The 56,235-nt window shown below is 71.5% G+C and carries 50 protein-coding genes and 6 pseudogenes (2 of these 56 running past the window's edge); 22 read left to right on the forward strand and 34 right to left on the reverse strand.

Features of this window, described 5'->3' with window-relative positions; genetic code table 11:
• A protein-coding gene (locus tag E6W39_RS36380; RefSeq protein ID WP_228718558.1) for an APC family permease crosses the window boundary here: on the reverse strand, positions 1-767 show its 5' portion. It extends 661 nt beyond the left edge of the window; 767 of the gene's 1,428 nt are visible here — the first part of the coding sequence; its start codon is at positions 765-767; the stop codon falls past the left edge of the window.
• A gap of 226 nt (positions 768-993) precedes the next feature.
• Here E6W39_RS36380 and E6W39_RS36385 point away from each other — a divergent pair, with 226 nt between their 5' ends.
• Positions 994-2,115 (forward strand): TIGR03364 family FAD-dependent oxidoreductase, encoded by a 1,122-nt coding sequence (locus tag E6W39_RS36385; protein ID WP_141637090.1) that lies wholly within the window; start codon positions 994-996, stop codon positions 2,113-2,115.
• A gap of 134 nt (positions 2,116-2,249) precedes the next feature.
• Here the strand turns inward: E6W39_RS36385 and E6W39_RS36390 are convergent, their stop codons facing one another.
• Entirely contained in the window at positions 2,250-2,744 is a 495-nt protein-coding gene (locus tag E6W39_RS36390; protein WP_141638169.1) for a DUF4188 domain-containing protein, read from the reverse strand.
• 123 nt (positions 2,745-2,867) lie between these two features.
• Here E6W39_RS36390 and E6W39_RS36395 point away from each other — a divergent pair, with 123 nt between their 5' ends.
• Positions 2,868-3,509: a MerR family transcriptional regulator gene (locus E6W39_RS36395; protein WP_141638170.1), complete on the forward strand. Its 642-nt coding sequence runs from the start codon at positions 2,868-2,870 to the stop codon at positions 3,507-3,509.
• A 71-nt stretch (positions 3,510-3,580) separates the two neighbouring features.
• Here E6W39_RS36395 and E6W39_RS36400 read toward each other — a convergent pair whose 3' ends face one another.
• Both E6W39_RS36400 and E6W39_RS36405 read right to left on the reverse strand, forming a co-directional pair.
• Positions 3,581-4,333, reverse strand: coding sequence for a G1 family glutamic endopeptidase (locus E6W39_RS36400; RefSeq protein ID WP_181799609.1), 753 nt, complete (start codon positions 4,331-4,333; stop codon positions 3,581-3,583).
• A gap of 250 nt (positions 4,334-4,583) precedes the next feature.
• Complete coding sequence (locus E6W39_RS36405; RefSeq protein ID WP_141637091.1) at positions 4,584-6,032, reverse strand: RICIN domain-containing protein; 1,449 nt, start codon at positions 6,030-6,032, stop codon at positions 4,584-4,586.
• 602 nt (positions 6,033-6,634) lie between these two features.
• On the opposite strand from E6W39_RS36405, the gene E6W39_RS36410 reads away from it, so the two are divergent.
• Positions 6,635-8,506 carry an outer membrane protein assembly factor BamB family protein gene (locus E6W39_RS36410; protein WP_141637092.1) on the forward strand — a complete coding sequence of 624 codons (1,872 nt, stop codon included), beginning with the start codon at positions 6,635-6,637 and terminating at the stop codon, positions 8,504-8,506.
• Positions 8,503-10,641, forward strand: coding sequence for a WD40 repeat domain-containing protein (locus E6W39_RS36415; RefSeq protein ID WP_141637093.1), 2,139 nt, complete (start codon positions 8,503-8,505; stop codon positions 10,639-10,641). Before E6W39_RS36410 ends, E6W39_RS36415 begins: the two co-directional genes overlap by 4 nt.
• On the opposite strand, the gene E6W39_RS36420 is transcribed toward E6W39_RS36415, so the two are convergent.
• From E6W39_RS36420 to E6W39_RS36435, 4 genes are all read right to left on the reverse strand, one after another.
• On the reverse strand, positions 10,626-11,390 hold the full coding sequence (locus tag E6W39_RS36420; RefSeq protein WP_181799610.1) for an ABC transporter permease subunit: 765 nt from the start codon (positions 11,388-11,390) through the stop codon (positions 10,626-10,628). The genes E6W39_RS36415 and E6W39_RS36420 overlap by 16 nt on opposite strands.
• Positions 11,390-12,274, reverse strand: coding sequence for an ABC transporter ATP-binding protein (locus E6W39_RS36425; RefSeq protein WP_141637095.1), 885 nt, complete (start codon positions 12,272-12,274; stop codon positions 11,390-11,392). The genes E6W39_RS36420 and E6W39_RS36425 overlap by 1 nt, the downstream gene beginning before the upstream one ends.
• Before the next feature lie 128 nt (positions 12,275-12,402).
• Entirely contained in the window at positions 12,403-13,089 is a 687-nt protein-coding gene (locus E6W39_RS36430; RefSeq protein WP_141637096.1) for a response regulator, read from the reverse strand.
• Positions 13,086-14,288, reverse strand: a complete 1,203-nt coding sequence (locus E6W39_RS36435; RefSeq protein WP_141637097.1) for a sensor histidine kinase — start codon at positions 14,286-14,288, stop codon at positions 13,086-13,088. Before E6W39_RS36435 ends, E6W39_RS36430 begins: the two co-directional genes overlap by 4 nt.
• Before the next feature lie 419 nt (positions 14,289-14,707).
• On the opposite strand from E6W39_RS36435, the gene E6W39_RS36440 reads away from it, so the two are divergent.
• The 3 genes from E6W39_RS36440 (at position 14,708) to E6W39_RS36450 (ending at position 17,695) form a co-directional block, all read left to right on the forward strand.
• The gene (locus tag E6W39_RS36440) at positions 14,708-15,526 is read left to right on the forward strand and encodes an SDR family NAD(P)-dependent oxidoreductase (protein WP_141637098.1); all 819 of its coding nucleotides are present in this window, start codon (positions 14,708-14,710) and stop codon (positions 15,524-15,526) included.
• A gap of 435 nt (positions 15,527-15,961) precedes the next feature.
• Positions 15,962-16,318, forward strand: coding sequence for an ArsR/SmtB family transcription factor (locus E6W39_RS36445; protein ID WP_141637099.1), 357 nt, complete (start codon positions 15,962-15,964; stop codon positions 16,316-16,318).
• A 129-nt stretch (positions 16,319-16,447) separates the two neighbouring features.
• On the forward strand, positions 16,448-17,695 hold the full coding sequence (locus tag E6W39_RS36450) for an MFS transporter (RefSeq protein ID WP_141637100.1): 1,248 nt from the start codon (positions 16,448-16,450) through the stop codon (positions 17,693-17,695).
• Between the two features lie 5 nt (positions 17,696-17,700).
• Here E6W39_RS36450 and E6W39_RS40025 read toward each other — a convergent pair whose 3' ends face one another.
• From E6W39_RS40025 to E6W39_RS36465, 4 genes and pseudogenes are all read right to left on the reverse strand, one after another.
• Entirely contained in the window at positions 17,701-17,883 is a 183-nt protein-coding gene (locus E6W39_RS40025; protein WP_181799611.1) for a hypothetical protein, read from the reverse strand.
• A 27-nt stretch (positions 17,884-17,910) separates the two neighbouring features.
• Positions 17,911-18,096, reverse strand: a complete 186-nt coding sequence (locus E6W39_RS36455; RefSeq protein ID WP_141637101.1) for a hypothetical protein — start codon at positions 18,094-18,096, stop codon at positions 17,911-17,913.
• Positions 18,097-18,133: 37 nt separating this feature from the next.
• Positions 18,134-18,289, reverse strand: a pseudogene (locus tag E6W39_RS42345) (transposase); the annotation flags it as partial.
• A gap of 64 nt (positions 18,290-18,353) precedes the next feature.
• On the reverse strand, positions 18,354-18,920 hold the full coding sequence (locus E6W39_RS36465) for a class I SAM-dependent methyltransferase (RefSeq protein WP_220140315.1): 567 nt from the start codon (positions 18,918-18,920) through the stop codon (positions 18,354-18,356).
• Between the two features lie 48 nt (positions 18,921-18,968).
• Between E6W39_RS36465 and E6W39_RS36470 the strand changes: the two genes are divergently transcribed.
• The 3 genes and pseudogenes from E6W39_RS36470 (at position 18,969) to E6W39_RS36480 (ending at position 22,026) form a co-directional block, all read left to right on the forward strand.
• On the forward strand, positions 18,969-19,790 hold the full coding sequence (locus tag E6W39_RS36470) for a helix-turn-helix transcriptional regulator (protein ID WP_141637102.1): 822 nt from the start codon (positions 18,969-18,971) through the stop codon (positions 19,788-19,790).
• A 166-nt stretch (positions 19,791-19,956) separates the two neighbouring features.
• Positions 19,957-20,932: pseudogene (locus tag E6W39_RS36475) on the forward strand (transposase); the annotation flags it as partial.
• Between the two features lie 359 nt (positions 20,933-21,291).
• Entirely contained in the window at positions 21,292-22,026 is a 735-nt protein-coding gene (locus E6W39_RS36480; protein WP_141637103.1) for a Type 1 glutamine amidotransferase-like domain-containing protein, read from the forward strand.
• A gap of 123 nt (positions 22,027-22,149) precedes the next feature.
• Here E6W39_RS36480 and E6W39_RS36485 read toward each other — a convergent pair whose 3' ends face one another.
• Positions 22,150-22,488, reverse strand: a complete 339-nt coding sequence (locus tag E6W39_RS36485) for an antibiotic biosynthesis monooxygenase family protein (RefSeq protein ID WP_141637104.1) — start codon at positions 22,486-22,488, stop codon at positions 22,150-22,152.
• 376 nt (positions 22,489-22,864) lie between these two features.
• Between E6W39_RS36485 and E6W39_RS36490 the strand changes: the two genes are divergently transcribed.
• Both E6W39_RS36490 and E6W39_RS40605 read left to right on the forward strand, forming a co-directional pair.
• Entirely contained in the window at positions 22,865-23,557 is a 693-nt protein-coding gene (locus tag E6W39_RS36490; RefSeq protein WP_220140316.1) for an MBL fold metallo-hydrolase, read from the forward strand.
• Positions 23,554-23,913, forward strand: a complete 360-nt coding sequence (locus E6W39_RS40605) for an MBL fold metallo-hydrolase (protein WP_220140317.1) — start codon at positions 23,554-23,556, stop codon at positions 23,911-23,913. Before E6W39_RS36490 ends, E6W39_RS40605 begins: the two co-directional genes overlap by 4 nt.
• Before the next feature lie 916 nt (positions 23,914-24,829).
• Here the strand turns inward: E6W39_RS40605 and E6W39_RS36495 are convergent.
• Positions 24,830-25,664 (reverse strand): annotated as a pseudogene (locus E6W39_RS36495) (hypothetical protein).
• Positions 25,665-26,226: 562 nt separating this feature from the next.
• On the opposite strand from E6W39_RS36495, the gene E6W39_RS44375 reads away from it, so the two are divergent.
• Positions 26,227-26,802, forward strand: coding sequence for a HEAT repeat domain-containing protein (locus E6W39_RS44375; RefSeq protein ID WP_407658648.1), 576 nt, complete (start codon positions 26,227-26,229; stop codon positions 26,800-26,802).
• Positions 26,694-26,960 carry a hypothetical protein gene (locus tag E6W39_RS36505; protein ID WP_141637105.1) on the forward strand — a complete coding sequence of 89 codons (267 nt, stop codon included), beginning with the start codon at positions 26,694-26,696 and terminating at the stop codon, positions 26,958-26,960. The genes E6W39_RS44375 and E6W39_RS36505 overlap by 109 nt, the downstream gene beginning before the upstream one ends.
• A 461-nt stretch (positions 26,961-27,421) precedes the next feature.
• On the opposite strand, the pseudogene E6W39_RS36515 reads toward E6W39_RS36505, so the two are convergent.
• The 5 genes and pseudogenes from E6W39_RS36515 to E6W39_RS40035 all read right to left on the reverse strand — a co-directional run bounded on the left by E6W39_RS36515 (position 27,422) and on the right by E6W39_RS40035 (position 30,213).
• Positions 27,422-27,744, reverse strand: a pseudogene (locus E6W39_RS36515) (plasmid stabilization protein).
• 238 nt (positions 27,745-27,982) lie between these two features.
• A complete protein-coding gene (locus E6W39_RS36520) occupies positions 27,983-28,339 on the reverse strand; it encodes a PRC-barrel domain-containing protein (protein WP_141637106.1) in 357 nt (118 codons plus the stop codon).
• A 236-nt stretch (positions 28,340-28,575) separates the two neighbouring features.
• Entirely contained in the window at positions 28,576-28,746 is a 171-nt protein-coding gene (locus tag E6W39_RS40030) for a hypothetical protein (protein ID WP_181799613.1), read from the reverse strand.
• Between the two features lie 255 nt (positions 28,747-29,001).
• Complete coding sequence (locus E6W39_RS36525; RefSeq protein WP_141637107.1) at positions 29,002-29,163, reverse strand: YqaE/Pmp3 family membrane protein; 162 nt, start codon at positions 29,161-29,163, stop codon at positions 29,002-29,004.
• A 453-nt stretch (positions 29,164-29,616) separates the two neighbouring features.
• Positions 29,617-30,213: a coiled-coil domain-containing protein gene (locus E6W39_RS40035; protein WP_181799614.1), complete on the reverse strand. Its 597-nt coding sequence runs from the start codon at positions 30,211-30,213 to the stop codon at positions 29,617-29,619.
• A 114-nt stretch (positions 30,214-30,327) separates the two neighbouring features.
• On the opposite strand from E6W39_RS40035, the gene E6W39_RS36535 reads away from it, so the two are divergent.
• Positions 30,328-31,059 carry a TetR/AcrR family transcriptional regulator gene (locus tag E6W39_RS36535; RefSeq protein WP_141637108.1) on the forward strand — a complete coding sequence of 244 codons (732 nt, stop codon included), beginning with the start codon at positions 30,328-30,330 and terminating at the stop codon, positions 31,057-31,059.
• A gap of 41 nt (positions 31,060-31,100) precedes the next feature.
• On the opposite strand, the gene E6W39_RS36540 is transcribed toward E6W39_RS36535, so the two are convergent.
• The 3 genes from E6W39_RS36540 to E6W39_RS36550 all read right to left on the reverse strand — a co-directional run bounded on the left by E6W39_RS36540 (position 31,101) and on the right by E6W39_RS36550 (position 33,898).
• Positions 31,101-31,688, reverse strand: coding sequence for a class I SAM-dependent methyltransferase (locus E6W39_RS36540; protein WP_141638174.1), 588 nt, complete (start codon positions 31,686-31,688; stop codon positions 31,101-31,103).
• 136 nt (positions 31,689-31,824) lie between these two features.
• A complete protein-coding gene (locus E6W39_RS36545) occupies positions 31,825-32,226 on the reverse strand; it encodes a DUF3592 domain-containing protein (protein WP_141637109.1) in 402 nt (133 codons plus the stop codon).
• Positions 32,227-32,344: 118 nt separating this feature from the next.
• Positions 32,345-33,898: a Na+/H+ antiporter gene (locus tag E6W39_RS36550; protein ID WP_141637110.1), complete on the reverse strand. Its 1,554-nt coding sequence runs from the start codon at positions 33,896-33,898 to the stop codon at positions 32,345-32,347.
• Between the two features lie 211 nt (positions 33,899-34,109).
• Here E6W39_RS36550 and E6W39_RS42350 point away from each other — a divergent pair, with 211 nt between their 5' ends.
• Positions 34,110-35,777: a BadF/BadG/BcrA/BcrD ATPase family protein gene (locus tag E6W39_RS42350; protein ID WP_228718559.1), complete on the forward strand. Its 1,668-nt coding sequence runs from the start codon at positions 34,110-34,112 to the stop codon at positions 35,775-35,777.
• 62 nt (positions 35,778-35,839) lie between these two features.
• Here E6W39_RS42350 and E6W39_RS36565 read toward each other — a convergent pair whose 3' ends face one another.
• The gene (locus E6W39_RS36565) at positions 35,840-37,273 is read right to left on the reverse strand and encodes an aminotransferase-like domain-containing protein (RefSeq protein ID WP_181799616.1); all 1,434 of its coding nucleotides are present in this window, start codon (positions 37,271-37,273) and stop codon (positions 35,840-35,842) included.
• Between the two features lie 33 nt (positions 37,274-37,306).
• Between E6W39_RS36565 and E6W39_RS36570 the strand changes: the two genes are divergently transcribed.
• A complete protein-coding gene (locus tag E6W39_RS36570) occupies positions 37,307-38,200 on the forward strand; it encodes a DMT family transporter (protein ID WP_141637112.1) in 894 nt (297 codons plus the stop codon).
• Positions 38,201-38,454: 254 nt separating this feature from the next.
• Here the strand turns inward: E6W39_RS36570 and E6W39_RS36575 are convergent, their stop codons facing one another.
• The 5 genes and pseudogenes from E6W39_RS36575 to E6W39_RS36590 form a co-directional block, all read right to left on the reverse strand.
• A complete protein-coding gene (locus E6W39_RS36575; RefSeq protein WP_141637113.1) occupies positions 38,455-38,928 on the reverse strand; it encodes a hypothetical protein in 474 nt (157 codons plus the stop codon).
• A 55-nt stretch (positions 38,929-38,983) separates the two neighbouring features.
• Positions 38,984-39,418, reverse strand: a pseudogene (locus tag E6W39_RS36580) (galactose oxidase early set domain-containing protein); the annotation flags it as partial.
• 362 nt (positions 39,419-39,780) lie between these two features.
• Positions 39,781-41,664 (reverse strand): family 20 glycosylhydrolase, encoded by a 1,884-nt coding sequence (locus tag E6W39_RS36585; protein ID WP_220140318.1) that lies wholly within the window; start codon positions 41,662-41,664, stop codon positions 39,781-39,783.
• A 36-nt stretch (positions 41,665-41,700) separates the two neighbouring features.
• Positions 41,701-42,338, reverse strand: a pseudogene (locus E6W39_RS44380) (glycoside hydrolase family 20 zincin-like fold domain-containing protein); the annotation flags it as partial.
• On the reverse strand, positions 42,283-43,176 hold the full coding sequence (locus E6W39_RS36590) for a carbon-nitrogen hydrolase family protein (protein WP_141637115.1): 894 nt from the start codon (positions 43,174-43,176) through the stop codon (positions 42,283-42,285). The gene E6W39_RS36590 and the pseudogene E6W39_RS44380, both read right to left, overlap by 56 nt.
• A gap of 102 nt (positions 43,177-43,278) precedes the next feature.
• Between E6W39_RS36590 and E6W39_RS36595 the strand changes: the two genes are divergently transcribed.
• Positions 43,279-43,806: a pyridoxamine 5'-phosphate oxidase family protein gene (locus E6W39_RS36595; RefSeq protein WP_141637116.1), complete on the forward strand. Its 528-nt coding sequence runs from the start codon at positions 43,279-43,281 to the stop codon at positions 43,804-43,806.
• A gap of 81 nt (positions 43,807-43,887) precedes the next feature.
• On the opposite strand, the gene E6W39_RS36600 is transcribed toward E6W39_RS36595, so the two are convergent.
• The 3 genes from E6W39_RS36600 to E6W39_RS36610 form a co-directional block, all read right to left on the reverse strand.
• Positions 43,888-45,435 (reverse strand): alpha/beta hydrolase, encoded by a 1,548-nt coding sequence (locus E6W39_RS36600; protein ID WP_141637117.1) that lies wholly within the window; start codon positions 45,433-45,435, stop codon positions 43,888-43,890.
• 172 nt (positions 45,436-45,607) lie between these two features.
• Positions 45,608-46,411 carry an NAD-dependent epimerase/dehydratase family protein gene (locus tag E6W39_RS36605; protein WP_141637118.1) on the reverse strand — a complete coding sequence of 268 codons (804 nt, stop codon included), beginning with the start codon at positions 46,409-46,411 and terminating at the stop codon, positions 45,608-45,610.
• A gap of 14 nt (positions 46,412-46,425) precedes the next feature.
• On the reverse strand, positions 46,426-47,304 hold the full coding sequence (locus E6W39_RS36610; RefSeq protein WP_141637119.1) for a helix-turn-helix transcriptional regulator: 879 nt from the start codon (positions 47,302-47,304) through the stop codon (positions 46,426-46,428).
• Positions 47,305-47,616: 312 nt separating this feature from the next.
• Between E6W39_RS36610 and E6W39_RS36615 the strand changes: the two genes are divergently transcribed.
• Positions 47,617-49,002, forward strand: coding sequence for an MFS transporter (locus tag E6W39_RS36615; protein ID WP_141637120.1), 1,386 nt, complete (start codon positions 47,617-47,619; stop codon positions 49,000-49,002).
• A 37-nt stretch (positions 49,003-49,039) separates the two neighbouring features.
• Here E6W39_RS36615 and E6W39_RS36620 read toward each other — a convergent pair whose 3' ends face one another.
• Positions 49,040-49,930 carry a carbohydrate kinase family protein gene (locus E6W39_RS36620; protein WP_141637121.1) on the reverse strand — a complete coding sequence of 297 codons (891 nt, stop codon included), beginning with the start codon at positions 49,928-49,930 and terminating at the stop codon, positions 49,040-49,042.
• Positions 49,927-50,844, reverse strand: a complete 918-nt coding sequence (locus E6W39_RS36625) for a pseudouridine-5'-phosphate glycosidase (RefSeq protein WP_141637122.1) — start codon at positions 50,842-50,844, stop codon at positions 49,927-49,929. The genes E6W39_RS36620 and E6W39_RS36625 overlap by 4 nt, the downstream gene beginning before the upstream one ends.
• Before the next feature lie 409 nt (positions 50,845-51,253).
• Here E6W39_RS36625 and E6W39_RS36630 point away from each other — a divergent pair, with 409 nt between their 5' ends.
• The 3 genes from E6W39_RS36630 to E6W39_RS36640 all read left to right on the forward strand — a co-directional run bounded on the left by E6W39_RS36630 (position 51,254) and on the right by E6W39_RS36640 (position 55,977).
• Positions 51,254-53,239 (forward strand): Ig domain-containing protein, encoded by a 1,986-nt coding sequence (locus E6W39_RS36630; protein WP_141637123.1) that lies wholly within the window; start codon positions 51,254-51,256, stop codon positions 53,237-53,239.
• Between the two features lie 85 nt (positions 53,240-53,324).
• On the forward strand, positions 53,325-55,439 hold the full coding sequence (locus E6W39_RS36635; RefSeq protein ID WP_141637124.1) for an alpha-galactosidase: 2,115 nt from the start codon (positions 53,325-53,327) through the stop codon (positions 55,437-55,439).
• A gap of 70 nt (positions 55,440-55,509) precedes the next feature.
• Positions 55,510-55,977, forward strand: a complete 468-nt coding sequence (locus E6W39_RS36640) for a GNAT family N-acetyltransferase (RefSeq protein WP_181799617.1) — start codon at positions 55,510-55,512, stop codon at positions 55,975-55,977.
• A 54-nt stretch (positions 55,978-56,031) separates the two neighbouring features.
• On the opposite strand, the gene E6W39_RS36645 is transcribed toward E6W39_RS36640, so the two are convergent.
• A protein-coding gene (locus tag E6W39_RS36645) for a phosphoribosyltransferase (protein WP_228718560.1) crosses the window boundary here: on the reverse strand, positions 56,032-56,235 show its end. The gene runs 489 nt beyond the window's last position; only the last 204 of its 693 coding nucleotides appear in the window; the start codon falls outside the window, past its right edge; the stop codon is at positions 56,032-56,034.

Here is a 56,235-nt window from a genome sequence, read left to right on the forward strand (position 1 = left end):
CCCAACACCCCGATCTGCAGCAGCAGGTAGATCACCATGATGCCGAGGATCGAGTAGACGATGGAGCGCGGCAGCACCTTGCCGGGCTGCTTGACCTCGGCGCCCAGATAGGCGGTGGTGTTGTAGCCGAGGTAGTCGTAGATGCCGATGGTGAGGCCGGCGGCGAAGCCCAGCCAGAACTGACCGTGCGTCAACTCGACTGCGTGCGCTGGCCAGGTGAAAGCCCGGGTGGCGGAGAAGCGGCTGTAGGAGGCGATCAGCACGGCGGCCACGGCGACGATCATCACGCCCCACATCGCGGTGGCCAGCCTGGCGATCCGGTCAACCTTGCGCCACAGCAGCAGGACCACCGCCACCACCGTGGCCAGGCCCACCAGATCGCCCTGGGTCTTCGTCATCTCCGGCCACAGGAAGCCTAGGTACTGCACGAAGCCGACCACGCCGGTGGACATGATCAGCGGGATGAAGAGCATCGCGGTCCAGACGAACAGGAACGGCATCAACCGCCCGCTGCGGTACTGGAAGGCCTCGCGGAGGTAGACGTAGGAGCCGCCGGCTCCCGGGAGCGAGGCGCCGAGCTCGGCCCAGACCAGCCCGTCCACCAGGGCCAGCACCGCGCCGGCGATCCAGCCGATGATCGCCTGCGGGCCGCCGAACGCGGCGACCATCAGCGGAATGGTGACGAACGGCCCGATGCCGCACATCTGGCTCATGTTGATCGCGGTGGCCTGGAAGAGGCCGATCCGCCTGCTGAGGGTGCCGGACACGGGCAACTCCGTGGGGTGGAGGGGCAGGTGGGGGTGTCGCGGGGTGGACCATAAGTTAGGTTTCCTAACTTGCCCCGTCAAGACCCGGGGTGGCGGATGGGCCCGGTACCGCGACGTCCGGCTGAGTTCACTCGAAGTTCACCGCCCGTGCGCCGGGTCATCCGGGGGCTGCTCTTATGTTTCCCCGTGGAGTAAGTTGTCCATACAACTCAGGGATGGGAGCAACGTGAGCAGCACGCTGGACTCGGCCGATGCGGTGATCGTCGGCGCCGGTATCGTCGGCCTGGCGCATGCCTTCGAGGCGGTGGAGCGTGGCCTGACGGTTGCCGTGGTGGAGCGCAACGACCGGGCGGTCGGCGCCTCGGTGCGCAACTTCGGTCACGCCTGCGCGACCGGGCTGGACGGCGACGGGCTCCGCTACGGCCTGGCGGCGCGGTCACGCTGGCTGCGGCTGGCCGAGGAGGCCGGCTTCTGGGCCCGGCGCACCGGCACCGCGATGGTCGCCAGGGCCGCCGACGAGCTCGCCGTGCTCACCGAGTTCGCCGAGCTGCGCGGCGCCGACCAGGTCCGGCTGCTCACCCCCGCCGAGCTGGCCGAGTACGTGCCGACCGGCCCCGGAGTGCTCGGCGGCGCGCTCTTCCCCGACGACCTGCGGGTCGACCAGCGCGACGCCGTCGGCGCCATCGCCCGCTACCTCGCCGGGCGGGGCGTGCGCTTCCACTGGGCCACCGCCGCGCACGGCGTGGACACCGGCACCGTGCGCACCAGCCGGGGCGAGGTGCACGCCGACACCGTGATCATGGCCACCGGGCACGACGTCGACCGGCACTTCCCCGAGCTGGCCGACCGGGCCCGGATCAAGCGCTGCGTGCTGCGGATGCTGCGGGTCGCCAACCCGTTCGGCGACCGCGTGATCGAACCGGCCGTGCAGACCGGCTTCTCGCTGCTGCGCTACGACGGCTTCGGTGCCTGCCCCAGCCTGGCGGCGGTGCGCGAGCGGCTCACCCGCGAGCAGCCGGAGCTGGTCGGCATCGGTCTCAACCTGATGTTCACCCAGCGCCCCGACGGCACCCTCACCATCGGCGACACCCACGCCTACGACACCACCCCCGAGTTCTTCGACGAGGAGCGGCTTGACGCCGCCGTGCTCGGCGCGACCGCCGGCCTGCTCGGCGTCGACCGCCTCGACGTCCTGGAGCGCTGGCGCGGCGTCTACGCCTCCGGCACCGAGTCGTTCCTGATCGCCGAGCCGGTCAAGGGCGTGCACGTCGTCTCGGTCACCTCGGGCGTGGGGATGACCACGGCGCTCGGCCTGGGCGCGGAGGTGCTGGCGAGCATCGCGGGCTGAGCAACGACGCGGTCCGCCGACCGGCCGAACTCGGCCGGGCGGCGGGCTTTTTCGCGCAGGCCTCTCGCGCAGGCTTTTTCGCGTGGGCCTTGTCACGCAGGCCTTGTCATGCAGGCTTTTTCACGCGGGCCCTTTCAGGTCGTCCGCTCCCAGTCGAGGCGCTCCTGCGCGGTGGCGCCGCGGCGGGCGATCGGGAGCACACCGGTCGCGGCGGCCAGGCCGTAGGGCGGCATGTCGCCGTAGATGGACTCGTAGTTGCCCGCCGGCACGAGGTAGGTCTCGTGCCAGATCCCCACGTGCCGACCGGACTTGCGCTCCATCCGGTTGGCCGTTGCCCAGGCCTTGCGGTGCAGGCGCGCGGGGTCGATGGCGTACTTCAGCAGCTGCTCCTTGGACCGCCAGTACTGCACCACGAAGTAGGTGCGCGGGGAGCCGGTCAGCAACTGGTAGCCCAGCAGGCCGCTCTGCTCGTCGGCGCGGAGCTCGCGCAGCATCCGGGGCATCGCCGTCAGCACCGGCAGCCAGTGGTGCGGTGCCCAGAAGTGGTTGATCCGCATGCCGATCAGGAAGACGACGAGGTCGCCTTCGGCGGCTGCGGTGGTGCGTCCGCCATTCGGTTTGGCGAACATCGTCGGTTTGGCGAACATCGGCTGCCCCCATGGCCCGTGGTGTCGGCGCGTGGCGCCCGTGACTGGAGCGCCGAGCCCGTCCATGATGGGATAGTGGCACTAACCAATGAGGGGCACAAGAGGATGCGCTTGGCCGAGCTGAGCGAGGCGAGTCAGGTCTCCATCGCGACCATCAAGTACTACCTGCGCGAAGGGCTGTTGGCGCCGGGACGGCGGGTCAACGCCACCCAGGCCGAATACGACGAGTCGCACCTGCGCCGATTGCGGCTGGTGCGCGCGATGATCCAGGTCGGGCGGATCCCGGTGGCCACGGTGCGCGAGGTGCTGCGGCAGGTCGACGACGACTCGCTGGGCCGCAGCATCCGGCTCGGCGCCGCGCTCTGGGCGCTGCCGACGGCCGAGGACCCCGATCCGGCCGATCCCCAAGTGCGCGGCGCCACGGCCGAGGTCGACCGGATGCTCGCCGAAGTGGGCTGGGAGCATGCCGCCAAGCTCGGCCAACTCTCGCCGGTCTACAGGGAGTTGGTTGGCGTAGTGGCCTCGCTCGGGCGGCTCGGCTACCCCCTGGACGCGGCCGAACTGGCGCCCTACGCCCGGCTGATGGAGCAGACCGCGACGCACGACCTGGACCGGATGGAGCAGCAGGACGGCGAGGTGGCGCAGGTGGAGGCCGCGGTCGCCGCCGCGGTGCTGTTCGAGCCGGTGCTGCGCTGCCTGCGCCGGCTCGCCCAGGAACAGGAGGCCATCCGCCGGTACGGGTTGTAGGTGCATGCCGGGCCGCAGTTGTGTGCCGGGCCGCCTCACGAGGGAGGCGGCCCGGAAGGAGTGACGATGCGTCAGTAGCGCGGGGTGGTCGTCAGCGGCGCCGTGGCGTGGTGGTGTCGGGCCGGCGCGGCACCAGACGGCACGATGGAGAACGAACCGCCCTGCAGCGCCGTCTCGGTGTACTGGCCGCTGTCGATGGCCTGCGGGCCGACGGCGTCGAAGGACTGCCCGTTGACCGTGACGTTGGAGAAGTCCAGCTGGTTGAAGGACGGGTAGCTCTGGGTCGGCGACTCGATGACCGCCTCGGCGCTGACGTCCTGGCCGTCCAGCTGCTGCTGGGTGCTCTCGGTCCAGCCCAGGGTGTTGTCGGTCAGCGAGATGGTGTACGTGCCGGAGCCGTCGGTGGTCACCGAGCCGGTGAAGCTGTCACCCGAGTTGACCTGGTCGTTGAAGTAGACCGGCGCTGCGGGGTACATCTCGTACCAGGCGGAGAGGACCGGCGAGCCGCTGGAGCAGTCGACCTGCACGCCGGTCTGCTCCACGGTCTGCGAGCCGTAGCCGTCGATGCCGACCCAGGGCGCGAACAGGTCGTTGCTGGTGTTGCAGGTCACCTGCGGCATGGTCCAGGAGCCAGAGATGGACTGGAAGTTGCTGCCGGTGGCGACATAGCCGCCCCAGTTGCTGCCGCCGGCGAACCCGGTGGTGTGCTGACCGAACGCCGGGTGGGCGGTGGACGCGGCGAGCGCCGGGGTGGTGGCGGCGACGGAGGCCGCGAGGGCGAGGGCGGCCGCAGCGGTGGCGGCCCGCAGACGAGTGTGGGACATCGTCGAACTCCCTGGATGTCGTGGGGGACTGACGACACCCCAGGCCGGTTGTGGGGTGGCCCGGGGTGCCGAAGGTGTCGACCAGCCTGAAGTCTGGGAGGACGCTGGGAGAAGGGATGGCGGGCTACCGGAATACGACATGGCGGGAACCTGTCAGCGGATCCGGCGGACACCCGGCTGGTGACCTCGCCACCTGCGAGAGCCGGGTGGCGCGGTGCGGTGCCACCCAGCTCACGTAGTGCGGCAGTTGCTACTGCGTCAGGGTCCAGTTCTGGTGGCTGTCGCCGGTGCACGCCCACTCGCCGAGCACCGAGCCGAGGGCGTTGGCGGTCAGGCAGCCGTTGTCATTGGCGATGATCCGGTAGGTGCCGTCGCCGTTCGGGGTGACCCGCCAGTGCTGCTCGGGGCTGTTGCCGTAGGTCCACAGCTGGGCGAAGTAGCTGGTGCCGTCGACCACCGTGGAGCGGTTGGTGTTGGCGTCCAGCGAACTGGTGGAGGAGAGCAGCGGCTGGAACCAGTAGCTGCCGTCCGGCTGCTGGATCAGGTTCCAGTGCTGTGCCTGCGGGTAGCCCGGGTTGGGGGTGTAGGCCTTGACCCGGGTGCCGTCGGCGGGGTTGGCGTTGTCCATGTCGGCGACCCAGCCGGTGGCCGGGTTGGTCAGCAGCACATTGCTGGTCGGCAGGCCCGGGCCCGGCACCGGCTCGCCGAGCTTGCAGCCGCCGGCCCGGTTGGACCAGAGCGGCTGGGCGGCGAAGGTGCCGCTGGGCAGCGAGAGGTTGCCCAGGCCCTGCCAGGCGCACTTGTCGCCGATCTCGCCGTCGGTGGCGGTCCAGCCGGAGCCGACCACGAAGTCGGTGACGGTCTCGGCGTACTCGTGACCCTCGACGATGCCGAAGCCGTCCAGGTAGCCGTTGGCTCCGTTGACCGCGCCGGTGCCGCAGTTGCCGTCCGGCTGGTAGGGCAGGTTGGTGTAGGCGATGTTGCCGTACTGGGTGTTGGCATCGCTGTGCCAGGCGCAGAAGCCGCCGCTGTTCGGGAACCCGCCAGGGTGGGTGCCCGAGGGGCTGACCACCACGTACTGGGCGTTGGCGTTGGAGCCCGCGTCGGTGTTGCCGAAGTAGGCAGCCGCGCGGCCGGCCTCGTTGGCCAGGTCGCCCCCGGAGGCGTTGGCCGGTGCCGCCGAGCCGTTGTCCATCCAGATGCCCGCGTAGACCGGGCCGCTCTCGCTGATGTGCGCGGCATTGTCCGGGCAGCTGGTGCTGCCACTGGCGACACCGTTGCAGTACTGCGTCATGACGGCGGACCAGGTGTCGTTGGCGGTGCCGAGGCCCTGGAACATGCGGGTCAGGTAGTCCGGAACGTTGTGGGTGTCGCTGTTCCACTGTGAGCCCCAGAAGACAAGATAGACCTTGGGGTTGGTGGAGACGCCCTGTGCGCCGCCCTGGAAGGTCAGCGGTGCCCCGGCGTTGGCGGTCTGCGGTGCGGCCGCCCGGCTGCCGCGCTGCGGCACCTTGCCCGCGATCGGGCCGAGCCGGTCGACCCGCACCTTGGCCGGCACCGCGGCGGCGTTGCCACCGCTCTTGGCGGGGACCGGCGCTACCGCGGTCGACGGCGTGGCCGCGGTCGCCGCCTGCGTGCCGGCGAGCAGCACGGCGCAGAGCGCACCGGCCAGCCCGCCGATCCTGCGCGAAACGCGCATGGTGGAACCTCTCTCGCAACAGCCGCCGGCCACTCCGGCGGCGGGTACGAGCACCGTAGGAGCGGCCGATCGACAGCGCGTCGACGGTTCGTCAGAGCGCCGTTCAGCGATCGCTCATCGCGCCTGGATTCCGAGCCGGTCGGCGGAAGCGGCGCCGACGCCCGAGCTGAAGCGGCGGCAGGCGTGGCACCCCGGGAGAACTGGCGCCGCATCAACTCCTCGCTCTGCAAGGCGGCGTGCGTGAACAGCATCACCGGGCGCAGATCCGCGCGCGGCTCGGGAACCGCGCGGGCCGGCTCGCCGCCGTCGCCAGGACGGCTCGTCAGCGGGGGTGTACTCGCGCAGGGTGTAGGTGCTGTCCAGCATGGTGATCCTCACGGTGCTCGGGTGTCTGGGGACGCGGAGGCATGGTGGTTGGATCACGTCCGTCACCCTGCGCGACTGTGGCGCAGGCTCAACGAGGTTTCGGGTCGCCCGGGGCGCTGATCGCCGCCGGGGATACCGATCGCCGCGCGGGGCTCGTCGGGGAGATTGTTACAGTCCGGCTCGGCACGGTGATCGTCGCGCCGGGTAGGGTCCGAATTCCGAACAGGAGGTGGACCTTGGGTGGTTGGGGAGTCTGGGCGGCGAGCGCCGTCGGGGTGCTCGTGGTGGGGTCGGCATGGTGGCGGTTCGGGCCGTGGGGCCGCGGGTGGGCCGATCTGCGGCAGCGGGAGCGGGCGCGGCGGCGCCTGGCCGCCGAACAGGGCTGGGAGTACGCCGACGAGCGGCCCGAGTTGCTGCGGCGCTGGCGGGAGGCGATCGTCGAGTCCAACGACGGGTCGAGGGCCAGATTCGTGGTGACCGGCACCCTGGATGGCCGCCGGGTCACCGTCTTCGACGCCGTCACCCCGCAGCCCAAGTCGCCATGGGACTTCCGGCTGGCACCGCACACGCTGCGCACCGTGCACCTGGTGGAACTGCCCGACCGGCTGCCCCTGGTCGTGGTGTCCCGGCACACGCTCGCCGTGGACACCATGGTCCCGCTGCTCAAGCAGGCTGCCCTGCAGCGTGGGCGCCGCCTGTACGAAACGGGTGACCCGGCCTACGACGCCGTACACGTCGTGGAGACCACCGATCTCGACCTCGCCGGGCGGCTACTGACCAGCGGTGTACGGGAGTTCACCGACGACCGCCCCTGGCTGGAGTGGCGGGTGGACGGCGACCAGCTCTGCTATGTGGGCCCGTACGGGCCGGCCCTGTTCCGCGAGGACCGGCAGCCGCTCCCCGAACTGCGCTCGCTGGTCCGGCTGGTGGCGGAGTTCGACCCGCGGCTGTGGGGCGAGCCGCAGGACGCCCGCCCCTCCGGGCCCGCTCGGCGACCCGCAACGACCCGCGAGCACCGCCCCACCACCATGTACCGCGGTGGACCGGCCCACACCGGCGTCTTCCCCGAGGGCACCCCGCCGGCCGGATTCCGGCCCTGGCGGGTCCGCCTCCCCTCGGGCCTCGGCTCCGCGCCCGCGGTCTGCGAGGGCACCCTCTACCAGGGCAGCCTGAGCGGCCACTGCTTCGCGCTCAACGCGGCCACGGGCGAGGAACGTTGGCGGTTCACCGCCGGTGCCAAGGTCGACGGGACCCCGGCGGTCGGCGATGGTGTGGTGTACTTCACCACCGAGGACGGTCTGCTGCACGCGCTCGGCGCCGACGACGGCCGGGAGCGCTGGCAGCGCCGCGTCGGCCAGTCGGCGCCGCTGGCCCTCGACGACGGGGTGCTGTACGTGGTGCACGTTCCGCGTGATGTGATGCGCGGCGCGAGTTCGCTGCAGGCGCTGGATGCGCAGACCGGCGAGCCGCGTTGGGAGGTCCGGCTGCCCGACGGCTCCGCGTCCGGCCCGGCGGTCGCCGACGGTCGGGTCTATGTGCAGGGCGCCAAGGCCGAGTTGAGCGCGTTCAGGGTGCGCGACGGCAAGCGGCTGTGGCACAACGACGCCGGCGAGCGGTACCTGGCGACCTGCGCCCCGACGGTGGCGGACGGTACGGTCTACATCGGCACCGGATCCGGCCGGTTGGACGCCTTCGACGCGCACACCGGTGAGCACCGCTGGGGCGCGCAGGCGTCCGGCACCATCGACAAGAGCCCGGCGGTGCTCGGTGACACCGTCTACATCGGCGACAGTGCCGGCGGCGTGTACGCGGTCGACGCGGCCGAGGGCCGGATGCGCTGGCAGCTGTCCAGCCCGCACGGCGGCTCGGCGGTCACGCTCAGCGGGTCCTCGGCATGGGTGGTCAGCGGCGTCGGCAACCGCACCCTGCTCCGGCTCGATCCGGCCAGCGGCGCGGTGCGTTGGCGTGTGCCGCTGGACAGCCCGGGGAGCGATCCGGTCGTCGCCGATGGTGTGGTCCATGTGGTCACCACGAAGGGAAGCGTGCTGGCGGTGGATGCCATGACGGGGCAGAGCCGGTCCAAATGGCGTTCGGCGAGGCGGATGTGACGAAGAGTCAGAAAGACGAAATCGAGCGACTGCGCAGTTCCGTCGCCCACCTGCTGCGCGATGCCGACCCGGTCGCCGGCTCACAGCTGCTGGCTCTGGAGGCGGCCCGGTTCGGCTACCGCGACCTGGCCGCCGAGTTGAATGAAGCGGCGTCCAGCGGGCAGTCAGGAGACTGCTGGACGGTCCAGTGGGCCACCGGTCGCCAGGCCGACCAGCGGCTGATCCAGGTGCTGCGCGCCGGCGGAGTGCAGCCGGCGCTGACCGAACTCGACGGCCGTCCGGTCGTCGTCGGTGACGAGTGGCCCAACCAGGTGCGGGTCTGGGACGCCCTGACCGCCGAGACGGTGAACGCCTTCGAGGTCGAGCGGGATGCCCGAGTGGTGGCGGCGCTGACCATCGGCGGCCGCCCGCTGGTCCTCACCGGACACGAGCAGCGCGATCCCGAGTACCGCTTCGACCCGGCCCGCAGTGGCGACCGGTTGCGTGCCTGGTGCCTGCGCACCGGCGAACCGGTCGGCGAGCCGCTGACGGTGGCCAAGGGCAGGATGATCACGGCGGCGAGCGTCACCCTGGACGGCCGTGAGTTGCTCGTGACCGGTGGGTGGGACGGGCTCACCCGGCTGTGGGACCCCGCCACCGGCGAGCAGGTCGTCGAGCCCGTGGGCGGCCACCACGGCTGGGTGGTCGCGGTGGCCACGGTGCTGCTGAACGGCCGGCCGATCGCCATCACGGCCGGCGAGCGGGACTGCGAGGTGCTGGTCAGGGATCTGACCAACGGTCGGACCGAGCCGCTGGTCGGCCATCGGGCCCGGGTGGCGGCCGTGACGACGGCGGAGTCGGCGGGGCGGACGGTCGCGGTCACCGCCAGCGACGATGGCGCCGTCCAGGTCTGGGATCTGACGGAACGTCATCTCATCCACAGCCTGCTGACCGGGCGTGGCGACCGGGTCGGCGCGCTGGCCGCCGCCACCGTGGACGGCCGCACCCTCGTCGTCACCGGCGGCTGGGACGGCGAGGTCCGGGTGTGGGACCTCGCCACCGGCCGGCCGATCGCCGAACCGTTCACCGGCCATGAGCAGCCCATCGACCGGGTCGCCCTGACGGTGATCGGCGGCCGCCCGGCCGTGGTCGCCAGCGCCACCGACGGCCTGGTGCGGGTGTGGCGGCTCACCGGAATCCGCCTCGACAGCGCGCCGCCCACCATCGCGCAGGCCGCCCCGGCGTGGCTGGGCAGCAGCGTGCTGGACGGGCGTGGAGTGGCCGTGAGCTGCGGCCATGACGGCGTGATCGGCCTCTGGGGAGTGGCGGAAGGGCCGCGGGAGGTGGCCGCACTGCCCGGTCACAGCGTCGGGTTGGCCGCCGCGACCACCACCGAGACGGACGGCCGCCGCCTGCTGATCACCGCAGGCCGGGACGCGACGGTGCGACTCACCGATCTCGCCACCCGCCGGAGTGCCGCCCCGCCGATCACCGACTTCCCGGCCGAGGTCAACTCCCTTGCCGCAGCGTTGCTGGACGGCATGCCGGTGCTGCTGGCGGGGTGCGACGACGGGACCGTGCACGTGCGGGACCTCGCCTCGGGCGCGCCGGTGCTGCCGCCGCTGGAGACGGGCGACTCGCCCGTCCACGCGGTGGCGAGTGCGGTGGCGGACGGGCGGACCGTCGTCCTCACCGGCCACTCGCACCACCGCGTACAGCGCTGGGACCTGGCGGAGCGGCGGCAGTTGGGCCTCCCGCTCACGGGCCACCGGCGCGCGGTGAGCCGGATCGTGACGACCGTGCTCAACGGCCGGACCGTCGCCGTCACCGGGGCCGGCTACGACAACTGGATGCGGATCTGGGACGTCGCGACCGGCCTGGAGACCGGGATGGGCCTGCGCGGGCACGGCCGTGGCCGGCTCACCGCGATCGAGACGATCGAGTGGGAGGGCCGGGTGTACGTCGTCAGTGGCGGCGACGACGGTACGGTACGGCTGTGGGACCCCGTGGCACACGCGCCGGTCGGGTCACCACTACGATTCCCCTACCGGGTAGGGGCGTTGGCTGTCGCCGGACCGGGTGAGCTGCTGGTGTCCTTCGGCGATGAGCTGGCGCTGTTCAGGCTGCGACCGCAATGGCGTCACGGTTCAAGCTGACGCAACCTCAGATACCCGGCGCCGAGCGCCAAGCAGACCCACGCCACCAGCACCGCCAACCCGCCGCCCGGACCGAGCCGGGCGGCGTGGTGCGCCCCGCCCACCGCGAACATCCGCAGCCCCGCCTGGTCAGGCAGATAGGCGGCGAACCGGCCGGTGGCGTGAATCGTGGTCAGCAGCTGGGAGACGAAGAAGTACAGCGGGGCCAGCACCGCCAGCGCCGCCACCGGGCTGCGCAGCAGGGCCGCGACGCCGGTGCAGAACAGGCCGGTCAGCACCAGGTAGAGCACGCCGCCGGCGATGGCGCGCGGCAGTTCGGGAGCGTCGAGCGTCGTTCCGTAGCGGCCGAGCCCGGCCTCAGCGGTGAGGTAGCCGAAGAAGACGGCGGGGATCGCCACGGCCAGCGACACCGCCGCGCTCACCAGCAGCTTCGCCGCGTAGAAGGCACCCCGCCGGGGCACGGCGAGCAGTGACTGCCGGATCATGCCGGAGGTGTACTCATGACTGATCGTCAGCACCCCGAAGACGATCAGCGCGAACTGGCTGTAGCCGATCACCGACAGCCCGGCCGACTCCGGGTCCCAGTCGGGGGAGAGCTTCGGGCTGCCCTGGGCGATGGCGCGTTGCACCGACCAGCCGGCGACCGCGCCGAGGCCCACCTCAAGGAGCAGCAGCACCCCCAGGCAGACCATCGCCGAGCGCAGCGTGCGCAGCTTGGTGAGTTCGGAACGCAGGACCGCGAGCCTCATCATGCCTCCTTCAGCAGGTTGAGATAGGCGTCCTCCAGGGAGCCCGCCGTCCGGCTCAGCCCGTCCAGGGCCAGCTGGTGCCGGGCGGCCAGCGCCCCCACCTCGGCGGCGGTGACCCCGGTGACCGCGAGTGCGCCGTCCGGAGTCTGCTGCGCCACGGCGCCGGCACTGCGCAACAGGTCGGCCAGCCGCGCCGGTTCCGCGCAGCTCACCCGCACACCGGGCGCGACATGCCGGGCGATCAGCTCGGCGGTGGGCAGGTCGGCCAGCACCCGGCCGCAGCCGATCACCACCAAGTGGTCGGCGGTGCGGGCCACTTCGGCCATCAGATGACTGGACACCAGCACCGTCCGCCCCTCGTCGGCGAGTTGGCGCAGCAGCGAGCGCAACTGGCTGATCCCCTCGGCGTCCAGGCCGTTGAGCGGCTCGTCCAGGACCAGCACGCCCGGGTCGCCGAGCAGCGCGGCGGCCAGGCCCAGGCGCTGCGTCATGCCCAGGGAGTAGCCGGCGATCCGGGTGCGCCCGCGCGCCGCGAGACCGGTCTGCTCCAGCACGATGCGCACCCGGGCGACCGGTAGCCGGTTGCTCTCGGCCAGCCAGCGCAGATGCTGGTAGCCGGTGCGGCCCTTGTGGACGGCCCCCGCTTCGAGGAGGGCCCCGACCTGCTTCAGCGGTTCGTCCAACTCGCGGTAGCCGGTGCCGTTGATCAGTGCGCGTCCGCCGTCGGGCCGGGCCAGCCCGAGCAGGATCCGCAGGGTGGTGGACTTGCCCGCGCCGTTGGGGCCGAGCAGGGCGGTCACCCGGCCGGACGGTGCGCGGAAGCTGACGTCGTCGACGGCGAGTGTGCCGCCGTACCGTTTGCTGAGTTGCTCGACCTCGATCACGCCCGCCAGGGTGCCAGCGGCCCCGCCCGGTTGTCGTCAGAGCGGAAGGGGACCTCCGCCGTCCCCCCAGGGGTGGACGGCGGGAGGGGACCTCGGCCGTCCCCAGGTGCGGATGCCCACCCGCAGGCTCAGTCGCGAAATCCGGCCCGGATCAGCCCCGACTCATAGGCGATGACCACCAGTTGGGCCCGGTCCCGACTGTTGGTCTTGGCCAGCAGCCGGCTCATGTGCGTCTTCACGGTCGCCGGACCGACCCGCAGCCGGGCGGCGATCTCCGGGTTCGACAGGCCGCGCGCGACCAGCTCCAGGACCTCACGCTCGCGGGCCGTCAGCCCGTCGAGCAGCCGGGCGGCCGCGGCGGCGAGGTCGGGGCGGACCGGGCGCGCGGCCGTGTACTCGGCGATCAGCCGGCGGGTGACGCTGGGTGCGAGCAGCGCCTCGCCGGCCGCCACGGTGCGGATCGCGGTGAGCAGTTCGGGCGGCGGCGTGGTCTTGAGCACGAAGCCGCTGGCACCGGCGGCCAGCGCGCCGAAGACGTGCTCGTCGGTGTCGTAGGTGGTGAGGACCAGCACCCGCGCCGCCGCCGTGCGCGGATCGGCGGAGAGCAGCCGGGTGGCCGCCACACCGTCGGTCCCGGGCATCTGGATGTCCATCAGCACCACGTCCGGGCGCACCCGCGCGACGACCTCCACGGCCTCCCGGCCGTCGCCCGCCTCGCCGGCCACGGTCAGATCCGGCTCCGAGTCGACCAGCAGCCGCAGCCCCGCCCGGATCAGGTCGTGGTCGTCCACGATGACCACCCGGATCCCGCTCAACGGCCCGCCTCCTCGCCCATCCGGCTCCTCGGTACACCTTCGCCCACCACCTTGTCCGCCGGGCCCGCGCCCAGCGGTATGGCCGCCAGCAGCCGGAACCCGCCGCCGCTGAGCGGTCCGGCGGTGAGCGTGCCGTCCAGCGCGGTGACCCGCTCCCGCACGCCGGTCAGCCCACGGCCGAAGGAGAGGCCCGGCGGCAGCGGCGCGGCCCCGGCGGGCCCCGCATCGGTGATCTCCACCTCGGCGCGCTGCGCCCGCACCGACACCCGCACCCGGCAGCGGGTCGGCGCGGCATGCCGGATCACATTGGTCAGCCCCTCCTGCACGATCCGGTGCACGGCCTGGTCCACCCAGGGCGGCAGCACGTCCAGGCCGGCGAACTCGGCGGAGGTCTCGACCCCCACGGCGCGAGCGGTGTCGACCACCCGCAGCAGGCGGGCCCGCAGCGGCTCGTCGGCATCCCCGGGCGAGCTGTCGGTCCGGAGTATGTCGAGCATCTCGCGCATCTCCGCGACGGCCTCCCTGCTCGCGGTCTCGATCAGTCCCAGCGCGTCGAGGGCCCGCGCCGGCTCCTGGTCCGCGAGGTGCCGGCCCACCGACGCGTGCACCAGGATCACCCCGAGCGTCCCCGACACCACGTCGTGCAGCTCCCGGGCCAGCCGCAGCCGCTCCTCGGTCACCGCCCGCCGGGCCGCCTCCGCCACCGCGCGCTCCGCCTGCGCCCGCCGCCCGGCGGCCGCCCGGGCCAGCGCCCAGGAGCCGGCCAGCGCCAGGGCGCCGAGCACCGCGGTGCGGACGGCCGACGCCGCCACCCCGACGCCGCCCGTGGCCGCCGCGAGCACCAGCAGCGCGGCGGCGGGCCCGACCCCCGTACGCAGCACGCCCCGCCGCTCCCGGGGCGCGGCACCGAGCGCCACCGGGTAGAGCGCGAAGGCCGCCGCGAGCAGCGGATCCCGGACCACGCCCAGGCAGCAGGCCACCAGGTTGCCGACCAGCACCACGCAGAAGACGGTTCTGGGCCGGCGCCAGCGCAACGGCAGCGGGGCCACCACGGTCAGCAGCGCGCCGGCGACCAGCCAGGCGCGCAGCGCGGGTTCGACGGCACCGGGGGAGAGGAACACCAGCGCATACCCGAGGGCGACCAGTACCTCCACCGCGGTGGAGCGATACCACGGGGTGTTGCCGCGCGAGCCGTCCATAGGGCAGAAACCTACACCGGGCCCGCTGACCCGGCCGATCGTCGACTACCTGCGGCTGCGGCTCCGCTCGGCGATCCCGGACTGAGCGGCCAACCGACCTTCTGTGTCAGGGATTCATCAGGGCGGGTGAGTCGCGCTTGCCTTCCGATCACCGGCGTACTTGAATCACCGCCATGACCTGCCCGGCCCGCCACCACGACCGTCCGCCGCATCCGCGGACGCCCGCTGGCGTGTCCGCGCTCCGCCGCGCTGCCCACTGACGGCTGCCCGGTTTCTCCTCCAGACTTTGTGCTCTGACGCTAGGTCAGAGCCATGCCTTCATCGAATCTCCTGCTCACCCCGGCACCCGCCGCGCTCCGCTCGCCTTTCGAGCGCGCTCGGTGGCACCCCGGGCGTGCCCGCACACCCTTGGAAGGACCATGTCCGCAGCCCTCGCACACCGCAACGTCCTTGTCACCGGCGCCTCTTCGGGCATCGGCTGGGAGACGGCCCGGCAGTTGGCCGAGCTGGGGGCCACCGTGCTGGTCCATGCCCGGACCGGCGCGGAGGCCGAGAACGCCGTCGAACGGCTGGTCGCACAGGGCGCCGAGCGTGCTCAACTCCGGTCCTATGCGGCCGACTTCACGGCACTGGCTGAGGTCGAGGCGCTGGCCGCGGCGGTCCGCCGGGACTTCTCCCAGCTGCACCTGCTGGTCAACAACGTCGCCGTGATGGCGCCGGAGCGCTGCACCCTGTCGGCCGACGGCGTCGAGATGTCCTTCCAGGTGAACTTCCTGGCCGGCTACCTGCTGGCCGGCCGGCTTCGTGAGCCGCTGGCGGCCGCCGGGGACGCGCGGATCGTCAACGTCTCGTCGTCGCTGCACCGCACCGCGTCGATGAACTGGACCGACCCCAACCGGACCAAGAAGTACTCCCGGGTGGCCGCCTGCGCCCAGTCGCAGCTGGCGCTGTCGATGGCAGCCGGCGCGATGGCCCCGGCGGGCTCGGGCATCACCAGCGTCAGCCTCAACCCGGGGCTCTGCGACACCGCGCTGCTCCCGCTCTACGGCCGGGTGGGGGCGCCCCCGGCGGAGGGCGCGGCGGCCGTGGTCCGCCTGTGCCTGCCCGAGGCGGTGCTGGTCAACGGCGAGTACTACGACGGCGGCGACATCGCGCCGACCGCCGTGGCCGTGCACGAGGAGCGCTCGCAGCGCCGCCTGGTCAAGCTCGCCGACCAACTGGCCCCGAAGGCCGCCTGAGAACCGAGAGGAGACCGAGACGATGTCCAAGCGTGCCCGCAAGAAGAAGGCCCGTCGCAAGAAGAAGGCGAACCACGGCCGCAAGGCCTGCCTTTAGCCACTGAGACCGCCCGGCGCCGCGTGCCACCGGCGCCGGGCGCCAGTGAGTCGTCAAGATCGGCTTCGGGCGCGTGAAGAACGCGTCAGGAGCGGCGGCCGGCCGACCCGGGGCGCCTAAGGTCTTGAACGACGGACCGGCGCCGACTTCGTGGGGGAGTAGCGCACCGGTCAAGGGGGATCGAGCGCAGAGCCCGGCATGGCGGCCGGGCTCTGCGCTCGTCCTTTCGTCCGGCCGTCCTTTCGTCCGCTCGTCCGCTCGTCCGCTCGTCCGCTCGTCCGTTGGTCCGGTCGTCCGGCCGTCCTTTCGGCCCGAGTGCGCGGCCTAGGATGGTCGGCATGAGCAAGGGCGTGCAGGTCTCAGGTGCGAAGCATGTGCAGCAACTGGTCAGCGACGAGCAGTTGGACGTCGCGGCCGGGATCCTGGCACTGCTCTCCGACCGGACCAGGCTGGCCCTGCTGCACCGGCTCGGGCAGGGCGAGGCCGATGTCAGCACGCTCACCGAGGCCAGCAACGCCACCCGCACCTCGGTCAGCCAGCACCTGGGCAAGCTGCGGCTGGCCGGGCTGGTGACCACGCGAAAGGACGGCCGCAGGGTGGTCTACGCCCTGAAGCACGGGCATCTGCGCCGCTTGGTGGACGAGGCGTTGAACGTGGCGGACCACGAGATCGGACGTCTGCCCTCGCACGACTGAGGTCCGGTGGCGTTGGCCCCAAGGGCCCGATTTTCGTCTACATGTGCGCAGGTGCGCACACATTGAGCTATTCTTGTGCTGCTGCCAAGCCGCTCTGCCGCCATGCCGTCGACCCTGCCGAGGTCCGCCATGTTCACGCTCTTCCGCCACCGCGCCTACCGCCGTCTCTTCGCCGCCCAGGTCATCGCGCTGCTGGGCACCGGCCTGGCCACGGTGGCGCTCAGCCTGCTCGCCTACGACCTCGCGGGCGCGCGGGCAGGCTCCGTGCTGGGCACCGCGCTGGCGATCAAGATGATCGCCTTCGTCGCGCTGGCGCCGCTGATCAGCGCCCAGGCGCACCGGCTGCCGCGCCGAGTCCTGCTGGTCGGCGCGGACGTGATCCGGGCCGCCGTGGCCCTCGCGCTGCCCTTCGTCACCCAGGTGTGGCAGGTCTATCTGCTGATCTTCGTGCTCCAGGCCGCCAGCGCCTCCTTCACCCCGGCCTTCCAGTCGGTGATCCCCGAACTGCTGCCCGAGGAACGCGAGTACACCCGCGCGCTCTCCCTCGCCAGCCTGACCTACGACCTGGAGAGCCTGGTCAGCCCGGCGCTGGCCGGCGCACTGCTCACCGTGGTCGGCTACCACCAGCTCTTCTTCGGCACCACGCTCGGCTTCCTCGCCTCCGCCACGCTGGTGGTCTCCGTGGCGCTGCCCTCCCCGGCGCGCACGGTGGTGCCGGGCGGGGTGCTCACCCGGGCCACCCATGGCATGCGGCTGTTCTGGCGGGTGCCGCGGCTGCGCGCGCTGCTGGCGCTCAACCTCGCGGTGGCCTGCGGGGGAGCGGTGGTATTCGTCAACACCGTGGTGTACGTGCGTGACCAACTGCACCGCAGTGCCGCCGATGTGCCGTTCGCACTCGGGGCCTACGGCGCCGGGTCGATGACGGCGGCGCTGCTGCTGCCCCCGGTGCTGGAGCGGCTGCGCGAGCGCACGGTGCTGCTCGGCGGCGGATTCGCGATCACGGCCCTCTTCCTACCACTCGCAGCGCTGACCTGCGGCCCGCCCGGCTCCTGGAAGTGGCCTGCCCTGCTGGCGACTTGGGCCGCCCTGGGGGCCGCCTGCGCCGTGGTCAACGCCCCCGCCGGCCGCCTGATACGCGCTGCCACCGCCCCCGAGCACCGGGCCGACGCCTTCGCCGCCCAGTTCTCCCTCTCCCACAGCTGCTGGCTGCTCTCCTACCCCCTGGCCGGCTGGCTCGGCGCCACCGCAGGCCTGCCCGCCGCCTTGGCGGCCCTGGGCGCACCGGCGCTGCTGGCGGCCGTCACGGCGGCCAGGCTCTGGCCGGCCGGCAGCCGGGTGCGGCCGCCACGGGAGGCCGTCGCGGCACCCGTCGGATGACGGGTTCAGGGTCGGTGTCGCACATGCTCCACCGTCAACCCGCCCTCCCCGCACGACAGTACGTGCCGGATGCCCCGGTCGGCGAGGAGTGCGCGCTGCTCGGCGACCGGGCTGCGCGGGTTCAACGCGAGGTAGCCGCAACCGTACTTGCGCGCGCCCACCGCCCCGGTCATGCGGTGGTGCGGCAACCGCCGCACCACCGCCGGGTCTTCTGATCAGCCGGACATCTGGACGATCTTGACGATCACCAGGATCACCGCGACCAGCAGACAGCCGCGCAGCGTGAGCAGGCCGGCCTTGCGCAGCAGCGAGAACTGCGGCTTCTCCAGCGTCTCCAACGTCGGGGTTCGCCAGGCGAGTTGCTCCTCGCCAAGCCCCCAGGTGGCGAGTTCGTCAAGCATTTCGATGGCCAGAAGCCACTTCGGCCGGTGGCCCTCACATCGGCTGCATCGACTTGCGTCGTCCGTCCAGTAACAGGCCACGTAGGTAGCTCAGGCCGGCGTCCTGCTGATCTGAGCGCGGCAGCGGAGCGAATACCTCCGCCGCGAACGCCTCCAACTCATCGCGCAAACATGACAGTTCATCTGGATTCACACCGACAGCGAACTGCCGAAGACCACACCTGCCCAGACTCCGCGCAGCACCTGACAAACCACTACTAGGCCGGTCTGGTCGCGGTGAACCGGAACTGGTGCTCACCGGCCTGGACGACGCGCGCGCCGATGAAGCCCGCCGCGTGCAGGCGGTCGGCCAGGGTGTCCGGATCGACCAGGACGCAGGTGTCGTCGATGTGCGCCTCGCGGATGAACTCGGTGTCGAGCGGGTCGGTGCCCAGCAGCGCCGCGCCGGGGCGCAGCAGCTTGTACAGCCGGGCGAACAGCCGGTCCTGGTCGTCCGGTGACTCCATGTGGTGCAGCATCGAGAAGCAGGTGATCGCCGAGTACTGCCCGCCCGGCAGCTCGGCGGTGATCGCGTCACCCCGCACGACCTTGACGGACGGCAGCCGGTCGCGCAGCTTGGCGGCCAGATCGGCGTCGATCTCGACCGCCGTCACGCTCGCCCCGAGTTCGAGCAGCAGGTCCGTGGTCAGCCCGGGACCCGGTCCGATCTCCAGGACATGGTCGCCGAGGTCGGCGGTCTCCTGGATCCAGGGCAGCAACTCGGTACGCAGGGACGCGGCCCACTCGGGGCTGGCCAGATAGATCAGATGGCCTTCGTTCATCATGACTCCGATCGGTTGGATGCCTTGGAGTCATTGGTACTGTCCGGTGGTATGTCCGACTTTGCTGGTTCGGCCGAATCTCTGCCCGCCGCGGCCTCGGTGCCCCTGGCGTCGCTGCGCGGCGGTACGGGGCTGACTGCCGGTTCGCTGCCCTTCGAGGGCCGGACCTGGGTCACCCCATGGCACCGGCACGACCAGCACCAGCTCGAGTACGCCTTCGAGGGGATCGTCGAGGTCGAGACCGCCGTGGCTCGCTACCAGCTGCCGTCCCGGCAGGCCGCCTGGATCCCGGCCGGCGTCGGGCACAAGAGCGGCTTCGCCGGGGCCCGTACGGTGTCGGTGTTCTTCGATCCGGCGCTGGTGCCCGACGCAGCGGGACGGGTGCGGGTCCTGCCGGTGGAGCCGATCCTGCGGGAGATGGTGATCTACGCGGCCCGCTGGCCGATCGCTCGGCGGACCAGTGACCCGATCGCCGACGCCTACTTCGAAGCGCTGGCCGCGCTGGTCCTGGAACGTCTGGACCATGAGCGGCCCTTCTATCTGCCGACCAGCACCGATCCGCTTATCACCGCGGTCATGCGCTACACCGACGATCATCTGGCCGACGTCTCGCTCGGCCGGGTCTGCCGCGAGCTGGCGGTCTCGGAACGCACCCTGCGGCGCCGATTCCAGGCGGCCACCGGCATGACCTGGCGGCAGTATCTGCTGCACAGCAGGCTGCTGCGCGCCATGACTCTGCTGGTCCGCCGGAACAGCACGGTCCTGGGCGTCGCGCTGGCCGTCGGCTTCGACAGCGCGAGCGCCTTCAGCCGGGCGTTCCAGGCGTACTCCGGGCAGTCCCCGAGTGCCTTTCGCCGCGAACGAGGGCACTAGCCTGCGCGTTTCACTTGCGGCAGCGCCCGGATCTTGAGTGGAAACGCGAAAGTGCCTTCTGCGCTGGGATGATGAGGCTTGTCTAAGGTCTCCGTCAGCCCAGCGGGAAGGCACTTTCTACGTGCACACTGCCGGGTCGCGTCCCCGGCTCGTCGTCCCTGCCGACGGGCGAGGGGTGGTCAGTCACGCCGGATCCCGTCTGCTGGCCGATCTCGCCGATGCCACCGGCCTGACGAATGCCTTCGGCGACGCTCTGCGTCGGTTTCGTCCGCGGGGCACCGGCCACGATCCGGGCCGGATCGCGGTCGACTTGGCGGTGATGCTCGCCGACGGCGGCGAGGCGATCGCCGACCTGGCCCTGTTACGTGACCAGCCCGAGGTGTTCGGCCCCATCGCCTCCACCCCTACCGCCTGGCGACTGCTGGCCGGCATCGATGCGGCCGCCCTGCGCGCCCTGCGAGCGGCCCGCGCCACCGCCCGCGAGACCGCCTGGCTGCAGGCCGGCGAGACCCGCGACGGTTCCCCGCCGCCCACGCCGGCGGACGTCAACTACCAGGCCCGACCAGGTCTGGCACCCAGCCCTCGAACAGGACGGCTCCCTTCGCGAAAGCGCCCAAGTCGCCGAACTGACCGGCATGATCAACCTGCCCGGGCTGCCCGAGGGCACCCGGATCATCGTCCACCGCGAACGCCCACACCCCGGCGCCCAACTGTCCCTGCTCGACCTGGACGAGGGCATGCGCCACCAGGCCTTCCTCACCGACACTCCCTACGGCCAAGGCTCCCTTCAACTACTGGAGGTCCGCCACCGCGCGCACGCCCGCGTCGAGGACCGTATCCGCTGCGGCAAGACCAGCGGATTCGGCCGCTTCCCCTCCCGCCACTTCCAGATCAACGCCGCCTGGCTGGAGCTCTCCCTGGCCGCCATCGACCTCCTCGCATGGACCCAGGCCCTCCTACCCGAGGGCGAATTGGCCGCCGCCGAGCCGAAGAAGCTCCGCTACCGGCTGCTGCACGCCGCCGCCCGCATCACCCACGGCGCCCGCCGACTGCACCTGCGGATCGCCGCCACCTGGCCTTGGCACCACGACCTCGCGACCGCCTCCACCCGACTCCAAGCCCTGCCCCGCCCGGTCACCTGAACCGACGAAACCGTCTCCGCCCGCCCACGACCCGAGGACCCCTGGAGAACCCGGCCCACGCGCCGGGCCATCGGCATGCCCCAAGCCAACAACCGGCCAACGATCCGCCGTCGACATCATCAACCCGGCTCAGCCGAACCCAACTGAAAGGCGGAGGCCAGTGCTCTGACGGTTACGTTGGCCGGGTTGTGTCGTACCTGCCTTTTATGGTGTCGGAGTGTCTCGTTGTCGTGATCGGACCGATGTCCGGGTGCTGCATCGCACCGCCCGGATCGGTCTGTGTCTGGCCCAGGCGCAGGTCCAGCGAGGTTCGGGGCGCAGCGAGTGCTGCGCAGTAGGCAACTCAGGGAGGTTGGCACATGAGAGCACTCCTCACGTCGTCCGGGATCAAGAACAGCAGCATTCACGACGCGCTGGTCGACCTGCTGGGCAAATCGATCGCCGAGTCCAACGCCCTGTTCATCCCCACCGCCATCTACCCCTTCCCCGGCGGGCCCGGAATGGCGTGGCGGGCGATCTCCGGTGAGGGTCCGTCGCCGTTGTGTGGATTGGGTTGGAAATCGTTGGGGATCCTGGAGCTGACGGCGCTGTCGAGCATCGAGGAGGCTGCTTGGGTGCCAACGGTCCAGGCCGCCGACGCACTGCTGGTATGGGGCGGTGACCCCCTGTTTCTCGCCAACTGGATGCGGCGCTCCGGTTTGACCGGCCTACTGCCGACGCTGCGCTCCGAGGCGGTCTATGTGGGGGTGAGCGCCGGGAGCATGGCTGTTGCCTCCACCTTTGTCGAGACCTACCGCGAACCGCCCCGCGGGAACGATGGACCGTTGAGGTCGGAAGACATCGTCTTCGCCACGCCTCAGGGTGACGTCGACAGAATCCTGGTCACGGGACAGGGAGCAGGACTCGTCGACTTCGCGGTGATCCCGCACCTGGAGCACCCGGACCACCCCGACGCCTCCTTGGCCAACGCGGAGAGGTGGGCGGCACGGATTCCCGCGCCGACGTATGCGATCGACGACGAGACCGCCATCAAGGTGGTCGACGGCGCCGCCCAGGTCGTCTCCGAGGGGCAGTGGAAACTGTTCCAGCCCTAACAGCACCGGGCAGTTCCTGAAAGGAACGTCGGTCGGGTCGTTCCCTCGTTGACCTATATCCAACCGGTTCAGGCGCCGTCACCTCCAACCGGCGAGCGTTGTCGGTCACAGCACCAGCAATCCCTAGGCGTTCTTGGGGCCGGCGTGCTGAACGACCTCGAAGGACCACAGCGTCGAGCCGGACGCGGCGGGCTTGGGCCGCTCGCCACCCTCGCCGGTCCCGGCACCGCCGCCCTGGTGAGCCGCCTTCATGGGGCCTTCGAGCCACGCCTGGAACGACGCCTCGTCACGCCAGCGGGTGTAGACCAGGTAGGTGTCCGTGCCCTCGACCGGGCGGAGCAGCTCGAACCACTCGAATCCGTCGGAGTTCTCGACCGCGTGCGCCCGGGAGGCGAACCGCTGCTCCAGGGTCTCCCGCTGCTCGGCGGGGACCGTCAGTACGTTGATCTTGACTACGCTCATGCTCCCATCATGCTCCAGAGCGGCGTAAGGATCCGATCAGGGACCGGTCCAGGCGGTCGGTGTCGGCAACCCGTTGTACAGAGGACACGGGGGCAGGCGCATGAGCAGTGACCATAGGCGTTGCACTATCGCTCTCTTCATCATAGTGGTCTTGGACCCGGCACGTGGTGGCCTGTTTAGCTGACGGCCAGTCAGCCAGTCAGCCAGTCAGCCAGTCGGCCAGACAGACAGGAGAACGCCCGTGCCGCCAGCCACCTCGCCACCCTGACCCGCGCTCCTCGCGCCGCGGCGGCGGATCCGGCAACTGCCCCTGACCGCACCCGTCGCGCGCCCTCGGGTACGCGTATTCCGCCCTCACCAGTCCAGGAGCTCGTTCATGATGCCGCCGCTGCGAAATTCTCCTCAATTCGACGCCACCACAGGCCCGTTGTCCCGTCGGCACCTGCTCGGCGCATCCGTGACGGGCGCCGCGACCCTCGCCGGCGCCGCCGCGCTGATCGGCGCGGCCCCTGCTGCGGCCTCTGCCGTGGCCCCTGCCTCGGCCGCTCCGTCGGTTGCGGGAGGACGGCGTTCCGGCCCACCGGGATCCTCGGGGGTGCGGCTGCGCTGGCTGGGCAACAACGGCTGGGAGATCCGCTTCGGCGATCCGGACAAGCCCACCACCATCCTGATCGACCCGTGGATCACCCGGTTCCGCACCGGCACCTACACCCCGCAGGGCAGCGACCCCGCCACCCCGATCACCGTGGACACCGGCCTCATCGACAGCCTGAACCTGACGGCTGATCAGATTCTCGTGACCCACGGCCATTACGACCACCTGCCCGACGTCCCCTACCTCGCCGCCAGCACCGGCGCCACGGTGCTCGGCACCGAGACCCACGCCAACCTGCTGACCGCGCTCGGCGCCCCCGAGGACCAACTCTCGGTCGTGCACGGCGGCGAGCTGCTGCAGTTCGACGGCTACACCATCCAGGTCATCCCCTCGCTGCACTCGATGACCGGCCCGCGTAAGAAGGTGCCCTTTCCCGGCACCCGAGCGGGTAGTCCCCCGCCGCGCCCCGGGTGATCTCCGAGCTGGTGGAGGGCGGCACCCTGGCCTACCTGATCACCATCGGCGACCGGCTCAGCATCCTGGACAACGGCGCTGCCAACTACGACGCCCGCCAACTCGCCGGCCTCGCCCCGGATGTGCTGCTGCTCCAGCCCGGCGGCGCCTCGGTGCCGGACTACGTACCCCGGTTGCTGGACGTTCTGGAGCACCCGCCGTACGTGATCCCCACTCACTGGGACGACTTCGACTACCCGCTGACCGAACCGGCCCGCGACTGGGGCGGTCTGACCGCACTCGAACAGGCAGTGCGCGCGGCAAGCCCGACCGCCCGGTTCGTCCGCCTCGACCACCTGGAGTCCTTCGCCTTCTGAGCGAGCCGAGTCGCGCCGGTGGGCGATCACTTGGAGAACGGGCCGATGGTAGGAACTGTCGCGCTTGACCGCTCGTGTTGAAGCCGCTGGAACGGCTTCGGGGCCGGTGGGCGTCGACCGGCCTGCGGTCTGCCCGCTGGGCTCCCTGGAACGGCTGCCGGCGCCGACGCCGGCAGCCGTTCCAGCGGATGGGCCACCGAGCGGCCCGGCTCATCGGCTTCGCTTCGCGGAACCAGCCGAACCAACAAGATCGTCAGCAGTACGGAGATCACTGACGGGGTGCCCGTGCGGCAGCCCCGAGAATGCCAAGGGGGAGGACCGGGTGACGGCCAACGCCACCGGTGGGGCGGAGCAGGACATGTCGGAGCAGGCGGCCGAGGTGACAACCGGACCGCGCCCCGGGGAGCCGGAAGAGCCGCTGCCGCAGACCAGCCGTGCGGTGACAGAAGTGAACGCCGAGGCGGCCGGGCCCGTGGCGACCGCCGGGCGACGTCGTCGGCTACGTCGATGACAGCTTCGGGAGCAGGACCCCGGTGGTCGCGGCGGCCGACCTGACCGTGACCGGCTGGCCCGGCATGGGACGCAGCTGACGCTTGCCGCGGATGCCCATGGATACCGCACAGCGCGAAGGGAGGCACCGCGGTGGGCACCCTCACCCTCCGGTCCGGGCCAGTGGCCGAGGCAGAGGTCCCAGTAGCCCTGCAGTACGACCTGGCCGCACCTGCTTCAGCAAGAGGCTGTCACGCCTTGGCTGATGATTCCCAACGCGACCATCAAAGCTGACCCGTGACTGACCGTCGCCAGGGTACGACCCGCAGGGAACCTGGCGACGGTCCGGGTCGGCCTGCCGGGAACCTGGCGACGGTCCGGGCCGGCCTGCCGCTGAGCACGCCGCCGACCGAGGCGGCCCGGCGGGTCAGGGCCGGGGCCGCCCAGCCAGCCTGAGTAGGGAGGCCGTGAGGGCGGCGACGAACTGATCGAACGTGGCCTCGTCGACGAGGTCCAGGGACAGATACGGATTGAGGTCCTCCAGCTCGACGAGGAGGAGTTCCCCTCGGGGGTGCGGCAGGCGTCGACACGCTGGATGCCGTGCCCGATGGTGTTCCACGCGATGAAGCGGTGGGCGAACTCCAGGTCGGCGGCGGTGGGTTCGTAGGGTTCGAGGCGCCAGCGCTGCTCCGGGTCGGGAGCGTGGAGGGCGTACTGGAAGGCGTCGTCGACGAAGTAGAACGAGACCTCGTAGGCGAAGCGGATCAGCGGCTGCACCAGGACGTCGTCGTACGTGACGGCGTCGATTCGTGCGCGGGGGACGATCTGCAAGCCTATCGAGTCGGCGCCGAGCTTCGGTTTGACGACGTAGTCGGGGACGACGGGCAGGCGTGCGAGGTCCTCGGCCCGGTCGATGGTGGGGATGACCGGGTACCCGGCGGTGCTCAGGTCGAGCAGGTACTGCTTGCCGGCCATATCGGCGCGCCCGGCCAGCTGGTTGTAGACGAGGACGCCGCGTTCGAGCGCGCGACTGCGGAAGGCCTCGTACTCGGCGCGGTAGTTCAGTACCGGGCCGCTGTTCCGGACGAGGACCACGTCGAAGGCGTCCATCAGCGAGGCGGCATCGAGGGGTGGCACAGGGCGACGTCGAAGTCCTCGCGCAGGCGGGTGGAGAGCCGGATGTCCTCGTCGCAGTACCGGCGTCCCCGGGCCTGGTACGCCAGGTCTGTGACGAGTAGGACGCGGAGCTTGGCTTCGGGCATGGCTCTCCTGTAGATCATCTTTCCTGCTCAGCCTACTATCGCGCGACGCAGGGGCCTGGCGGCTCCTGACGCCGGCCATGGTGCTCCCCAAGTTCCGGGCCGGCCGCCCTCCTCGGAACGCTTCGCGAAGGCCGTTGGTTGGAGTGCCGGTGCGAGTCTGGCGTAGGCATTCAGTACCCGGCAGCAGGCTGGGCGGGTGAGAATGCGCGTATGGACAACGCGGTGGGGCTGGCGGGGAGCTTGATGGCTGCGGCGCGAGTGGCGCAGGCCTCGGAGGCGGGACCACGACTTGCACGCTTACGGGGCGCTGGTCTGGGAGGCGGCGAAGGGGGAGAGCGGGGAGACCGCGTTGCGCTGCGGATTGGGGTTGCTGGCCTACGGCCGAGGTCCTGGGCGGAAGGTGGGCTGCGATCTGGTGGGCAACGCGGCCGGCGCGCATGAGTCCCTGCGTGGCGAGGCGGCAACCGCCCTGATAGCGCTGGCCGAGGTGGAGACAGAGGCCTGCGTGCTGCGTTCCCTCGTTGCCGGCCTGGGCTCGGCGCAGGACCCGCGCGCCGTTCCCGTGCTGGTCAGGCTTTCCGGACACGAGGACGCCGACCTGCGGCGTCAGGTCGCCTCGGAAATCAGCACCGCCAACAGCGGACCGCCCGACGGGCCCGATGTCCAGGCGCTGATCCGGCTCACCCAGGACCAGGACCCCGAGGTCTGCAACTGGGCGGCCTTCACGTTGGGACTCCAACTGGAGCAGGACACCACCGCCATCAGGGACGCGCTGTGGAAGTGCACCACCGATGAGGACAGCGAGGTCCGGGAAGAGGGCGCGCGAGCGCTGGCCAGACGGCACGACCCACGGGCCGTCCCGCTGATCGCGCAACTGCTGGACTCCGATGACGGGTCCCAGCTCTTCACCTGGACGCAGCGGAGATCCTGGGCGTTCCGGAACTCCTGCCGGCTCTGGACACCTATGAGTTCCACGCACCCGAAACCGACCGGGCCATCGCGGCCTGCGACCCGGTGCGGCGGGCCCGGATGGAGGAGGACGCCTGGACGGTCGTCGTGGAGTTGGAGCGGCTGCGCCCCGACATCGGCGCGGCGCTCAGCTCACCGCGCTACGAGTCGGTGCACTGGATGCAGCTGACCCACCGAGAGACGGCCGATGCAAGCTACTACACGGCCTCGCTGCTCGCCCGCACCGACGGGGACCCGGTGCGGGCGGCCGAGCTGGTGGTGGCCGACCTCACTGCTTCTGCCGGGAGCGGACCGCGGACTGACGGTCTCCCGGAGTCTTCAGGGTAAGCCTCGAGGGTAAGCCTCGCCGAGGGGACCGGCGAGCAGCCCTCCGCCCGCGCGGTCGAGCCAGCCGCGCAGTGCCCAGGCGAGTGGGAACGAGTGGCAGCCGTTGTCGCCGCTGATCGGCTGCCCGCTCGGGCGCGGTGACCGGTCCGCGCCGGTGCACGGGCCTGGGAAGTGCCCTATGCCAGCGCACCGCCGCTGGCCTGCGTTCAGTCGGGGGGCTCCGGCGGGACAGGCTCTCCGCCAGGCTCAGGGAGAGGCGGCGGGGTCGCCGGCTCGGGAGGCGGGACGGGCGAGCCGGGCGACACCCGCGGGTCCGGTGTCAGTGGCGGAGCGGGCGGCGTCGGCGGAGCAGGCGGCGCCACAGGTTCTGGCGGCCGCGGCGGTGATGGGGGCTCGGGCGGCGGTGCGGGGACGACGTCGGGCTCCGGCGGGTCGGCAACAGCGCGCATGGTGACGGGCTCCTAGCGTCCGAGGGCGTGCTCGAGCTGCTTCTTGTTCATCTTCGAGCGGCCGTGGATGTTGCGCTGTCTGGCCTCGTTGTACAACTGGTCGTAGGTGGGCCCTGCGCGCCGCTGTGCGAGCGCTGTCCGCCTCGCCGGGCGGAGGAGATGTCCTTGACCGAGCTGCGGCTGGCGGTCTCCGACTCGCCGTGCCGGGCTCGTTCCTTGTTCACCGTGCGGGCGGCGATCTCCTTGGCGCCCTTCTCGCTCTCACCGCGCTCCAGGGCGCTGTCCTTGATGTGCTCGTACTGGCGCTCCCGCTTGGGACTTGATCCACGAGGCATGGTCACATCCCTCCATTCCTTGCCTTGTCGTCGGGGTGAACGAGAGGCCGAGCTTGCACCGGGGGAGGGGGCCGCCGTGCCAGCGCAACGGCAGCACCGCGCGCGGCATCAGCGGCAGGGCCCGGCAGCGGGTCCTCCGCTGGCGGGCCGGTGGGCAGCCAGCGCGGCCCGCCCTCGGTGAGCGTGCGGTGCAGTAGGTTGGGCCACTGCGAGGGGTTTCCCGGCGTGGCACGGGCGTTCAAGGGCGGGCGAGCCGCCGTTCGCCGCCGGCGCCCGGGGCGTACGTCAGGCCGTAGTGCTGGAAGATCGCCGCTTCGTCCTCGGCGGGCAGCACATCGTCGGTGCCGATCGCCGGACAGTCCTTCACCAGCGCCTTGTCATAGCCGACCTTCACGTAACCGGGCCCCACGGTCGCTTCGTCAAGGGGTACGAAGACCAGGCGGTGCCGGGTGGGCAGCCCGATCTGGACCGTAGCCATGGACGGCAGGTCGGTGGCGGTGTCGACGTAGATCGCCTCCAGCGTGCCGATCTTGTGGCCGGCCGGGTCGACCACGTTGTGCGTTCGCCACTCGCGGATGTCGCCTACCCGGATCACCCTGACTCCTCTCCACCGCCCAGCGCCCAGCGCGCGGTCGGAACGGCGCGTCGGCGCTGCCCGCATCCCTCTCAGGGTGCCCTCGCCAGTGTGCGGACGCCACCGCATGCCGCCCTGCACTGGTCCCGGCTCGTGGAGTTGCTGGACGTCGACTACGCCGGGCCGGTCTGAGGCCGATAGCCCGGCTGAAGACTCGCCCCGCTGTCGGGGACAAGCCCGTCGCCGGCCTTTCGCCGCTACGGAGCCTGGACATCCGCCGCCGGCGGCTCAGGCTTCTCGTCGTCCTCCTCGTCTTCGGCCTTGGCACGGACGTCCGGCGGGGTGGGCGCCGTGATCGCCCGTTCCTCCGCGGACCGCTCCCGCACCTGTTCGTCGTCTCGCGCTGTGTCGTCCTTGGAGGTGTTCATGGTGTTGTCCTTTCGCTGGGCTGTGTCTCCTCCGAACCGAGGAGGCACGGGGCGTTGCCCGACTTCCTTGCTCTCACACCGGACACGTTGTCGCAGCCGGGCTCACTCGCGAACACAAGACGTCGAGAATCAAGCCGCTTCCTGTCGCTGCAGTCACTGCACGGTGGCCGCAGAACCGCGCTGCTACGACAGGCCGCCTACCCCACTAGACCAACCGGGGGATGCAGGCCGACGCCGCCGTACAGGCCGACGCTGTCAGTCCTTGACGACCTGGTATATGCCGTAGATGACGCCGGGTACGTGGCCGCACAGCTGCAGGAGGAACGCCCACAGCACCTTGATGCTCAGGCCGTCCTTGATGAGCACTGCGAGAGCCGGCAGGAACAGGCACAGCAGTATGAGCAGAACTTTCCCCATGATCGTCCCTCGATTCACGCCTGCGGACTCAACCTCGCCCGGGAGTTGAGTCCGGGAGTGGATCCGCGGCGTTGTGTCCTCTCCGGCCCTGTGGCGGGCCGGGCGAGCTCAGCGTCCTTGGGATCCGTAGTACTTCCTGACGATGTCGCGGTTGCCGGGTGGTGTCGGCCTCGGCGTTGTGGGCGGCTTTCCTGCCGATGCCTACGGCTGACTCCCTTCGTGACGTGGTGCTTCGTGACGTGGTGCCGGAAGCGACGCGGCCTACTGGCGGCCGGAGTTGTGCCCGAGCAGGTGGAACTCGCGGTGCCCGTTTCCGTGTGCCGATTCGTCGCTGTTCTGCGGGAGGCCGTAGTCCTCCGTGGTGGGACCGACCCGTGTGCCGGCCGTGTGTTCGCGAGCGCGGTTCTGCTGACCGAGCACGTCGTCCCGTTGGTCGGCGAGCGCGCCCCGCTGTTAGGCGAGGTCGTCCCGTTGGTCGGCGAGCGCACCTCGCTGTTGGGCGAGGTCGTCCCGTTGGTCGGCGAGCGCACCTCGCTGTTGGGCGAGGTCGTCCCGTTGGTCGGCGAGCGCACCTCGCTGTTCGGTGAGGTCGTCCCGCTCATCGGCGAGGTCGTCACGCTGCTCGGCGAGGCCATCGCGGCCCCGGCTGACCGATGCCGCCTGCACGCGGGCGTCGTCACGCTGCTTGATCACGTCGTCACGCTGCTTGATCACGTCGTCGCGCTGCTCGATCACGTCGTCGCGGTCCTTGGCAGCGGCTGCTGTCTCACGGCGGGAGTGCTGCAGTCTGTGCCGTGCAACCGCGCCACGGCGCGACGTGCGGCGCGCGCCGGTCAGCAGGAGTCCCAGTCCCAGCATGCCCACCGCTCCGACGATGATCCCGTAGAGGAACAGGGTGCCGGTGGAGCCGGTCATGTGGTGTCCGAACACCGTGAACGCGTTGGTGAGCGCGTGTGCGCTGCCGGTGTTGCCGAAGATTCCGGCGATCGCGACAACCGCCGCGACGATCAGGAGGATGAGTCCGAGAACAATGATCATGACGTGCTCCAATCGGATCTACGTCGTATGCCTACAGTCAACTCCTGGACTAAACTGGTGTCTACACCGTAGGTCTACGAACTTTAGGTTGATCGGTGCTCACCACCAGCGAGAGAAGGTGCCGACATGACCCCTCCCACGGCTGACCCGGCGCTCTGGGACGGCGACCCGCCCACGACCGGGAAGCTCAGCCGGGAGCGGATGCTGGCCTGCGCGCTGGAGATCATCGACCGCGAGGGCATCGAGAAACTATCCATGCGCCGCCTGGCGCGCGCGCTCGGCCATGACCCGATGAGCCTCTACCGCTACGCACCGAACAAGGCGGCCCTGCTCGACGGCGTCGCCGAGACCGTCCTCAGCCAACTGACGGTGGACTCCACCGACCCCGACTGGACCGCCCAACTACGCGCTGTGGCCCGCCACTACCGCCAACTCGCCCTGACCCACCCCAATGTCGTACCGCTCCTGGTCACCCGCCCGCTGGCCACTCCACTCGCCCTGCGCCCCCGGGGCACGCTGCGCCCACTCGAAGCCGTCCTCGCCCTTCTCACCCGAGCCGGCTTCAGCGGCGCCGACGCCCTGCACATCTACCGGGCCTTGTTCGGACTGCTCCACGGCCATGTCCTCGACGAGCTCCAGGAGCTCGTCGACAACCCTGACGAGACCGACGACCTGCTGCGTCTGGGTCTGCACCGGCTGCCGATCGGCGAATTCCCCCTCCTGCGCGGTCTCGCGACCGCCCTGGCCTCTTATGACGGCGCTGCCGAACTCGAACGCGGCCTCGACATCCTCCTCGCCGGCCTGAGTACCGCACCGGGAAGCACGGGCGACTGCACCCCCAGCGCGAAGACAGCCTGAACGTGAAGGCCCACTCGGATGGGCGGCCGGTGCGGACGGTCCTACGGGCGCACCTGGTCGACCCGCCAGAGCCGGCGGGGGAGGGCGCCCTCCTCGAAGGCGTGGACCTCGCGCAGGTGCCAGCCCTCGGCGAGGGCGTCCACCAGCTCCCGTGAGAAGTAGTGCACCGCGAATCCGCCGTGCTCCCAGATGTCGTCACCGTGCCCGATGCCCGCGCCGTAGTGCGCGTCGCCCGTGTGCCGGACGGTGTACACCAGGTGGCCGCCGGGCCGCAGCACCCGCCGTACCTCGGCGACCAGGGCGGTGAGTTCCTCGGTGGACAGCGCCATGCAGAACAGCATGTGTGCGAAGACGGCGTCCACCGAGGCGTCCGGCAGTGGCAGCGGTGCGCGGACGTCGTGCGGCAGGGTGGCGATCCGGTCCGCAAGGCCCTGGGCGCGGGCGGTTTCGGCGAGTTGGGTGAGTGCGACCGGGCTGAAGTCGGTGGCCGTTACGGTGACCCCGGCCCGGGCGAAGGCCAGCGCGTCCCGTCCGTGGCCCGCGCCCAGTTCCAGCACCTCGCGGGCGCCGGCGGCCCGGAACGCCTCGATCGCGTATCGGGCCGGCTCCGACGGCTCAGCCCCATACATCCCGGGGTGCTCGGTGTAGGTCCGCTCCCAGTGCTCCCGCTGTCCCTCGACCACGCCCGCCACCTTCTGCTCCCGGCTCCCACGCCGCCGTTCCGCCTCGCCGGCGCATCAGCCGAGGGTCACTGCGCTCGGAGGGTCACGGGCTGACGACGAGCAGCACCACCGCCGTGAGCAGTGCGGTCACACCCAGCAGGACGAACACCCGCTCGACGCCGCGCCGCTGGCGGCCCTCCAGCAGCACCTGGCGCGGGTCGGCCGGGTCGTAGCGCAGCCGGACCAGCGCGCCGGGGCGCAGCGGGTGGGCGCGGCTGGACGCCACCGGCGAGAACACCTCGACCACCTCGGCGGTGCGGGTGGTGAACTGCAGCAGCGGGTGCGGCGGCGGTGCGGTGTCGTCCGGGCCCGGGGCGCGGTATCGGACCAGCGCCTCGGCGGGCTCCCCGACCTCCTCCAGGTGGCGGATCCCGTTCAGGCCGGCGATCCCGGCCAGGTAGGCGCCGAGGCCGCCGAGCGCGAGGAAGAACACCAGGGCTATCACGCCGATCACGGTTGTGCGCCGATCATGGCTACTCCGCCTTCCGAGCCCGACGGTTCCTCTGCCCCCAGTCTCCCCCGGGAGCGGGCGCCGGACCAGAGGGCCTGCGTTCTCCGGGAGCTCAGCTCGCGCTCAACGCCGCCGCCTCCAGGTCGAGGTCGCGCTGCAACTGGCGGCGGGTGGTGTCGCTGATCCGGTGGTCGTCGTAGAGCCGGTGCAGCTCGGTGTTCTGCACATCGATCACCTCGCGGCGCAGCTCCCGGTAGACCGCCAGCGCCGGCGCGCCGCCGTCCGACTCCTCGGCGTCTTCGGCGTGCCGCAGCCGAGCCTGCAGGCCGCGTCGCACCCGGTCCAGCACGTGCTCCGGGGTGGCCTCCAACTCGGCGAGCGCGTCCAGGTGTTCCAGTCCGGCGCGGGCCAGCCGCTCACGGGCCTGCTGCTCCTCGCGGGCGGTGTGCTCGGGCTCCAGGGCCAGGCCGGAGCGGTTGACCAGCGGCGCCAGGCTCAGCCCCTGCACCACCAGCGTGAAGACCACGACGGCGGTGGTCAGCACCAGGATCAGCGGCCGTCCGGGCAGCGGGGTTCCGTGCGCGTCGGCGAGCGGTATGGAGAGCGCGGCGGCCAGCGGCATCACCCCGCGGGTACCGGCCCAGGTGATCACCGTGGCTATTCGCCAGGACGGCCGCCCGCCGCTGGGCCGCAACGCGGCGGACAGCGGCAGCATCCAGAGCACCCGCAGTCCCACCAGGGCGGCCGCCACGGCCAGCGCCTGCACCGGCCACCATCCGCTGCCAGTCGGCAACTCCCGTACCATGGTGGGCAGTTCCAAACCCACCAGGCTGAACACCACGCTCTCCAGGAGGAACACCACCACCGCGTACACCGCGTGCAGCTGAAGCCGGATCCGGGCGTCGCTGAGCCGGTGCCCGGCCCGGCCGAGGAGCACCCCGGCGACCACCACGGCCGTCACTCCCGAGGTGTGCGCGCTCTCCGCCAGGACGTACGCCGCGTAGGGGGTGACCAGGGCGATCACCGTCTCCAGTACCGGGTCGGCGGTGCGCCGCCGGATCAGGTGCACCGCGCCGGCGACCGCCGCGCCGACCGCGCTGCCGCCGCCCGCGAGCAGCGCGAACTCACCCACCGCCCCTTGCCAGCTGAACGCGGAGGAGGCGACCGCGACCGTGACCGCCACTCTGAACAGCACCAGCGAGGTGGCGTCGTTGAACAGGCTCTCGGCCTGGACCAGCACCTGCACCCGGCCGGGCAGCGCCAGTCGCCTGCCGAGTGCGCTGACCGCCACCGGGTCGGTGCTGGCCAGCACCGCGCCGAGCACGAAGGCCAGCGGCAGCGGCAACGGGGTGAGCAGCGCGGCCAGCGCGCCGACGGCGGCCGCCGAGGCGAGCACCAGGCCGAGTGCCAGCACGGTGACGGGTCGCCAGACCGCGCGCAGGTCGCGCAGCGAGAGCTCCTCGGCGGAGGCGTAGAGCAGCGGCGGCAGTACCACCAGACCGATGGTCTCGGGTGCGATGTGCATCGCCGGGGCGCCCGGGACCATCGCCACCGCGATGCCGGCCAGCACCAGGAGCGAGGGCGCGGGGATTCGCCAGCGCCGGGCGCCTGTTGCGACGCTCGTCGCCAGCACCACCAGGAAAAGGACCATCCCCACCGCGTGCATCGACCGAGTCCTCGAGCTTCCGCTCACGGGGCCACTGCCGCCGAATGCCGCAGTCCGTTCCCCGGCCGACCAGACTTCCCGGCGCACCAGGGGCGTATTTTAGCAATTTCATACGGCTTCTTAGCGGGAATTATCGCGGCGAGGGTTCGGGCCTGCCTGAATGAGCGCTTGCTCAGGGGGTGGTGCCGTGCCTGAGGCCAGCGATGGTGCCGTGCCTGAGGCCAGCGATGGTGCCGCGCCGGAGTTCAGCGCCAGCGTCTACCCGCCGAGCCCCGTGCCCGGCCCCGTGCGCGAGGAGCGGCCGACCGGACCCGGCCACCTCAACGCGTACGGCCGCACCAAAGCCGTCGCCGACGCACTCGCGCTGGCCGCCGGAGCCGTCGTGCTGCGCCCGCGCGCCGTCTACGGGCCCGGCGACCCGCACCTCCTGCCCCGGCTGCTCGACCGCGTGCGCCACGGACTGCTCCCGCTGCCCGGCAGGGACGTGACGCTCAGCCTGACGGCCGTGCAGAACCTCGCCGACGCCTGCCTGGCCGCCGCCGGACTCGCTGCCGGACCAGCCTGGCCGCCCGGCGCCTACAACATCGCCGACGCCCACCCCTACCGCCGCGACGCCGCCGTGCGCCGCGTGCTGGCGGCGCACGGCGTGCGCGTGGGGATCGTGCACCTGCCCGTCCGCGCGGCAACCTGGGCGGCCCGGACCGGCCGCGTGCCGGGCCTGACGCCGTACGCCGTACGCTGTGGACCAGGTGGCCCGAGGCGTCGTGCTCGACACCACCCGCGCCCGGGCCGGTGGTTGGGAGCCGCACTGGGATCTGGATGCGGTGTTCGGCGGGCGGGCGCTCCGAGCGGTTCCGGGCAGTCCGGGCGGTCTCGGGGGCAGAACCTCATGCCGACCGGACTTCCCGGCGCACCGGTGCAGCAGCCTGCTGCCATCGAGGGCCGTGGGCATCGGGCAAGATCTGACAGTGCATCGGGCGTTCAGTGGGCTGGGTGGGTTGGGAGGTGTCGGATGAGCGGCTTGCGGCTCGGTCTGGACGTGGGGGGCACCAGCACCCGCGCGGTGCTGGTCGACGCCGCGGGCGAGGTGCGCGGCCGTGGTACGGCGGCGGGTGCGAACCCCGCCGGCGCGGACGCGGACGCCGCCCTGGCGGCACTCGCGACGGCTGTCAGCGCGGCGTTGGCCACTCGGGAAGCGGCGACGGTGACGGCCTGCCTGATCGGCCTCGCCGGCTACCGGTCGCTGCCCGACCCCGCCGAGTTCGCCGCCCGTTGCCGGTCGGCTCTCCAACTCCGCTGCCCCGTAAGGGTGGTGCCGGACGCCGTGCCCGCGCTCGCCGCCGGGGGCGTGCCGGACGGCACCGGCACCGTGCTGATCGCCGGGACGGGTTCGATCTGCATCCGGCTTGCCGGGCACCGGCCGCGCACGCAACGCGGTGGGCTGGGCTGGCTGCTCGGCGACGAGGGCAGCGGCTTCTGGCTCGGGCGCATGGTGCTGCGCGAGGCCATCGACCACCCCGACGGGGCGCTGGGTGCCGTCGTGCGCCGCGAGTGCGCGGCCGACTCGCCGCAGGAGCTGGTGCGTTGGGCCTACGCCGGCCCGCCGCGCCGCCTGGCCGGCCTCGCCCCACTGGTTTCGGCGGCGGCCCTGGACGGCGACCCCGCCGCCGTCGCGCTGGCTGAGGCCGCCGCCGGGGAGCTGGGTGCCCTGGTCCGTGCCACTGCCGTGCGTGGTGAACCGCTGGTCCTGGCGGGCTCGGTGGCCGCTGGCCCCGGGCCGATCCGCGAGCGGCTGCTCGACCGGCTGGCCGATCTGGCGCCGCGGCTCCCGGTGGTCGATGCGGCGACGGCTGCGGCGCGGTTGGCAGGGGCGAGTTGACGCGGGGCGCTGTCAGCACCGGGCTGGCGGGCGTCAGTTGAGGCCCGCCTCGCAGATCTTCGTCAGTTGACGCCAGTCTCCGTCAGTGCCCGGTCCAGGCGCCGGGCGCCTTCCGCCAACTGGTCCACGCTCTCCGCGTAGCCGTAGCTCAACCGCAGGTGCGGCGCCGGCGGTTCGGCGGTGAAGTACGGCCCGCCCGGGGTGACCGCCACCCCCGCGCGCAAGGCAGCGGCAGTAAGCGCCTCCGGGGTGAGGCCCTGCGGCAGCCGTACCCACAACTGATAGGCACCGTAAGCAATCTGATGAGACATCAGCTCAGGCCGAAGCTGCGTCAGCGCCGTGGCCAGCGCGGTTCGCCGGTCCCGCAGTGCGGCCGCCAGGGTGCGCAAGTGCTGCGCCCAGGCCGGGGCGGCGACCAACTCCAGTGCGGTCTCCTGCAGCGGTCGCGGGACGAAGAAGCTGTCCACCGTCTGGACCGCGCGCAGCCGGGCCAGTGCCGGACCACGGGCGGCCAGCGCCGCGACCCGCAGATTGGGTGAGGTCGGCTTGGTCAGCGAGCGGATGTGGACCACCACGCCGTCCGGGTCGGCGGCGGCCAGCGGCGCGGGCAGCGGCGGTGCGTCCGCGTGGACCAGGCGCCGTGCGTAGTCGTCCTCCACCACGAACGCCCCGGCCGCCCGGGCGATCCGCAGCACCTCATCGCGGCGCTCGCTGCTGAGCACGGCGCCGGTCGGGTTGTGGAACAGCGGCTGGCAGACGAACAGCCGGGCGCCGGTGGCAGCGAAGGCGTCGGCGAGCAGGTCGGTGCGCACCCCGTCCGCGTCCACCGGCACCGGTACCGGACGCAGCCCGGCGGCCTTGGCGATCGCGAGTATGCCGGGGTAGGTGGGCGACTCGACCAGAACCGGCGCCCCCGGTACGGCCAGCGAGCGCAGCGCGGTGTTGAGTGCGCTCTGGCCGCCGGCGGCGATCAGCACGTCGGACGCGGTGAGGCCGTCGGCGATGTCCCGGGCGAACCAGGCCCGCAGTTCGGGCAGCCCCTCCACCGGGGGCCGGCTCCAGGCGCCCGGCCGTCGACCGGCCCGGGCCAGCGCGGCCGCCAGGGCGCGCTCCGGCTGGAGCGAGGGGTGCAGATAGCCGCTGTTGAGGTCGACCACCTCGGGCGGCGCCAGCAGCAGGGTGGTGAGCACACCGGTCGCGTCGGCGACCCTGGCCGGGGGCACGCCCGCCTCCGCGCTGAGCGCCACCTCCTGCCAGGAGGTGTCCCCGGGCGCGGGCGCGGAACGTGCCGCCTCGGCGCGGAACACTCCGGCGCCCGGCCGGGAGACCACCAGCCCCTCGGCGACCAGGGCGGCGATCGCCCGCGAGACCGTCACCGGACTCACCTGGTACTGCTGCATCAGCTCCCGGCTGGACGCCAGCTTCTCACCGGGAGAGTAGCGGGCGAGCTCGCGACGGAGAGTATCGGCAAGCTCTGTCACCGTGGTTCGGGTCATGCGCACCACCATCGTCAACTGCTACGCTCATTTATGACAGCACATGATAGCGCTATCTTCACCCGCTCAATAGCGGTCGGTGGCACCGCCTTCGCCGCCCTGGGCGTGCTCTGCTTCTCGTTCACCTTCCCCGCCACCTCCTGGGCCCTCGACGGCTTCGGCCCCTGGACGATCACCGGGCTGCGGGGAGTGCTCGCCGCGGCCTTGGCCGGCGTCTGCCTGGTCGTCAGGCGCGTCCCACTGCCGACCGGCTCCGACTGGCCCGGGCTGTTGGCGGTGGCCGGCGGCTGCGTGGTGGGGTTCCCGCTGCTCAGCACCCTGGCGCTGCGGACCTCCTCCACCGCCCACTCCGCCGTGGTGATCGGCATGCTGCCACTGGCCACCGCGGCGCTGTCCGCGCTGCGCACCGGCGCCCGCGCGCCCCGGATGTTCTGGTGGGCCGCACTGGCCGGCGCCGTGGTGGTGCTGGCGTTCACCCTCCAGCAGAGCGCCGGTCGACCGAGCCTCGCCGACGGCTACCTGTTCGCCGCCCTGCTGGCCTGCGCCGCCGGTTACGCCGAGGGCGGGCGGCTGGCGCAGCGCATGCCCGGCTGGCAGGTGGTCGCCTGGGGCGTGCTCGCGGCACTGCCCGCCACCGCGCTCACCTGCGTTCTCGCCCTGCCCGCCGAGCCGGTCCACCTGACCCCGCACAGCATGGTCGGGCTCGGCTACCTCGCCGCCGTCTCCCAGTTCGGCGGCTTCGTGGCCTGGTACGGGGGCATGGCCTCGATCGGCGTCCTGCGCGCCAGCCAACTCCAGCTCGCCCAACCGCTGCTCACCCTCTGCTGGGCGGTGCTCGTGCTCGGCGAGCGGCTGCCGGCAGCCGTGCCGGTGACGGCGCTGGCGGTGGTGGCCTGCATCGCGGTCACCCAACGGGTGCGGGGCTGACCGCGACGCCGGCCTGCATCTGACACCGCCGACGCTCACTGCCGTGCCGACGGCTCGTCAGGCCGGTGCACGGCTGATCCCCTGTGAGGTCATCGGATCACACTACGGCGCTCGATCTCAGGGTGCCGGTGGCCGCAGCAGACGGCTCCTCGCTCGGCCCCCCGCCTGGCAAGCATCCCCCCGTGCCCGCCGGGGCCGACCCCGGCGGGCACGGGCTCGCCTCTTCGGACTTGCGGACTTTCGGACTACGGCGGTCAGCGGCTCCCGCCCGCGTCGCCGGGGTCGCAGCCCATGCCGTCGTGGTTGGTGTCCAGGCCGAGGTCGTCCCGGCCGTGCACGGCCAGGTCCCGGTAGCCGTGCTGCAGCAGCCAGGTGCAGCGGGCGCCTTGGGCGGCGCCGACGCCGGGCGGGAAGGCGGCCGGTGCGCAGATGTTGAGCGCGCCGTAGTGGTGGTCGCAGCCGTCGGCGTCGGGGGCGACCGCGGTCTCGTCGGTCCGCTTGGACTGAGGGGCCATCGGGTGCGCTGCCGGGCTCTGGGCGAAGTCCATGATGTGCGGGTCGGGCCGGCGCTGCTGGGTGGCGGCGGTCCCGCCCGTCGGCGGAACGGGGCGGGAGGAGGCGTTCGGTGTGGCGAGGGTGAGGGCCAGCGCCAGCCCGGCCACACCGGTGCCGAGCCCGGCGCTCGTCCTGCCCGGACGCCAGCGGCGGCGCGAGGGTCGCACGGTCATCGGACCGTCCTTTCGTTGTAGGAGCCTTTGTGGGACGTGTGACGGCACGTCACATCAGGCGGACCCAGGAGGCCACCGACGGCACGCCAGCCGCGTTGACCACGTAGAGCATGTAGTAGCCGGGCGGCGCCAGGTTGGGGCTGCTGGTCACGTTGAGGTCGATGCTTCCGTCCGTGTGGACCGTCATCGGCAGGTCGACGAACCGCTGGTTGGGCTCCGAGGAGTGGGGGACGGCGGCCGGGCGGATCAGCTCCGCCCGCACGATCGGCGCGTCCACCGTGATGTGCTGGCTGGAGCCGTAGGACCACACGGTGTTGGCCACGCCGGTGATCTGCGGCCGGGCGCCGTGGTACAGGTACGGCGGAGTGTAGATCGACACGTGCATGTCGAAGGTGCCGTTGCCGGGGTCGTCGCCCACCGTCATCACCCGCCCGTCCGGCAGCAGGAAGGACGCCGAGTGGTGGGTGCGCGGGATCGGGTCGGTGGCCATGCCCGGGGCCGCATGCTGAATCCGGCGCGATGGCACGACGGCACGACGGCCCAACGGCGCGACGGCGCGCTATGGCCGGGCGTCGCGCCGGTCTTGGCTCGTGCCGGATGCTGAAGCCCTGTCAGCCGCGCTGGTGCTCGCGGGACGCGAGCGGCGCCATGCGCACCACTCTGACCTGTGGCGATGCGGTGATCGGCACCGTGATCCCGGGGCGCCCGGCAGCCACCCGCCGAACGGATCCGGCCACCGCGGTGCACCCGTCGGGCGCCTCCGGGGCGCGTCGGCCGTGCGGCACGCGGGACATGGCTCGGGCCGAACCGGGGGCCGGGCGGGAGGTCACCCGCACGGCCCCCGGCGGATGGTCAGCCGATCGTCCAGTGCTGGAGTGTCGAGCCGGTGTCGGGCTGTTGGGTGATCAGGGCGTTGTTGGCCGTCGATGCCGTGGTCAGGAGCAGTCCGCTGGAGACCGAGGTGACGGTCCAGCTGCCGTCCGGGAGTTGGGCGAGCCGCCAGTGCTGGTGGCCGTCGCCGGTGCACGGCTCCTGGACGACGGCGGCTCCGGCGGTGGTCGAGGCGCCGCTGACGTCCAGGCACAGGCCGGACGCGCTGTTGACCAACTGGGAGGAACCGTCAGCCTGTTGGGTGATGGTCCAGACCTGGTTGGGGCCTCCGTGCAGGCCCCAGCTGATCAGCTGAGTGCCGGCCGCGGTCGAGCTGGCCGGGTCGTCGAGCGCCTGGCCGCCGGTGCTGAGCGTGTGTGCGCCGTTCGGCGCGGTGTCGTGGAAGGCCTCGAACTCGTAGAGCGAGTAGCCCCATTGAGTGCCACGAGCGGTGCCGTAGAGGCGGATGTAGCGGCCGCTGCCGGTGAAGCCGGTCAGGGTCTCGGTGCCGCCGGTTCCGTTGGTTCGGGTGTAGACCGTGGTCCAGGTGGTGCCGTCGTTCGAGAGCTGGATCTGGTAGGCCTTGCCGTAGGCGGTCTCCCAGGCGAGCACCACTCGGTTGACGGTCTGCACGCTGCCCAGGTCCACCTGGAGCCAGGTCGGGTCGGTGTACTGGCTGGACCAGCGGGAGTTCAGGTCCCCGTCGGTTGCGTTGGCGGCCGGGAAGTTGGGGGTCTCGATGCTGGACGCGGTGGTCGGCCGGCCTTGGGCGAGGTCGCCTTGGATGACCGGCACGGGGTAGAGCGGGTTGCGGCCGATCGCGTCCATGATCGGGATGAACGCGGCGTAGGTCGACACCGGCTTGGGGGAGTTCCACGTCAGCTGCGCCAGGTCGCGCAGCGGGTACTTGAGGTTGGCAGCGGTCTGGTCCACGGTCTCGGCGGTCGGGTTGTCGCACCAGACGTGCAGCAGCGAGCCGGGGTTGCGGCTGGGGTCGCTGATGGTGTTGGAACCCTGGAACAGGTCGGGGTTCCAGGACTGGTACATCCAGGTGGTGTCGGGCTTGGCGCCGCCGTAGACGTAGTAGGTCGGAGTCCAGGACTCGTTGGCGACGGTGTGCCCGGCGTCGATCAGCTGCTGCGGCGTCAGGCCGTAGTCGTACCAGTACTCGACCACGATGTCCGGGTTGGGCGCGATGGTGCCGTCGCCCGCCTTGATGCCGTCGTTCCACATCCGGGCGGCCTTGCCGCCGGCCCGGACGATCGAGTCGGCCCAGTTGACGAAGCCGTAGAAGGCGTCCTTCGCGGTGGCGTTGGGGCCGTAGGTGGCATGGGCGTAGCTGAGCAGCTGCGGGTAGGAGGCGTAGTCGGTCACGTACTCGTCGGCGCCGATGTGCCAGTACTTCGAGGAGGTGAAGAGCGGCTCGTACTCCTGGATCAGGTCGCTCATCAGGGTGCGGGCGCCCGGGATGGTGATGTCGATGTAACTGCTGCTGGGGCTGCCCGAACTGTCTTTCAGCCGGTAGTCGTTGCCGATCGAGAGCTCACCGGAGAGGATCGCGTCCATGTGGCCGGGCATGTCGATCTCCGGCACCACGGCGACGTGGTACTTGTCGCCCAGCGCGATGATCGCCGCGAGGTCCGCCTTGGAGTAGTGCTGCGCTGAGGTGATCTCCGGGTGGGTGCTGCTCTCCAGGCGGAACCCGTAGGTGTCCGACAGGTGCAGGTGCAGGTAGTCGAGCTTCAGGTAGGACATCTCGCGGATCTGGTTCTCGACCCAGTCGACGGGGAAGAAGTTCCGCCCGGTGTCGATCATCAGCCCGCGCTCGCTCTTGCCGGGCGAGTCGGTACCCGTGCCGGCCGGCACCGTCGCGCTCTGGTGCAGCCACTGGAGGATGGTCCGGGTGCCCCAGAACTCCCCGTCGGTGGTGGACCCTTGAACGGTGATGACGGAACCGACGGTGACCCGGTAGCCCTCCGCGGGCTGGTTGCCCCGAGGGTGAGGGTGATGTCGCCGGGTGCGGCGCTGGTACCGGCCGGTGCCACGGTGACCGTGTGCCCTTCGAGGGCGGTCAGATCGGCGGCGAAGGTGGCGGCGTCCCCGGCGAGTTGGGCTGCGTGGGCGGGGTCCACGACGACTCGGCTGGACGGGCCGAAGGTGAAGGAGCCGGTCGCCGACGTCCAGCTCTGCAGGGCCGGCACGGTCGTCGGCGGGGTGGCGGCGGCCGGGGGAGCGGCGGGGGAAGCAGCAGCGGCCGAGGCAGCCGGGAGTACGAAGGAGAAGGGGAGCACAGCGGTGAGGAACGCCGCGGCGAGGGTGGATTTGACTGATCGCATGGCCTGCCCAGGGTCGGGGGAGGGAGCGCGTGCGTGCAGAATCTGCTCGATTGTTGCAGGGTCTATACCATTAGCAGCATGCAACGGGCAGTATTGAGCAGAATGGCCCTGGCGGCAAGGGTGCTGAGAGCAGCACGAGTTGAGTGCTTCAGAAGCCGGTGCGTATGTCGCTGCGCGCATCACCCGACACCACATGCCGGTCATACAGGCCCGCACGGGCCAACCGGCGCCATGGACGGGCAAGGCGGAGGGTCATCGAGATGTCCGGGTCCTGCGTGTCCAGGTCGAGATCGGCGAACGCGAGGCCGGGTCCGCGGGCGGCGGGGCAGCTCGCGAGTCGGCGGCCGCCCGGCGCGATGATCCTCGCGGGCGCGGTGGCACCGAACTGGGCCGGGACGGAGTAAGCGACCCAGTAGTTGTAGAGGATCGCGTACGCCTGAGCCAGCACGGCGAGTCCGGCATGGTCGGCCATCGCGGACAGCAGGACGCAGTCAACATCCAACTGCTCGTACTCCGCGAACAGTTCGGGGAACTTGGCCTCGATGCACAGGGCGGCACCGAACCGGATGCCGTCAACCTCGAAGACGAGTGGGGTCGTGCCGGGCGTGTACAGGTACGAGAGTTCGCTGTGCGACAGGTAGCGCTTGTCGTAGCGGCCGACGAGCTCGCCCTGGTCCGAGACGATGTACAGGCTGTTGTGCGGGCGGTGCGGCGGTGTCAGCGGATGGATCGATCCGAACGCCACCCACAGGCCCAACTCCCCGGCCAGTTGGGCCACGGCCTCGGCCTCGGTGCGGATGACGTCCCAGTCGACCCGGCCCCAATCCGCGGCGGCGAGCGTTCCCTTGGGACCGGACGAGATCGCATGTTTGTCGGGGTAGGTGATGGCACCTTCGGGGAACTGCACCAGCCGCGCCCCGCCCGCATGCGCCTCGCGCATCAGCCGGCGGACCTGGGCGCCGCTCGCCCGCACGCTCTCGGGGTCGGTGGGATCTTCTGCCACGGTGCTCTGCGCGACCGCCAAACGCAATGTCCTCGGCATCAGCCCACGGTATGTCCGGTGTCAGGGGGAGCACAGGCCGATCCTGGCCATTCCATGATCAAAATTGCTGGAGGTGCGGGAGGCGGTGTGGGAGAGTTGATCATGCCTGTAACCAACCCTTGGCTGGCTGGACCGGCCCCGCAGCAGCGGCTTGGCCGCGAGCGCCTCGAAGAGCGCATCCTCAACCTGCTGTCGTCCCAGAACATGTGCGTGCTGGCAACGGCGGGCCAGGATGGACCGCTGGCGACGCCGGTACGCTACTTCCACCTCGACTTCGCGTTGATGTTCACCACGGCGGCAGGGTCGCCGAAGATGCGCAACCTGGCGGCGGATCCCCGTGTGTCCGTGGGGGTGTTCGCCCCGCTGGTCGGGCAGGCCAGCAGCCGCGGTGCCCAGATCTTCGGGCGAGCCCGGGTGTTGAACGAGGACGACCCGGACTTCGCGCACTACTGGCCGGCCGTCCGCTGGCAGTCCGATCACGTCGAGCGCTCCCGTTCGCTGGACGAGCCGCCGTCAGGACCGCTTGTGGTGGTGGAGGCCGACCGGATCGTCTACACCGAGCACTGGCTGCGACGCGAGGGCTTCGCGCCGCGTCAGTTCTGGCGCCGGCCCAAGCCGACGGACGCCTGACACCTGACGCGCTCTGCCGGCAGCGGTCCGGTAGCGCCAGTCCGGCAGCGCCGAACTGCTGAGCACGGCTCGCACGCTCCGTCACTGCGCCGGGCAGTAGGCGTCGTGCTCCGGGCGGCGGCCGGTGACCAGGTACTGCGTCACCAGGTCGTCGCCGCAGGCGTTTCCGTTGGCGAGGTAGACCTCGTGGCCGCCGGAGTCCACGGTGACCATGCGGGCCCGGTCGCCCAGGTCGCGGCGCAACTGCAGCGCGCCGGCGTAGGGCGTGGCCGGGTCGCGGAGGTTCTGTATCAGCAGGATGTTCGAGGGGCCCTGGTCACCGACGACCACCGGTGGTTCGGTGGGCTTGGCGGGCCAGAAGGCGCATGGCATCACATTGACCGGCATGCCGGCGGTCAGCGGGTGGGTGACGCGGTCGGCCGCAACCGCCTGCGCGTAGCCGGCGACGGAGGTGGGCCAGCTGACATCCCCGCAGATGGTGCCGGCCGCGACGGCAAGGGTGTTCTGCACTGCGGCATCGGGGGCGACCACCGGGGTGGGGAGCGGGCGGCGGCCCTCGGCGGCGAGCAGCAGCTCCGCCAGGTTCGGGAAGTCGGCGTCACTGTCGAGGCTCTGCAGCATGACGGTGCGCAGCACGTTGCCGTTCAGTTCGGCCGGGTTGGTGCCGGGCCAGGGGATGGGCGAGTGGTCGAGGCGATCGGCGAGCTCGAGGTAGCGGGCGCGCACCTGCTCGGGGGTGTCGGCCACCCGGTCGGGGTTGCCGGGTTCGGCGGCCCAGGCGGCGAAGTCGGGGAAGCGGTCCTCCACGCCGATGGCGAAGTTGGCCAGCAAGCCCCGTTCGACCTTGGTGGCGTCGGGGTCGTCGTTGCTGTCCAGCACCACCCGGTCGGTGTGCTGGGGGAACATCGTGGCGTACACCGCGCCGACGTAGGTGCCGTAGGAGACGCCCCAGGCCGACATCCGGCGCGCGCCGAGGGCACTGCGGATGCTGTCCAGATCGCGCGCCTCGTTGGCGGTGCTCAGGGTGCGCAGCACCGGACCGCCATTGCTCCAGCACTTGTCGGCGAGGTGCTGGGCGAAGGCGACATTGGCCGTGATGCCGCCGTCGGGAGCCGGCCAGGGGTACATATTGACCGGCGACAGGTCCTCATGGGAGAGCCCGCAGCTGACCGGGGTGGACTGGCCGACGCCCCGCGGGTCGAACCCGATGAGGTCATAGCGGTCGAGCACCGACTGCGGGAGCCGCTTGGCCGCGTCGCTCGGACGGTTGAGGCCGGAGCCGCCCGGCCCGCCGGGAATGGTCACCAGGACACCGCGGCGCAGCCGGGGTTGGGCGGCCGGGATCCGTGAGACGGCCAGCGTGATGCTCGGGCCGTCGGGCTGCCGGTAGTCGAGCGGCACGGCGAGCGTGGCGCACTGCTGTCGCGGGTCGACACCGGTGCCCGCGCCGGTGCACGGCCCCCAGTGCAGCTCCGGGCCGCGCGGCGCGGCGTGCGCCAGCGGGGCGGTGAGGGCCAGGGCGGTCGAGGTGGCGGCCAGCAGCAGCGCCACGCGGTGGGTGCCCTGCAGACGCCGGCGCTGCGGGTTCGTGCCGGTCGGACGCGAGTCGTTCAGGTGAGTGATCTTCATGGAGAAAATTCTTCTCCGTTGCGGACGGCGCAACGAGGGGGCTGACAGGCATATCTGATCTAGCCTCAGCCACCCGTCGAGTAGGGGGGTTAGCCCCACCGCTGACGGTGGCCCTGGGACTACCGCCAGCTGGGTGAGACGGGGCCGGGGCGGGTCGAGGCGCAGGCCGCAGTCAGTCCCCGAGCCGCGTGAAGGAACCGCCGACAACGCGGTACTCCGGGTCGTCGGGCGGCAGTTCGCCGAGCCTGGCGAGCAGCTCGGCCGCGAACTCCTCGGCGTTGTCCAGTGGTCGGTAGCCGAGTGCCCGAGCCGGCGCGAGGTCCCACCAGGCCCGGGTGTTGGCGGAGATGCCGTAGACCACGGTGTGGCCGGCCACCGGCGCGCTGAGCGAGGCGTGCACCAGGCGGGCGCAGTCGGCCGGGCTGAGCCAGGTGGCGAGCATCCGGACGGTGCGCGGCACGGCGAGGCAGGAGCCGATCCGCAGCGAGACCGTCTCGATCCCGTGCCGGTCGGCGTAGAGCGAGGCGAGGTTCTCGCCGAAGCACTTGGAGAGTCCGTAGTAGGTGTCGGGGCGCTGCGGTGTCTCCACCGGCAGGAGGCCGCCGTCGGCAGGTCGTTCGGTGAAGCCCACCGCATGGTTGCTACTGGCGAAGACGATCCGGCGCACCCCCGCGGCCCGCGCGGCCTCGTAAAGCCGGTAGCTGCCATCGATGTTGGCGGCCAGGATCTCCGGGAACGGCGCCTCCTGCGCGATCCCGGCCAGGTGGACCACCGCGTCGACGCCGTCCATCGCCGTGGCCAGCGCCTGAGGATCCCGCAGGTCGGCGGTGATCGCCCCGGGCTCGCCTGGCACCGGCAGGCGGTCGAAGCAGCGCAACTGATAGCCGTAGCCAGGCAGTAGGGCCCGCAGGAAGGTGCCCACGCCGCCGGCAGCGCCGGTGAGCAGCACAAGGCGGGGCCGGGTCGGTGTCTCCATGGTTCCTCACATGTTCATCGATCCGCGGTGACTGCCGGAACACTCTGAGCCGCAGTCAGAGTTCCTTGCAGCAGGCGGAGTCCGAGCTCATCAGCCGATCCGGACACAGCACTGTAGAGCAGCAGCCAGTGGCCCGTGCCGTCGGCCGGTTGGAGGGTTTCGAAGTCCAACTCCAGTGGGCCGACCACCGGATGGTGGAAGGACTTGCGGCCAGTGGTGCAGTTGGCGACCGACTGCTTGGCCCAGAGCGCGGCGAACTCATGGCTCTTCAGCAGTAGTTCACCGGTCAGCTCGGCCAGTCGCCGGTCGTCCGCGTGACCCCCGGCCGCCAGGCGCAGCGAGGCCACCGCACGCCGGGCCTCCGTCGCCCAGTCCGGATACAGCTCCCTGGTGTGCGGGTCGAGGAAGAGCATCCGCTGCAGGTTGGGCCGGTCGGCGGGGCGCTCCGGCGCGCCGCGGTCCAGGTGCCCGGCCACCAGGGCGTGGCCGAGCGCGTTCCAGGCGAGCACATCGCGGCGGCGGTTCAGCACCACGGCCGGGACGCCGTCCATCGCCTCGATCAGCTGTCGGGTCGCGGGGCGCACCTGCTCCGGGCGCTCCGCCGGGCGGCGCTTGGCCCGGCGCGGGCGGGCCAGATTGCGCAGATGGGCGTGCTCGTCCTCGGTCAGCCGGAGCGCTCGGGCCAGGGCGTCGAGCACCGCCTCGGAGGCGTTGCCGCTCTGCCCCTGCTCCAGCCGCGTGTAGTAGGCCGCGCTGACGCCCGCGAGCTGGGCCAACTCCTCCCGGCGCAGGCCCGGCACCCGTCGCCGACCGCCGAACGACGTCAGCCCGACGTCCTCGGGCCGCAGCCGAGCCCGCCGCGCCCGCAGGAACCCTCCGAGATCCGTGTCCATACGGATGAGTATCGCGCGAACCGGCCCCCGCAGCCTGACCCTGCCAGGGACAGGAACGCGGCCGGCCTGACACTGCCGGTGATTCGGCGCGGCCAGCCGACCGTAAGCAAGGACACCGCCTGACGCTGCCACCGCTAGGCAACGACTCAGTCCGACGCTGCCACCGGTAGGCAACGTTTCAGCCTGCCGCTGCCAGTGCTGGGCAACGACTCAGCCTGACCCTGCCATTGGTACCAACCGCTCGGGGATGGCTGCCCCCGACGCACCGCCACAGACTCCCGGTGACCACAAATCCCGGAGGGAGTCCACGACATGGCAGTACTCGACAGAACGTCAGCCGCACCCAACGACCGACTCACCGGCCGTGCCCGGCTGGTGCTGGCCGTCCTACTGGTAGCCCAGTTCACCCTGGCGGTGGACTTCTCGATCCTGAACGTCGCACTGCCCGCGATCGGCCGGGGCCTGGGCTTCCGGATCGGCCAACTCCAGTGGGTGGCCACCGCGTTCGCGCTCGCGGCGGCCGGTTTCACGCTGCTCTTCGGCCGGCTCGCCGACCTGGTCGGACGCCGCCGGCTGTTCCTGATCGGCCTGGCCCTGCTGGGCGCGGCCTCACTGCTGGGCGGGTTCGCGGTGAACCCGGCGATGCTGCTGACCGCCCGGGTCGCCCAGGGCCTGGCGACCGCCGCCGTCACCCCGGCCGGCCTGGCGCTGCTCACCTCGGCCTTCCCCGAAGGCCCACTGCGTGAGCGGGCGTTGGGCCTCAACGGCGCGTTGATGTCGGCTGGTTTCACCACCGGCGCGGTGCTCGGCGGCGTGCTCACCGACCTGCTCAGCTGGCGCTGGGCGTTCCTGCTCAACGTGCCGGTGGTGCTGGCCGTGCTGCTGATCGCACCCCGGGTGCTGACCGAGAGCCGTGGCGCACGCGAAGGGCTGGACCTGCCCGGCGCGGTCACCGTGACGGCCGGGCTGCTGGCCCTGGTCGCCGGGCTGACCACGCCCGCGCTGCGCCTGCCGGGGCTGCTCGCCGGGGCGGTGCTGCTGGTGGCCTGCTACCTGATCGAGCGTCGGGCCGCCGGTCCACTGGTGCCGGTGCGGATCCTGCACCGGCCAACGGTCGTGTGGGGCAACCTGATCGGGCTGCTGGCCTTCGCCACCGAGACCTCGCTGGTCTTCCTGCTCACCCTGTACCTGCAGCGGGTGCTCGGCTTCGCGCCGCTCGCCGCCGGCCTCTGCTTCGCGGTGCTGGGGCTCGGCACGGTGGTCGGTGGGGTGACGGCGGCGCGGGTGATCGGGCGGCTCGGCGCCACCCGGGCGCTGGTGCTCGGCGGTGCGGTGCAGGCGCTGGCCACGGCGGCGCTGACCGCGCTGGGGGAGGGGCGCGGCTGGCTGGGTCTGCTGCTGGCGGCCACCTTCGTGGGCGGCGTCGGCAACATGGTGGTGATCGTGGGGTTCATGGTGACCGCCACCTCGGGGCTGCCGGCCGCCGACCAGGGCACCGCGACCGGCCTGGCCACCATGACCCAGCAGATCGGGATCACCATGGGTACGCCCGTGATGAGCGCGATCGCCACCACGGGTCTCGGCGCATCCGCCGGCTCCGCCACGGTGCTCCACGGTGTCGCCACCGCGATCACGGCCAATGCGGCGCTGGTGGTCGTCGGCATCCTGGTGGCCGGGGTTGCACTGCGCAGGCGGTAGCCAACTGTGCTGGTGAGCCTGGCGGTTCACCAGCACCTCACCCGACGGCGGGCCGCGCGCCCACCACCGCCACCGCCTGCGCGCCGGCCGCGCACCCCGCCGCCAGCGCCCGCTGCTGGTCCGCCCCGGCCAGCAGCGCCGCCAGATACCCGCCGGCGAAGGCGTCACCCGCCCCGGTGCTGTCCACCGCGGCGGTCGGCACCCCGGGCGCGCGGGCGATCACCGCGCCGGCCCGGGCGGCGATCGCGCCCGCGGCCCCGAGCTTGACCACCGCGGTGCCGACCCAGCGGCTGAGCGCGATCGCCGCCGCCTCCGGTTCGGCCTCGCCGCTGAGCAGTCGGGCCTCCTCCAGGTTGGGTATCAGCACGTCGACCCCGCTCGCGGCCGCCCGGAACACCGGCACGCCCAACGCCCCCAGGAAGCCGGTGGAAGCCGGGTCCACGCTCACCGGCACCCCGGCGGCCCTCGCGTCCGCGATCGCCGCCCGCGCCAACTCCCGCCCGGCAGGCGGAAAGAGCAGATAGCCCGATAGGTGGAGGAAGTCAACTCCCGCCAGCAGCACCGGATCCCAGTCCGCGAGCCGCAACCCGGCGGCGGCGCCGACGTCGGTGACCATGCTGCGTTCGGCCGTCTCGTCCACCAGCGCTATCACCACCCCGGTCGGCTGCTCCGCAGCGACCACCAACTGCGCCGTCACACCGGCGGCCGCCAGCGCCGCACGGTGCCAGTCGGCGGAGTCGGCCCCCACCCGGGCCAGCACCCGCACCTCCCGGGCGCCCGAACGCGCGGCCCAGGCAGCGGTGTTGCCCGCCGCGCCGCCGGGCAGCAGGACGATCCGGGCGGGCGTGTCGGTGTTCGGCGCCAGCGGCCCCCGATGCCGGGCGACCACATCGGTGACCACGTTGCCGATCACCAGGAGGCCACTCATGCCTTGGCCCAGGCAGCGGCGATCCGGGCCGCCAGCCGGACGTTGCCGCGCACCGCCGCGAGATTGGCCTCCAGCGAGGCGCCCTTGGTGTGCTCGGTGAGGTAGGCGAGCAGGAACGGGGTGACGGCTTGCCCGATGACGCGCTCCCGGTCGGCGGCGGCGAGCCCGTCGGCCAGCACCCGGTCGTGCAGCAGCGGATCCAACTGCTCTTCGCGCGGTACCGGATTCGCCACCACCAGCGCCGACTCGGGCCCGCCGAGGGCGTCCTGGGCCCGCATCGCGGCGGCCACCTGGGCGGGCTCGTGCAGCGTCCAGTCCACCGGGTTGCCCGAACTGCTCAGATAGAAGCCAGGGAACTCCTCGGTGCCGAAGCCGATGACGCCAACTCCCAGGGTTTCCAGACGCTGTAGGGTCGCGGGAACGTCCAGGATCGACTTGACACCCGCGCAGACCACGGTGATCCGGGTGCGGGCCAGCAGCCCCAGATCGGCCGACTCGTCCTGGGTGCTGATCCAGTCCCGGTGCACGCCGCCGAGTCCGCCGGTGGCGAAGACCCGGATCCCGGCCCGCGCCGCCAGGAAGGCGGTGCCGGAGACGGTGGTCGCGCCGCTGGCGCCGGTGGCCAGTGCGGGCGCGAGGTCGCGGAACCCGAACTTGCGCAGGCCCTCCTGGTTGGCGACCCGGTCCAGCCCACCGGCGTCCAGGCCGATCCGGACCGTGCCGTCCAGCACCGCGATGGTGGCCGGCACCGCACCGTGCGCCCGGACCAGTTCCTCCAACTCACCGGCGACGGCCAGGTTGCGGGGGCGGGGGAGGCCGTGGGCGATGATCGTCGACTCCAGCGCGACCACTGGCGCACCCCGGTCGAGTGCGTCGCGGACCTCGGCTGAGTACTGGAACGTGGTTGGCGTCATTTCGGATACCTGGCATGCGGCCATGCCACTCAAACCTGCGTGTCAACCTGCGCATCACGTTGGCCGTCAACCTGCACATCAGCCTGCGCATCACCCTGGCCATCAGCCTGCGCAGTCATGCACTGACATCCCACTAATGCACAGAAACAATCATAAACAAACAGGTTGATCGCGCGAAGACGAGTGCTTGTGTGGACTCTTGTCGGCTCCCGGTCAGTGCAATATCGTATGGCACTGCCGCCGGGTCCGGCGGCACGGCTGTCCTCCTGCAGTTCCCCCCACGCAGTGCCTCGTCGACGGCACCTCTCCGAGTGCCGCCCTCGTGTCCCCCACCGCATTTCCTTGACCCCGCCCGACGCCGTCTCCGGTCGAGCCGGGTGCTATCGCGACCCCAGAAGGAATGTGACACGTGCTCAGACATCGAGCCGGTCTGTTGCTGCACAGCAGACGAACCCTCATGGTCGGCCTCGCCGCCGGCCTGGCCGCAGCCGGGCTGGTGGCCCCGCTGACCGCGGCGGCCGACCCCCACCCCGCCACCCACGGGACCGTTCAGGCCCAGGCCAAGCCCGCCACCCCCAAGTCCGGCGGCCCGCACAAGGCCGCGGCCTTCAAGCCGCACGCCGCCAAGGCCGGACCGCTCGCGACCGCCGGCAAGACCGGCGGCAAGGTCACCCCGCAGACCGCCGACGGCGCCGACCCGGGCCCGCAGGGTGACGGCTCGGTGGCCAACGAGTACGACCTGCAGATGACCTACAAGGGTGCGCAGGACTCGGCCGGCATCGTCACCGGCCCGCCCAAGGTCTACCTGGTGCTCTGGGGTTCTCAGTGGGGCACGCCGTCCACCAACTCCACCGGCGACGTGGTGCCCTCCGGCGACCCGGACGGCGCGGCCGCCTACCAGCAGGACTTCTTCAAGGGCCTGGGCAGCGCCGGCGACGGCTGGAGCGCCGTGCTCACCCAGTACTGCGAGGGCATCCAGGCAGGCAGCCTGCAGTGCCCCGCCAATGCCGCGCACATCCAGTACCCGCAGCCCGGCAGCGTGCTGGCCGGCGTCTGGGTGGACAACGCCGCAGCGGCCCCGCAAGCCGCCAGCGAGCCCCAGTTGGCCGCCGAAGCGACCGCCGCGGCCCAGCACTTCGGCAATGTGACCGAGGCGCAGAACCGCAACGTGCAGTACATCATCGACTCGCCGCAGGGCACCAACCCGGACAAGTGGAAGGACCTCGGCTACTGCGCCTGGCACGACTTCGAGCGCACCAAGTTCGGTTCGATCGCCTACACCAACATGCCCTACCAGCCCGACGTGGCCGGTTGCGGCGCCAACTGGTTCGGTGAGAACACCGCGCGCGGCAAGCTGGACGGCTACGGCATCATCGGCGGCCACGAGTACGCCGAGACGCTGACCGACCCCAACACCCCGGGCGGCTGGACCGACGCCACCGGCCAGGAGGTCGGCGACAAGTGCGCCTGGATCCCCCAAGGCGCCAACGGCGGACTGTTCTTCGAGAACCTCTCCACCGGCTCGTTCCCGCTGCAGACGCTCTGGTCCAACACCGACCACCTGTGCCAGTCCTCGGACCCGATCGTCACCGGGCCGACCCTCACCCTCAGCGTGATGTGCGACCGGACCGACGCCCCCAACTCCCCGGTCAACATCGGCGCGGCGGCCGCCGACAGCTCCGGTGCGACCGTCAGCTACAGCGCCACCGGCCTGCCGAGCGGCCTGAGCATCAACTCCGGCACCGGGGTCATCTCCGGCACCAGCTCCGGTAGCAACGGCTGGCAGCGGATCACCGTCAACGCCACGGACGCGGGCGGCCGCACCGCCAGCACCGGCTTCTGGGAGAACATCGGTTCCGGCCAGACCGGTTGCACCGCCGGCCCGGAGCAACTGATCGACCCGGGCTTCGAGAACGGCTCGGCCGACGTCAACCACACCGTGATGACCGACGCGTGGAGCCCGTCCGGCTACAACATCATCACCCCGTCCAGCCTGCACTCGGCGCACAGCGGCACGTGGTACGCCTGGCTGGGCCAGAACGGCAGCGGCGCCGACGACTCGATCAACACCTCGCTGAACACCTATGCGGGCTACCAGAACGCCAACTTCTCGTTCTGGCTGGACACCGAGTCCACCAACACCTCGGGCAGCAACCCGGACACCCTCCAGCTGATCGCCTACTCGCAGTACGACGGCCATCAGATCGGCGTGGTGAAGACCTGGAACAGCACGGGCAGCCAGCCCGGCTACCAGCAGCAGTCCGTCAATCTGACCCCCTTCATCGGCCAGGTCGGCTGGGGCACCACCATCAGCCTCAAGCTGGTGTCCCACGAAAGCGGTTCGACCCCCACGACCGCCTTCCTGATCGACGACGCCTCGGTTCACGAGAACTGACGGATCATCAGCTGACCCTGGTCAGGCCGGTCCGGCGGCCGGCCTGACCAGGCCCCCCACCTCACTCCACTCCTGGAGCCCCCACATGCGTGTTCCGCTGAAACAACTCACCGGCGCACTGGCCACCATGGCGCTCGCCGCCGCTTCGCTCACCACCCTCACCCTCGGCAGCGCCATCCCCGCCGCCGCACTCGGCAACGGCGCTGCCCTCACCCCGCCGATGGGCTGGAACTCCTGGAACTCGCTCGGTACCGGCGTGACCGAGCAGCAGGTCCAGCAGACCATCGACTTCATGTCCGCCAACGGCCTGGTGCAGGCCGGCTACAACAGCGTCACCATCGACGACGGCTGGTCGGTGGGCCACCGCGACGGCCAGACCACGGACTTCGCCAAGAACTCCTACGGCGCCATGCAGCTCTACGACGCCAACGGCAACCCGGTCCCGGGCACCGACGGCACCGGCAACGACCCCACCTCCGGCCACCTGACCCCGAACGGCGCCTTCCCCTCGCAGACCGTCAACGGCCAGACGATGAACGGGATCCAGTACCTGGCCTGGTACGCCCACAGCAAGGGCATGAAGTTCGGCGTCTACGCCACCGACACCTACACCACCTGCCAGGGCCACCCCGGCAGCCTCGGCCACGAGAGCACCGACGCCACCGACTTCGTCTCCTGGGGCGTCGACTTCGTGAAGTACGACGACTGCCCGTACGGCCCGCCGATCACCGGCCCCGACGGCCACAACTACGGCACCCAGGGCGAGGGCAAGGAGCTCACCCAGTCCATCTACGCCCGGGTCCAGACCTTCCAGCACGCGCTGGACGCCGCCTCCGCCGCCCAGGGCAAGCCCCGCGTGGTGCTCTCCGTCTCCGCCCAGCCGGTCCACACCGGCGTGCCCTACCTGCTGAACGCCAACGACCCGGCCCGCACCGACCCGGTGATCGTCGCGGCCGGCACCCCGCAGTACCAGTCGCCCGGTTACTCGCCCACCGGCGTCTGGTGCGGCCAGGTCGCCAACCTGTGCCGGATCGGCGGCGACCGCGACAGCGAGCTCAACGGGGTGCTCTACAACGGTCAGTTGCAGACCGCACTGCAGTACGCGGGCAACGTCCGCCCGGGCGGCTGGAACGACCTGGACATGAGCTTCGCGGGCTGGCAGGACGTCTTCGGCGACTACGGGGTCACCGACACCTGTACCTGCCACAAGCCGTTCACCGACGACGAGTCGCGCACCGAGCTCTCCATCCTCTCCATGATGGCGGCCCCGCTGATCTCCGGCGCCGACCTGCGCACCGCCGCCGACTCGCAGCACACGGACAGCGGTTACACCTGGTCCACCGGGATCACCGCCTCCTCGCTGGCGATCCTGAAGAACGCCGACATGATCGCCATCGACCAGGACGCCCTGGGCAAGGCGGCCACCCTGGTCGGCAGCGCACCCGCGTCGCCGACCGCGCCGGTGATCCTTAAGCGCCAACTGGCCAACGGCGACACGGCCGTGGCACTGGTCAACCAGGACCCGAGCAACTGGGCCATGCCCAGCACCACCCTCAGCGCCCTCGGCCTGACCGGGTCCAGTTACAGCTACAAGGAGGTCTGGAGCGGCGCCACCGGCACCACCACCGGGACCATCGGCGGCAGTTGGATCCCGGCGCACGGCGTCGCGCTCTACCGGCTCACCGCCGGCAGTGGCAGCGGCACCGGCGGCACCGGTGGGTCGAACGTCGTCGGCGACGGCAAGTACCACAGCATCGCGGCCGGCGGCACCGGCGGCACCGGCGGCACCGGCGGCACCGGCGGCAAGGTGCTGGAGGTGCAGGGCGGCTGCGGTGCGGCGGTGGGCGGCAACTCCGACATCAACGCCTACCAGAGCGGAAACGCCGCCCAGCAGTGGCTGTTCACGCCCAACGCCAACGGCACCGTGCAGATCACCGACAACTGCGCCACCACGGCTCAGACGCACGGCGTGCTCTCGGCGGGCGCCCAGGCCGGCAACAGCGCCTACCTGCTGAACAGTTACCCGGGCAACCCCTGGCAGGAGTGGAAGGTGCAGCAGAACGCCGCCGGCGGGCTCACCATCACCAACGTGGGCAACGGCATGGTGCTGGACACCAGTGGCAGTGCCGCCGGCTCGGTCGCGGTGACCAACCCCGGCAACTCCTCGGCACCGGGCCAGAGCTGGACGGTGACCAGCTGAGCGGACATCAGTAGCGGTGGCGGCCGGACCCCTGATGACGGTCCGGCCGCACTGCTGATTGGATCTCGGCATGAGCACTGAACTGACTGACCTGACCGACCTGCCGGAGCTTCCTGAGCTGCCTGACGGCTACGAGATCTCCACCGACCCGGCCCGCCTGGACGCCGCGCAGATCCACCGCTGGCTCTCCGAGGACGCCTACTGGGCGATCGGCCGGCCTCGGGAGAAGCAGGACCGGGCGATCGCCGGCTCGCTCAACTTCGGCGTCTACCAGAGCTCGTCCGGCGCCCAGGTGGCATACGCCCGGGTGGTCACCGACCACGCCACCTTCGCCTACCTCTGCGACGTCTTCGTGGACCGGTCGGTGCGCGGCAAGGGCCTCGGCACGGTGCTGGCCGCGGCGGTGCGCGACCACCTGGCGCCGCTGGGGTTGCGCCGGATCGTGCTCGCCACCGACGACGCGCACGGCGTCTACGCCAAGGCGGGCTTCGAGCCGCTGGCCGATCCCGGGAAGTGGATGGCCCTCCGGCAGAAGTAGCACGCTGCTGCGGGGGATCGGGTGACCAAGCGCTTGCTCAGCCGATCAGCCGGATCAGCCGGATTGCCGTGGAGCGTCACCCCCACCGGCCAGCTCCAGCAGCCGCCGCACCTCCTGGTCGCTGGTCTGGTCGAAGTCGTCGTAGAACTGCCCCACCGCCATGAAGGCCGCCGGTGCGCTCAGGCAGACCAGGTCGTCCGCCAGCGGCCCGAGCACCCGCAACGCCTCCGGTGAGGTCACCGGCACCGCCAGCAGCAG

This window comes from Kitasatospora acidiphila (assembly GCF_006636205.1).
Lineage (GTDB): Bacteria > Actinomycetota > Actinomycetes > Streptomycetales > Streptomycetaceae > Kitasatospora > Kitasatospora acidiphila.

Coding starts and splice junctions, on each gene's coding strand:
- E6W39_RS36390 (WP_141638169.1), bottom strand. CDS start 2,744: ATGTTCGCCAAACCGAATGGCGGACGCACCACCGCAGCCGCCGAAGGC.
- E6W39_RS36395 (WP_141638170.1), top strand. CDS start 2,868: ATGCGCTTGGCCGAGCTGAGCGAGGCGAGTCAGGTCTCCATCGCGACC.
- E6W39_RS36400 (WP_181799609.1), bottom strand. CDS start 4,333: ATGTCCCACACTCGTCTGCGGGCCGCCACCGCTGCGGCCGCCCTCGCC.
- E6W39_RS36405 (WP_141637091.1), bottom strand. CDS start 6,032: ATGCGCGTTTCGCGCAGGATCGGCGGGCTGGCCGGTGCGCTCTGCGCC.
- E6W39_RS36420 (WP_181799610.1), bottom strand. CDS start 11,390: ATGAGGCTCGCGGTCCTGCGTTCCGAACTCACCAAGCTGCGCACGCTG.
- E6W39_RS36435 (WP_141637097.1), bottom strand. CDS start 14,288: ATGGACGGCTCGCGCGGCAACACCCCGTGGTATCGCTCCACCGCGGTG.
- E6W39_RS36440 (WP_141637098.1), top strand. CDS start 14,708: ATGTCCGCAGCCCTCGCACACCGCAACGTCCTTGTCACCGGCGCCTCT.
- E6W39_RS36445 (WP_141637099.1), top strand. CDS start 15,962: ATGAGCAAGGGCGTGCAGGTCTCAGGTGCGAAGCATGTGCAGCAACTG.
- E6W39_RS36450 (WP_141637100.1), top strand. CDS start 16,448: ATGTTCACGCTCTTCCGCCACCGCGCCTACCGCCGTCTCTTCGCCGCC.
- E6W39_RS36455 (WP_141637101.1), bottom strand. CDS start 18,096: ATGCTTGACGAACTCGCCACCTGGGGGCTTGGCGAGGAGCAACTCGCC.
- E6W39_RS36465 (WP_220140315.1), bottom strand. CDS start 18,920: ATGATGAACGAAGGCCATCTGATCTATCTGGCCAGCCCCGAGTGGGCC.
- E6W39_RS36470 (WP_141637102.1), top strand. CDS start 18,969: ATGTCCGACTTTGCTGGTTCGGCCGAATCTCTGCCCGCCGCGGCCTCG.
- E6W39_RS36480 (WP_141637103.1), top strand. CDS start 21,292: ATGAGAGCACTCCTCACGTCGTCCGGGATCAAGAACAGCAGCATTCAC.
- E6W39_RS36485 (WP_141637104.1), bottom strand. CDS start 22,488: ATGAGCGTAGTCAAGATCAACGTACTGACGGTCCCCGCCGAGCAGCGG.
- E6W39_RS36490 (WP_220140316.1), top strand. CDS start 22,865: ATGATGCCGCCGCTGCGAAATTCTCCTCAATTCGACGCCACCACAGGC.
- E6W39_RS36505 (WP_141637105.1), top strand. CDS start 26,694: ATGGAGGAGGACGCCTGGACGGTCGTCGTGGAGTTGGAGCGGCTGCGC.
- E6W39_RS40030 (WP_181799613.1), bottom strand. CDS start 28,746: ATGAACACCTCCAAGGACGACACAGCGCGAGACGACGAACAGGTGCGG.
- E6W39_RS36525 (WP_141637107.1), bottom strand. CDS start 29,163: ATGGGGAAAGTTCTGCTCATACTGCTGTGCCTGTTCCTGCCGGCTCTC.
- E6W39_RS36535 (WP_141637108.1), top strand. CDS start 30,328: ATGACCCCTCCCACGGCTGACCCGGCGCTCTGGGACGGCGACCCGCCC.
- E6W39_RS36540 (WP_141638174.1), bottom strand. CDS start 31,688: ATGTATGGGGCTGAGCCGTCGGAGCCGGCCCGATACGCGATCGAGGCG.
- E6W39_RS36550 (WP_141637110.1), bottom strand. CDS start 33,898: ATGCACGCGGTGGGGATGGTCCTTTTCCTGGTGGTGCTGGCGACGAGC.
- E6W39_RS36565 (WP_181799616.1), bottom strand. CDS start 37,273: ATGACCCGAACCACGGTGACAGAGCTTGCCGATACTCTCCGTCGCGAG.
- E6W39_RS36570 (WP_141637112.1), top strand. CDS start 37,307: ATGACAGCACATGATAGCGCTATCTTCACCCGCTCAATAGCGGTCGGT.
- E6W39_RS36575 (WP_141637113.1), bottom strand. CDS start 38,928: ATGACCGTGCGACCCTCGCGCCGCCGCTGGCGTCCGGGCAGGACGAGC.
- E6W39_RS36590 (WP_141637115.1), bottom strand. CDS start 43,176: ATGCCGAGGACATTGCGTTTGGCGGTCGCGCAGAGCACCGTGGCAGAA.
- E6W39_RS36595 (WP_141637116.1), top strand. CDS start 43,279: ATGCCTGTAACCAACCCTTGGCTGGCTGGACCGGCCCCGCAGCAGCGG.
- E6W39_RS36600 (WP_141637117.1), bottom strand. CDS start 45,435: ATGAAGATCACTCACCTGAACGACTCGCGTCCGACCGGCACGAACCCG.
- E6W39_RS36605 (WP_141637118.1), bottom strand. CDS start 46,411: ATGGAGACACCGACCCGGCCCCGCCTTGTGCTGCTCACCGGCGCTGCC.
- E6W39_RS36610 (WP_141637119.1), bottom strand. CDS start 47,304: ATGGACACGGATCTCGGAGGGTTCCTGCGGGCGCGGCGGGCTCGGCTG.
- E6W39_RS36615 (WP_141637120.1), top strand. CDS start 47,617: ATGGCAGTACTCGACAGAACGTCAGCCGCACCCAACGACCGACTCACC.
- E6W39_RS36620 (WP_141637121.1), bottom strand. CDS start 49,930: ATGAGTGGCCTCCTGGTGATCGGCAACGTGGTCACCGATGTGGTCGCC.
- E6W39_RS36625 (WP_141637122.1), bottom strand. CDS start 50,844: ATGACGCCAACCACGTTCCAGTACTCAGCCGAGGTCCGCGACGCACTC.
- E6W39_RS36635 (WP_141637124.1), top strand. CDS start 53,325: ATGCGTGTTCCGCTGAAACAACTCACCGGCGCACTGGCCACCATGGCG.
- E6W39_RS36640 (WP_181799617.1), top strand. CDS start 55,510: ATGAGCACTGAACTGACTGACCTGACCGACCTGCCGGAGCTTCCTGAG.